The 55,545-nt window shown below is 62.5% G+C and carries 54 protein-coding genes and 1 tRNA gene (2 of these 55 running past the window's edge); 22 read left to right on the plus strand and 33 right to left on the minus strand.

The window, feature by feature from the left end:
- Nucleotides 1-568: the 5' portion of an S-(hydroxymethyl)glutathione dehydrogenase/class III alcohol dehydrogenase gene (locus P3T24_RS26065; protein WP_429439205.1), read on the minus strand. It extends 539 nt beyond the left edge of the window; only the first 568 of its 1,107 coding nucleotides appear in the window; it begins with the start codon at nt 566-568; the stop codon falls past the left edge of the window.
- 485 nt (nt 569-1,053) lie between these two features.
- Between P3T24_RS26065 and P3T24_RS26070 the strand changes: the two genes are divergently transcribed.
- Complete coding sequence (locus tag P3T24_RS26070; protein WP_074263472.1) at nt 1,054-2,469, plus strand: nucleobase:cation symporter-2 family protein; 1,416 nt, start codon at nt 1,054-1,056, stop codon at nt 2,467-2,469.
- A gap of 214 nt (nt 2,470-2,683) precedes the next feature.
- On the opposite strand, the gene P3T24_RS26075 is transcribed toward P3T24_RS26070, so the two are convergent.
- Genes P3T24_RS26075 through P3T24_RS26085 form a run of 3 tightly spaced genes read right to left on the minus strand, consistent with a single transcriptional unit; the run spans nt 2,684 to nt 8,660 of the window.
- Nucleotides 2,684-4,207, minus strand: a complete 1,524-nt coding sequence (locus P3T24_RS26075; protein ID WP_429439207.1) for an efflux transporter outer membrane subunit — start codon at nt 4,205-4,207, stop codon at nt 2,684-2,686.
- A 1-nt stretch (nt 4,208) separates the two neighbouring features.
- Complete coding sequence (locus P3T24_RS26080) at nt 4,209-7,418, minus strand: efflux RND transporter permease subunit (protein ID WP_074263470.1); 3,210 nt, start codon at nt 7,416-7,418, stop codon at nt 4,209-4,211.
- Nucleotides 7,419-7,433: 15 nt separating this feature from the next.
- Complete coding sequence (locus P3T24_RS26085) at nt 7,434-8,660, minus strand: efflux RND transporter periplasmic adaptor subunit (protein WP_074263469.1); 1,227 nt, start codon at nt 8,658-8,660, stop codon at nt 7,434-7,436.
- Between the two features lie 422 nt (nt 8,661-9,082).
- Between P3T24_RS26085 and P3T24_RS26090 the strand changes: the two genes are divergently transcribed.
- Nucleotides 9,083-9,742, plus strand: a complete 660-nt coding sequence (locus tag P3T24_RS26090) for a TetR family transcriptional regulator (protein WP_074263468.1) — start codon at nt 9,083-9,085, stop codon at nt 9,740-9,742.
- A gap of 7 nt (nt 9,743-9,749) precedes the next feature.
- Here the strand turns inward: P3T24_RS26090 and P3T24_RS26095 are convergent, their stop codons facing one another.
- The 6 genes from P3T24_RS26095 to P3T24_RS26120 all read right to left on the minus strand — a co-directional run bounded on the left by P3T24_RS26095 (nt 9,750) and on the right by P3T24_RS26120 (nt 15,508).
- Complete coding sequence (locus tag P3T24_RS26095; RefSeq protein WP_074263467.1) at nt 9,750-10,502, minus strand: CoxG family protein; 753 nt, start codon at nt 10,500-10,502, stop codon at nt 9,750-9,752.
- Between the two features lie 35 nt (nt 10,503-10,537).
- Nucleotides 10,538-10,960 (minus strand): DUF427 domain-containing protein, encoded by a 423-nt coding sequence (locus P3T24_RS26100; RefSeq protein ID WP_074263466.1) that lies wholly within the window; start codon nt 10,958-10,960, stop codon nt 10,538-10,540.
- A gap of 216 nt (nt 10,961-11,176) precedes the next feature.
- A complete protein-coding gene (locus tag P3T24_RS26105) occupies nt 11,177-11,674 on the minus strand; it encodes a carboxypeptidase regulatory-like domain-containing protein (protein ID WP_429439210.1) in 498 nt (165 codons plus the stop codon).
- Between the two features lie 209 nt (nt 11,675-11,883).
- Complete coding sequence (locus tag P3T24_RS26110; protein ID WP_429439213.1) at nt 11,884-13,410, minus strand: DegQ family serine endoprotease; 1,527 nt, start codon at nt 13,408-13,410, stop codon at nt 11,884-11,886.
- A gap of 129 nt (nt 13,411-13,539) precedes the next feature.
- Nucleotides 13,540-14,841, minus strand: coding sequence for an ATP-binding protein (locus P3T24_RS26115; protein WP_429439216.1), 1,302 nt, complete (start codon nt 14,839-14,841; stop codon nt 13,540-13,542).
- A gap of 4 nt (nt 14,842-14,845) precedes the next feature.
- A complete protein-coding gene (locus tag P3T24_RS26120) occupies nt 14,846-15,508 on the minus strand; it encodes a response regulator (protein ID WP_074263462.1) in 663 nt (220 codons plus the stop codon).
- Between the two features lie 324 nt (nt 15,509-15,832).
- On the opposite strand from P3T24_RS26120, the gene dacB reads away from it, so the two are divergent.
- From dacB to P3T24_RS26135, 3 genes are all read left to right on the plus strand, one after another.
- Nucleotides 15,833-17,539, plus strand: coding sequence for a D-alanyl-D-alanine carboxypeptidase/D-alanyl-D-alanine endopeptidase (gene dacB, locus P3T24_RS26125; protein ID WP_429439219.1), 1,707 nt, complete (start codon nt 15,833-15,835; stop codon nt 17,537-17,539).
- A gap of 195 nt (nt 17,540-17,734) precedes the next feature.
- Nucleotides 17,735-18,691, plus strand: coding sequence for a sterol desaturase family protein (locus tag P3T24_RS26130; protein WP_429439222.1), 957 nt, complete (start codon nt 17,735-17,737; stop codon nt 18,689-18,691).
- 85 nt (nt 18,692-18,776) lie between these two features.
- Nucleotides 18,777-20,015 (plus strand): SGNH/GDSL hydrolase family protein, encoded by a 1,239-nt coding sequence (locus P3T24_RS26135; protein WP_429439224.1) that lies wholly within the window; start codon nt 18,777-18,779, stop codon nt 20,013-20,015.
- Nucleotides 20,016-20,183: 168 nt separating this feature from the next.
- Here P3T24_RS26135 and P3T24_RS26140 read toward each other — a convergent pair whose 3' ends face one another.
- The 7 genes from P3T24_RS26140 to pyk form a co-directional block, all read right to left on the minus strand.
- Nucleotides 20,184-20,765, minus strand: a complete 582-nt coding sequence (locus tag P3T24_RS26140; RefSeq protein WP_074263459.1) for a nucleotidyltransferase domain-containing protein — start codon at nt 20,763-20,765, stop codon at nt 20,184-20,186.
- Between the two features lie 127 nt (nt 20,766-20,892).
- Nucleotides 20,893-22,050, minus strand: coding sequence for an L-threonylcarbamoyladenylate synthase (locus P3T24_RS26145; protein WP_429439227.1), 1,158 nt, complete (start codon nt 22,048-22,050; stop codon nt 20,893-20,895).
- A gap of 12 nt (nt 22,051-22,062) precedes the next feature.
- A complete protein-coding gene (locus tag P3T24_RS26150; RefSeq protein ID WP_429439229.1) occupies nt 22,063-23,259 on the minus strand; it encodes a 5-(carboxyamino)imidazole ribonucleotide synthase in 1,197 nt (398 codons plus the stop codon).
- A gap of 160 nt (nt 23,260-23,419) precedes the next feature.
- Nucleotides 23,420-23,956 (minus strand): 5-(carboxyamino)imidazole ribonucleotide mutase, encoded by a 537-nt coding sequence (purE, locus tag P3T24_RS26155; protein WP_429439232.1) that lies wholly within the window; start codon nt 23,954-23,956, stop codon nt 23,420-23,422.
- Nucleotides 23,957-23,996: 40 nt separating this feature from the next.
- Nucleotides 23,997-24,887 (minus strand): phosphoribosylaminoimidazolesuccinocarboxamide synthase, encoded by an 891-nt coding sequence (locus P3T24_RS26160; protein ID WP_074263456.1) that lies wholly within the window; start codon nt 24,885-24,887, stop codon nt 23,997-23,999.
- Between the two features lie 132 nt (nt 24,888-25,019).
- Nucleotides 25,020-26,084: a class II fructose-bisphosphate aldolase gene (gene fba / locus P3T24_RS26165; RefSeq protein WP_074263455.1), complete on the minus strand. Its 1,065-nt coding sequence runs from the start codon at nt 26,082-26,084 to the stop codon at nt 25,020-25,022.
- Nucleotides 26,085-26,279: 195 nt separating this feature from the next.
- Nucleotides 26,280-27,716, minus strand: coding sequence for a pyruvate kinase (gene pyk / locus P3T24_RS26170; protein WP_074263454.1), 1,437 nt, complete (start codon nt 27,714-27,716; stop codon nt 26,280-26,282).
- On the opposite strand from pyk, the gene P3T24_RS26175 reads away from it, so the two are divergent.
- A complete protein-coding gene (locus P3T24_RS26175) occupies nt 27,715-27,906 on the plus strand; it encodes a hypothetical protein (protein ID WP_143787464.1) in 192 nt (63 codons plus the stop codon). The genes pyk and P3T24_RS26175 overlap by 2 nt on opposite strands.
- Nucleotides 27,907-28,129: 223 nt before the next feature.
- On the opposite strand, the gene P3T24_RS26180 is transcribed toward P3T24_RS26175, so the two are convergent.
- The 3 genes from P3T24_RS26180 to P3T24_RS26190 all read right to left on the minus strand — a co-directional run bounded on the left by P3T24_RS26180 (nt 28,130) and on the right by P3T24_RS26190 (nt 30,646).
- Nucleotides 28,130-29,323, minus strand: a complete 1,194-nt coding sequence (locus tag P3T24_RS26180) for a phosphoglycerate kinase (RefSeq protein WP_429409330.1) — start codon at nt 29,321-29,323, stop codon at nt 28,130-28,132.
- Nucleotides 29,324-29,564: 241 nt separating this feature from the next.
- Nucleotides 29,565-29,891, minus strand: coding sequence for an AzlD domain-containing protein (locus P3T24_RS26185; protein ID WP_074263452.1), 327 nt, complete (start codon nt 29,889-29,891; stop codon nt 29,565-29,567).
- Entirely contained in the window at nt 29,888-30,646 is a 759-nt protein-coding gene (locus P3T24_RS26190; RefSeq protein ID WP_429439236.1) for an AzlC family ABC transporter permease, read from the minus strand. The genes P3T24_RS26185 and P3T24_RS26190 overlap by 4 nt, the downstream gene beginning before the upstream one ends.
- Before the next feature lie 233 nt (nt 30,647-30,879).
- On the opposite strand from P3T24_RS26190, the gene P3T24_RS26195 reads away from it, so the two are divergent.
- The 7 genes from P3T24_RS26195 (at nt 30,880) to moaC (ending at nt 36,122) form a co-directional block, all read left to right on the plus strand.
- Nucleotides 30,880-31,800: a branched-chain amino acid transaminase gene (locus P3T24_RS26195; RefSeq protein ID WP_429439239.1), complete on the plus strand. Its 921-nt coding sequence runs from the start codon at nt 30,880-30,882 to the stop codon at nt 31,798-31,800.
- A 69-nt stretch (nt 31,801-31,869) separates the two neighbouring features.
- Nucleotides 31,870-32,064: a zinc-finger domain-containing protein gene (locus P3T24_RS26200; RefSeq protein WP_074263449.1), complete on the plus strand. Its 195-nt coding sequence runs from the start codon at nt 31,870-31,872 to the stop codon at nt 32,062-32,064.
- Between the two features lie 166 nt (nt 32,065-32,230).
- On the plus strand, nt 32,231-33,256 hold the full coding sequence (gene waaF, locus P3T24_RS26205) for a lipopolysaccharide heptosyltransferase II (protein WP_074263448.1): 1,026 nt from the start codon (nt 32,231-32,233) through the stop codon (nt 33,254-33,256).
- A 164-nt stretch (nt 33,257-33,420) separates the two neighbouring features.
- Nucleotides 33,421-33,867: a nuclear transport factor 2 family protein gene (locus P3T24_RS26210; protein ID WP_074263447.1), complete on the plus strand. Its 447-nt coding sequence runs from the start codon at nt 33,421-33,423 to the stop codon at nt 33,865-33,867.
- A 34-nt stretch (nt 33,868-33,901) separates the two neighbouring features.
- Nucleotides 33,902-34,972 (plus strand): hydrolase, encoded by a 1,071-nt coding sequence (locus P3T24_RS26215; protein WP_074265935.1) that lies wholly within the window; start codon nt 33,902-33,904, stop codon nt 34,970-34,972.
- Entirely contained in the window at nt 34,965-35,570 is a 606-nt protein-coding gene (locus tag P3T24_RS26220) for a DUF2946 family protein (RefSeq protein WP_429439242.1), read from the plus strand. The genes P3T24_RS26215 and P3T24_RS26220 overlap by 8 nt, the downstream gene beginning before the upstream one ends.
- Nucleotides 35,571-35,639: 69 nt before the next feature.
- Complete coding sequence (moaC, locus tag P3T24_RS26225) at nt 35,640-36,122, plus strand: cyclic pyranopterin monophosphate synthase MoaC (RefSeq protein WP_074263445.1); 483 nt, start codon at nt 35,640-35,642, stop codon at nt 36,120-36,122.
- A gap of 77 nt (nt 36,123-36,199) precedes the next feature.
- On the opposite strand, the gene P3T24_RS26230 is transcribed toward moaC, so the two are convergent.
- From P3T24_RS26230 to recA, 8 genes are all read right to left on the minus strand, one after another.
- Nucleotides 36,200-37,984, minus strand: a complete 1,785-nt coding sequence (locus P3T24_RS26230; RefSeq protein ID WP_429439245.1) for a PglL family O-oligosaccharyltransferase — start codon at nt 37,982-37,984, stop codon at nt 36,200-36,202.
- Nucleotides 37,985-38,095: 111 nt separating this feature from the next.
- On the minus strand, nt 38,096-38,734 hold the full coding sequence (locus P3T24_RS26235; protein ID WP_074263443.1) for a pilin: 639 nt from the start codon (nt 38,732-38,734) through the stop codon (nt 38,096-38,098).
- Between the two features lie 150 nt (nt 38,735-38,884).
- Nucleotides 38,885-39,622 carry a TerC family protein gene (locus P3T24_RS26240; RefSeq protein ID WP_429439247.1) on the minus strand — a complete coding sequence of 246 codons (738 nt, stop codon included), beginning with the start codon at nt 39,620-39,622 and terminating at the stop codon, nt 38,885-38,887.
- Nucleotides 39,623-39,826: 204 nt separating this feature from the next.
- On the minus strand, nt 39,827-40,708 hold the full coding sequence (gene sucD / locus P3T24_RS26245) for a succinate--CoA ligase subunit alpha (RefSeq protein ID WP_074263441.1): 882 nt from the start codon (nt 40,706-40,708) through the stop codon (nt 39,827-39,829).
- Nucleotides 40,709-40,830: 122 nt separating this feature from the next.
- A complete protein-coding gene (gene sucC / locus P3T24_RS26250; RefSeq protein ID WP_074263440.1) occupies nt 40,831-42,000 on the minus strand; it encodes an ADP-forming succinate--CoA ligase subunit beta in 1,170 nt (389 codons plus the stop codon).
- Entirely contained in the window at nt 41,997-42,734 is a 738-nt protein-coding gene (locus P3T24_RS26255) for a DUF2889 domain-containing protein (RefSeq protein ID WP_429439250.1), read from the minus strand. The genes sucC and P3T24_RS26255 overlap by 4 nt, the downstream gene beginning before the upstream one ends.
- A gap of 97 nt (nt 42,735-42,831) precedes the next feature.
- Nucleotides 42,832-43,668 carry a recombination regulator RecX gene (gene recX / locus P3T24_RS26260; RefSeq protein ID WP_429439253.1) on the minus strand — a complete coding sequence of 279 codons (837 nt, stop codon included), beginning with the start codon at nt 43,666-43,668 and terminating at the stop codon, nt 42,832-42,834.
- Nucleotides 43,622-44,698, minus strand: coding sequence for a recombinase RecA (gene recA / locus P3T24_RS26265; protein ID WP_074263438.1), 1,077 nt, complete (start codon nt 44,696-44,698; stop codon nt 43,622-43,624). Before recA ends, recX begins: the two co-directional genes overlap by 47 nt.
- A 230-nt stretch (nt 44,699-44,928) precedes the next feature.
- On the opposite strand from recA, the gene P3T24_RS26270 reads away from it, so the two are divergent.
- The 4 genes from P3T24_RS26270 (at nt 44,929) to P3T24_RS26285 (ending at nt 49,329) form a co-directional block, all read left to right on the plus strand.
- A complete protein-coding gene (locus P3T24_RS26270) occupies nt 44,929-45,684 on the plus strand; it encodes a response regulator (RefSeq protein ID WP_429439255.1) in 756 nt (251 codons plus the stop codon).
- 9 nt (nt 45,685-45,693) lie between these two features.
- On the plus strand, nt 45,694-47,235 hold the full coding sequence (locus P3T24_RS26275; protein WP_429286807.1) for a sensor histidine kinase N-terminal domain-containing protein: 1,542 nt from the start codon (nt 45,694-45,696) through the stop codon (nt 47,233-47,235).
- A 230-nt stretch (nt 47,236-47,465) separates the two neighbouring features.
- The gene (locus tag P3T24_RS26280; protein WP_074263435.1) at nt 47,466-49,124 is read left to right on the plus strand and encodes an MFS transporter; all 1,659 of its coding nucleotides are present in this window, start codon (nt 47,466-47,468) and stop codon (nt 49,122-49,124) included.
- 128 nt (nt 49,125-49,252) lie between these two features.
- Nucleotides 49,253-49,329 (plus strand) — tRNA-Met (locus tag P3T24_RS26285).
- Between the two features lie 188 nt (nt 49,330-49,517).
- Here the strand turns inward: P3T24_RS26285 and P3T24_RS26290 are convergent.
- The 4 genes from P3T24_RS26290 to P3T24_RS26305 form a co-directional block, all read right to left on the minus strand.
- The gene (locus P3T24_RS26290) at nt 49,518-49,802 is read right to left on the minus strand and encodes a hypothetical protein (protein WP_429439258.1); all 285 of its coding nucleotides are present in this window, start codon (nt 49,800-49,802) and stop codon (nt 49,518-49,520) included.
- 55 nt (nt 49,803-49,857) lie between these two features.
- A complete protein-coding gene (locus P3T24_RS26295; protein ID WP_429439261.1) occupies nt 49,858-50,253 on the minus strand; it encodes a DUF2917 domain-containing protein in 396 nt (131 codons plus the stop codon).
- A 290-nt stretch (nt 50,254-50,543) separates the two neighbouring features.
- Nucleotides 50,544-50,777, minus strand: coding sequence for a hypothetical protein (locus tag P3T24_RS26300; RefSeq protein ID WP_429439264.1), 234 nt, complete (start codon nt 50,775-50,777; stop codon nt 50,544-50,546).
- Between the two features lie 189 nt (nt 50,778-50,966).
- Complete coding sequence (locus P3T24_RS26305) at nt 50,967-52,184, minus strand: sensor histidine kinase (RefSeq protein ID WP_429439266.1); 1,218 nt, start codon at nt 52,182-52,184, stop codon at nt 50,967-50,969.
- Nucleotides 52,185-52,462: 278 nt separating this feature from the next.
- On the opposite strand from P3T24_RS26305, the gene P3T24_RS26310 reads away from it, so the two are divergent.
- The 4 genes from P3T24_RS26310 (at nt 52,463) to P3T24_RS26325 (ending at nt 54,223) form a co-directional block, all read left to right on the plus strand.
- Nucleotides 52,463-52,825 carry a response regulator gene (locus tag P3T24_RS26310; RefSeq protein ID WP_429439269.1) on the plus strand — a complete coding sequence of 121 codons (363 nt, stop codon included), beginning with the start codon at nt 52,463-52,465 and terminating at the stop codon, nt 52,823-52,825.
- Between the two features lie 126 nt (nt 52,826-52,951).
- Nucleotides 52,952-53,308: a response regulator gene (locus P3T24_RS26315; RefSeq protein ID WP_429439272.1), complete on the plus strand. Its 357-nt coding sequence runs from the start codon at nt 52,952-52,954 to the stop codon at nt 53,306-53,308.
- Between the two features lie 29 nt (nt 53,309-53,337).
- Nucleotides 53,338-53,724 (plus strand): response regulator, encoded by a 387-nt coding sequence (locus P3T24_RS26320; RefSeq protein ID WP_429409340.1) that lies wholly within the window; start codon nt 53,338-53,340, stop codon nt 53,722-53,724.
- A 61-nt stretch (nt 53,725-53,785) separates the two neighbouring features.
- Nucleotides 53,786-54,223 (plus strand): response regulator, encoded by a 438-nt coding sequence (locus P3T24_RS26325; RefSeq protein WP_074263428.1) that lies wholly within the window; start codon nt 53,786-53,788, stop codon nt 54,221-54,223.
- A 69-nt stretch (nt 54,224-54,292) separates the two neighbouring features.
- Here P3T24_RS26325 and P3T24_RS26330 read toward each other — a convergent pair whose 3' ends face one another.
- Nucleotides 54,293-54,739, minus strand: coding sequence for a MarR family winged helix-turn-helix transcriptional regulator (locus tag P3T24_RS26330; RefSeq protein WP_429439274.1), 447 nt, complete (start codon nt 54,737-54,739; stop codon nt 54,293-54,295).
- Between the two features lie 213 nt (nt 54,740-54,952).
- On the opposite strand from P3T24_RS26330, the gene P3T24_RS26335 reads away from it, so the two are divergent.
- Nucleotides 54,953-55,545, plus strand: the beginning of a protein-coding gene (locus P3T24_RS26335) for a DHA2 family efflux MFS transporter permease subunit (RefSeq protein WP_429439401.1). The gene runs 895 nt beyond the window's last position; 593 of the gene's 1,488 nt are visible here — the first part of the coding sequence; its start codon is at nt 54,953-54,955; its stop codon lies off the right edge, out of view.

A 55,545-nucleotide genomic window follows, 5' to 3' on the forward strand; every position in this document is an offset into this window, starting at 1 on the left:
CGTTCGCACCCGCCTCGACCTTGGCCGAGTACACCACTGCGCCGACGCCAGTCGTCACACCGCAGCCGATGTAGCAGATCTTGTCGAACGGCGCGTCTTCACGCACCTTCGCCACCGCAATCTCCGGCACCACGATGTAGTTCGAGAACGTCGACGTCCCCATGTAATGGAACAACGGCTTGCCGTCCAGAGAGAAGCGCGAAGTGGCATCGGGCATGAGCCCTTTGCCCTGCGTCGAACGAATCGCCTGACACAGATTGGTCTTGCGCGACAGACAGAACTTGCACTGACGGCACTCCGGCGTGTAGAGCGGAATCACGTGATCGCCCTTCTTCAGGGTGCCGACGCCCGGCCCGACGTCGACGATTACGCCCGCGCCTTCATGGCCAAGAATCGCTGGGAAGATGCCTTCCGGGTCCGCGCCCGACAACGTGTAGTAGTCGGTGTGGCAAATACCGGTGGCTTTCACTTCGATCAGCACTTCGCCGGCACGCGGCCCTTCCAGATCGACTTCCTCGATCGTCAGCGGTGCGCCGGCCTTCCATGCGATGGCTGCTTTCGTCTTCATGGTGAATGCTCCTGTAGTTCTTGAATCAATCTCGTGATGCGCGGCTTGAACCTTCAACACGACCGGCGCCTATGATCGCCGAAAACTGCGGCGCGCGTATTCCAGCGTTCACCACCGCCAGTTCAAGGCATGTGTCATCGACGATTGCATGTTTGAGAGAGCGGGGGCTCCGGGAAACGCCAATTGCGGGTTAACCCCGCCACTCCGGAAGCGGCGCCAAAACGGCACTATGCGTCGCCTCGAATACACCTCATGGATTCTCACACATATCGCTTTACATCAGCCCCGTGCTGCGGTCCGACCTTCGCACCGCAGCGCGGGGCTCACAGCCTGTTTGCGCGGCCCACGCATTTCGATCGGCTTTCAAATTGCCCTCACCCATATGATCGTCGCGAAGCCCGGAATAGGCCCCAGTGGTCTTGTTGTGCTTTTTCTCTCCGCATACCTTGGAGTCATCCCAAAACGAGATGGTGGAGAGAGACAAAATGCAATCGAACACGGTTCACCCGTGCGACGAGCGACTGCCCGCAGGCCAGTTGCTCACGCTCGGCATTCAGCACGTCCTCGTCATGTATGCCGGCGCAGTGGCGGTGCCGCTGATCGTCGGCAGCGCGCTCAAACTGCCGAAAGATCAGATTGCGTTCCTGATCAGCGCCGATCTCTTCTCCTGCGGCATCGCCACGCTGATCCAGACGCTCGGCCTGTGGATCTTCGGCATTCGCCTGCCCGTCATCATGGGCTGCACGTTTGCGGCCGTCGGCCCGATGGTGGCGATCGGCACCAACCCGAGTCTGGGTATTCTCGATATCTTCGGTTCGACGATCGCGGCCGGCGTGGTGGGCATATTACTGGCCCCTGCTGTCGGCAAGCTGTTGCGGTTCTTCCCGCCCGTGGTGATCGGCGTGGTGATCTCGGTGATCGGCTTGTCGCTGATGGAGGTCGGTATCAACTGGGCGGCCGGCGGTGTCGGCAATCCTGATTACGGCAATCCGGTGTATCTGGGCCTGTCGCTCGTCGTGCTCACGCTGATCCTGCTGATCAACAAGTTCGGCAAAGGCTTCGTGGCCAACATCTCCGTGTTGCTCGGCATCGTCGCTGGCTTTGTGATCGCCGCGCTGCTTGGCCGCGTCAACATGGCAGGTGTGACGGCCGCGCCGTGGGTGGGCATCGTGATGCCGTTCCACTTCGGCCTGCCGCACTTCGATCCGCTCGCCATCGCGACGATGGTCACCGTGATGTTCGTCACGTTCATCGAATCGACCGGCATGTTCCTCGCGGTCGGCGATATGGTGGACCGCCCCGTGGATCAGAAGACCCTCGTGCGTGGCCTGCGTGTGGATGGCCTGGGTACGTTGATCGGCGGCATCTTCAACTCGTTCCCCCATACATCGTTCTCGCAGAACGTGGGGCTGATCGGCGTGACGGGTGTGAAGAGCCGCTTCGTCTGCGCGACGGGCGGTGTGATCCTCGTGCTGCTTGGTCTGTTTCCGAAGATGGCTCAGGTGGTCGCGTCGGTGCCGGCGTTCGTGCTCGGCGGTGCAGGCATCGTGATGTTCGGGATGGTGGCCGCGAACGGCATCAAGGTGCTGTCGAAGGTCGACTTCGTGAAAAACCACCACAACCTGTTCATCGTCGCGGTGAGCATCGGTCTCGGTCTCGTGCCGGTGGTGTCGCCGCAGTTTTTCTCCAGGCTGCCACCAGCGCTTTCACCGCTGTTGCATAGCGGGATTCTGTTGGCCTCGGTGTCTGCCGTCGTGCTGAATCTGGTGTTTAACGGCGTCAAAGGAGAGCGTACCGCGAGGCGCGAAATCCGCCGCGCTGGGCATGATTTCGATGGACGTGGCGGCAATGAAGAAGCCGCTCCGGGCGATGAAATGCTGAGGGCTGCGGATTTGCACTGAGTTTGAATGAGAGAAAAGCTGGCGGGTGCGAGGTGACACTCGTGCGATGCCCGCAAGCCCGAGCGCACAGGCCACGCGGAAAAGGTCGTGCGATAGACGCGGCAGCGCTGAAACAGAAACGCCACGGCATGCCGTGGCGTTTCTGTTTGCTACGTAAGCAGCAGGCCTAGAACAACAGCCCGCCGCCTGCCGTTGGAACTATCGCACCCTGTGCTTAATTCACCGCAGGCGCAGAAGCCGCCGCCGTTGCACCCGGCGCCGCGCTGTAGTCCACCGGTGCATCGGCCGGACGCGGTTGATCGCCGCTGTGTTCGATCCACCCGCCACCAAGCGACTGATACAGGTCGACCAGGTTCGTCAGCCGCGCGACCCGCGCCGAAATCAATGCCTGCTGCGCCGAATACAGATCGGTCTGCGCAGTCAGCACCGACAGATAGCTGTCCACGCCATTGCGATAACGCAGATCCGACAGATCCAGACGCCGCTGTTCCGCGAAGGTATCGCGTTCGAGCGCCGCAATCTGCTCGTCGTACGTGCCGCGCGCCGCGAGTCCGTCCGCCACTTCGCGGAAGGCCGTCTGGATCGCCTTTTCGTACGTCGCGACCTGGATGTTCTTCTGCACGTGAGCGAGATCGAGGTTAGCCTTGTTCTCACCGCCAGCGAAAATCGGCAAGGTGATCGTCGGTGTGAAACCCCACGCCGCCGAACCCGGCTTGAACAGCGTACCCAACGTCGGACTCAGCGTGCCGAAGTTGCCCGTCAACGAAATCTTCGGGAAGAACGCTGCGCGCGCTGCACCGATATTCGCGTTGGCGGCCAGCAGGTTCTCCTCGGCTTCCATGATGTCCGGACGCCGCGTCAACAGATCCGACGGCAAGCCAGCCGGAACATCCGTGAGGAGATTCTGGTTGTCGAGCGTCAGACCCGGCGGCAGATCGTCAGGCAACGGCTCGCCAACCAGCAGCACCAGCGCGTTGACCGCCTGGGCACGCAAGCGCGCCTCGGCCTGGTAGTTCGCATTGGCCTGCTCGACCACCGTTTGCGCCTGGCGCAGATCGAGCTCGGAACCTGTGCCGTTGTCGAACTGCAGCTTGTTGATCCGATACGATTCCTGCGCGGTCTTCAGCGTGCCTTCGGTGACCTTCAGCAGATCGTCATACGACAGCACCGTCAGATACTGATCCGCCACCTGCGACACCAGCGAGATCTCCGCCGCCTTACGCGCCTGCGCCGTGGCGAGGTATTGATCCAACGCCTGATCCTTCAGGCTGCGAATCCGGCCGAAGAAGTCGAGTTCCCACGAGGCATTCAGCCCGACGGAATACTCAGTGCTGAGCTCCTCGCCCGGCAGCGCGAGATCCGCCGGAGTACGCGTGCGCGTCTCCGAACCCGCCGCGCTGACGGACGGCAGAAGCCCCGCGCGCACCACCCGGTACTGCGCCTGCGATTGCTGGATATTCAGCACCGACACGCGCAGATCGCGGTTGTTCTTCAGCGCAATCTCAATCAACCGTTGCAGGCGCGGATCGACGAAGAAGTCGCGCCAGCCGATATCGGACGCGGCCTGGGCGTTCGCGCTACGCGCGCCGCCGTTCGCCGGGCCCGGCTGCGTCGCGTAGACGCCGTCCGTCGGAAACGTTCCCGACACCGGTGCGGCCGGCCGGTCGTACTTCGGCTCCATCGTGCAAGCTGCAGCGAGGAACGCGACCGCCACTGCTATCAAAGAGTGTTTTTGCATCTCAATGTCCTTCCTTGCCCGAGCCGCTTCCATCATGACCGTCGCCCTGCGGATCATGAGGATGGTGCTGGTTATAGTGTTCGAGCGCCGCATCCGGATCTTCCTTCTCGCCGCCGAACTTTGCACGAACCACGACGAAGAACATCGGGATCATGAAAATCGCGAGGAAGGTCGCCGTCAGCATCCCGCCGATCACGCCGGTACCAATCGCGTGCTGGCTCGCAGACCCAGCACCGTTACTGATAGCAAGCGGCATCACGCCGAGAATGAACGCGAGCGAGGTCATCAGGATTGGCCGCAACCGCAGACGCGCGGCTTCCAGCGCAGCCTCGACCGGCCCCATGCCTTCGCCCTGCTGCAGTTCGCGGGCGAATTCCACGATCAGAATCGCGTTCTTCGCCGACAACCCCACGGTGGTCAACAGACCCACCTGGAAGAACACGTCGTTCTCGAGGCCACGCAGCGTAGCGGCCAGCAGTGCGCCCAACACGCCGAGCGGCACCACCATGATCACCGAGAACGGGATCGACCAGCTTTCATACAGCGCCGCGAGACACAGGAACACCACGAGGATCGAGATACCGTAGAGGATAGGCGCTTGCGAACCAGACTGGATTTCCTGGAACGACAAACCTGTCCACTCGTAACCGATACCCGCCGGCAGCTTGGCCGCAATCGCCTCGATTGCCGCGTTCGCCTGACCCGTACTCTTGCCAGGCGCAGCCGCACCCTGGATTTCCACCGCGGAAATACCGTTGTAGCGCTCGAGCTTCGGCGAACCGTAGGCCCACGTGCCGGTCGTGAACGCCGAGAACGGGACCATCGTGCCGGCGCCGTTACGTACGTACCAGTCGTTCAGATCTTCCGGGTTCATCCGGAATGGTGCGTCAGCCTGCAGGTACACCTTCTTGATCCGGCTGTCGGTATCGAGGAAGTTGTTCACATAGGCCGATGCCCAGGCGATCGAGAACGTCTGGTCGATCGTGGCGAGCGACACGCCGAGCGCGGCAGCCTTCTCATGGTCGATCGTCACGTTGAACTGCGGCGTGTCGTTCAGCCCGTTCGGACGTACCTGCGCCAACACCGGATCCTTCGCGGCCATGCCGAGCAGCATGTTGCGCGCTTCCATCAGCTTCTCGTGGCCAAGCCCTGCACGGTCTTCCAGTTCAAAGTCGAAGCCCGATGCCGTACCCAATTCCGGAATCGACGGCGGGTTGACCGGATACACCAGCGCATTCTTATAGCCCGCGAAGTGCATGAACAGGCGGCCTACGAGTGCCTGAACCTTCTCGTCGGCATGTTGGCGCTGCGAGTAGTCCTTCATCCGCACGAACACGAGACCCGCGTTCTGGCCGCGGCCGGCAAAGCTGAAACCGTTCACTGTGAAGACGGATTCCACGATGCCCTTCTCTTTGTCGAGCAGGTAGTCCGAAATGTCCTTCAGCGCATGCGCGGTGGTCTCCTGGGTCGAGCCCGACGGCGTCTGCACCAGCACGAACATCGTGCCCTGGTCTTCATCCGGCAGGAACGACTTCGGCAGACGCACGAACAGCATGCCCACCGCCACGATCACCACCAGGTAGATGATGAGCCAGCGGCCCGAGCGCTTGATCACGTGGTGCACACCACTGTGGTACTTGTCGCGGCTCTTCTCGAAGGTTCGGTTGAACCAGCCGAAGAAACCCTTCTTCTCTTCGTGATGGCCTTGCGGAATCGGTTTGAGAATCGTCGCGCAGAGTGCCGGCGTCAACACCAATGCGACCAGCACGGACAGCACCATCGCCGACACGATGGTCAGCGAGAACTGCCGGTAAATGGCGCCTACCGAGCCGCCCGAGAACGCCACCGGCACGAACACCGCCGACAGCACGAGCGCCACACCGACCAGCGCACCGGTAATCTGGTCCATGGCCTTGCGCGTCGCGTCGCGCGGCGACAGGCCCTCTTCGGCCATCACCCGCTCGACGTTCTCCACCACCACGATCGCATCGTCCACCAGCAGACCAATGGCAAGCACCAGCCCGAACATGGACAGCACGTTGATCGAGAAGCCCACCGCGCTCATGATCGCGAACGTACCGAGCAGCACCACCGGCACCGCGATCGTCGGAATCAACGTCGCGCGCAGGTTTTGCAGGAACAGGTACATGACCAGGAACACCAGCACGATCCCTTCGAGCAGCGTCTTGACCACTTCTTCGATCGACAGGCGCACGAACGGCGTCGTGTCATACGGATACTTCACGACAAGACCGTGCGGGAAGTACTTCGACAACTGGTCGACCTTCGCGCGCACCGCCTTGGCCGTAGCCAGCGCGTTGGCGCCCGTGGCCAGCTGAATCCCGAAGCCGGCCGTCGGCACACCGTTGTACTTGGTGTCGAAGTTGTAGTTTTCGCCGCCCAGATCGATGCGCGCCACGTCCTTCAGCAGCACGCGCGAGCCGTCCTGATTCACCTTCAGCAGAATGTTGCCGAACTGCTCCGGCGTCTGCAGCAGTGTTGCTTCGCTGATCGTGGCCTGCAGTGCCTGACCCGGCACCGCCGGCGTGCCGCCAAGCGAGCCGCCGGCGACCTGCACGTTCTGCGCGGTCAATGCGGTCTGCACATCGACCGGCGTGAGACCGAAGTTGGTGAGCTTGTTCGCATCGAGCCAGATCCGCATGGCGTACTGCGAGCCGAACAGCGTGACCGTACCCACACCGTCGATCCGGCTGACCGGGTCTTCGATGTTCGACGCGACGTAGTTCGCCAGGTCGTACTTGTTCATGCTGCCGTCTTCGGAGTTAAAGGCCATCACGAGCAGGAAGCTGCTGCTCGACTTGGTGACCTTGGTACCGAGCTGCTGCACGGCCTGCGGAAGCAGCGGCGTAGCCAACTGCAGCTTGTTCTGCACCTGCACCTGCGCGATGTCAGGATTGGTGCCGGCGGCGAACGTCAGCGTGATGGTGGCCGTACCCGAGTCATCGGAAGTGGACGAGATATACAGCAAGTGGTCGAGACCGCTCATCTGCTGCTCGATCACCTGCGTGACGGTGTTTTCCACCGTCTTCGCCGATGCGCCCGGGTACGTTGCGCTGATCTGCACGGCCGGCGGCGCGATGGTCGGGTATTGCGCGATCGGTAGCGTAAAGATCGACGCGAGGCCCGCGAGCATCAAAATGATGGCGATCACCCATGCAAAAATCGGGCGATCGATAAAAAACTTTGCCATGAAACAGGCTCCCTGTTATTGCGCGCCCGATGCTGCAGAAGCAGCCTGAGCCGTCTGGGCACCGCTGGCGGCCGGCGCAGCTGCAGCAGCCGCGTCGGAGGAAGCAGGCAGTTGCGCCGCGACAGTCTTGACGTCCATGCCAGGGCGAACCTTGTCGGTCCCCTGCACGATCACGCGGTCACCCGGATTCAGGCCACTGTCGACCACCCAGTTCGAGCCATACGTGCGCGAGGTGACGAGCTGACGCAATGCGACCTTGTTGTCCGCACCGACGACGAGCGCGGTGGGCGTGCCCTTCTGGTCATGCGTCACGCCGATCTGCGGTACGAGAATCGCCTGATCGTTCACGCCTTCCTCGATGCGCGCGCGCACGAACATGCCCGGCAGCAGCACACGGTCCTTGTTCTGGAACAGCGCGCGCACAGTGACGGAACCGGTGCTCTGATCGACCGTGACGTCGCTGAACTGCAGCTTGCCCTTCTCGGAGTAGGTACGGCCGTCTTCGAGAATCAGCGTGACCTTCGCCGCATCCGGACCGCTCGTCTTCAGACGACCTTCCTGCACATCGCGACGCAGCTTGAGGCCGTCGAGACTCGATTGCGTGAGGTCGACGTACATCGGATCCAGTTCCTGGACCGTCGACATCAACGTAGCCGCGCTCGCCTGCACATACGCGCCCGGCGTCACCTGCGAAATGCCGACCTGGCCGCTCACCGGCGAGACGACGTCCGTGTAGCCGAGATTGATCTGCGCGGTATCCACAGCGGCCTTGCCCGAAGCGACGTCCGCCGCAGCCTGGCCTTCCGAAGCGACTGCGTTGTCGTAGTCCTGCTTGCTGACTGCGTTGGCCGCGACCAGCACCTTGTAGCGGCTGGCCTGCGCCGTGACGGACACGAGGTTTGCCTGAGCCTTGGCAAGCGTCGCCTTGGCGCTGTTCAGTTGCGCGATGTAAGGCGCCGGGTCGATCTTGTAAAGACGCTGACCGGCTTTCACTTCGCTGCCTTCGGTGAACTCACGGCGCAGCACGATGCCGTCCACCCGCGCGCGCACTTGCGCCACGAGGAAAGCATTGGTGCGGCCCGGCAATTCGGTGACGACCGGCACGGCCGACGGCTGGACGGTGACGATGCCGACTTCGGGTGTTTGTTGTGGCGGGGCCGATTGTTTTGGTCCGCACGCTGCCAGCAATACGGCAGCCGTCGCGGCACTGATTAAGCGAAATGGAACCCGTTCGACGCGCATGGAGCGACCTCTGTCAAGGCTGAGAGAATGAAAAGTGCGCGCATCCCTACCCCGGGGACGACAGCGCACGCATGCGTCTTACGACGCGTAACCGGAAGCCCAGTGGTGCGGACCCGCTCTGCACCCCGGGCGATATGCGCCAAACCGGGAAATGCCGCACGCCGTCAACCCTTTTGGGACGGCGCATAAGCTTTCTGAAAGGCAACAGTGACGGATATTAACCGGTCGTCACGGCTTGGGCTATCCGATCGATGGGGTGCTATTATATATACATTCGCGAATGCATGTAAAAGTGTCTTTCGCTATCCTTTCAGGCAGTCCAAGGCAATACCTGCTCGCTAAAGACGAAACGCGCGGGCGGATTGTGACGGGCCACGTTTAAAAGTGTCCGGGTAATCCCACCAATACGCAGGTCAGACGAAATGGTCAGAAGGACCAAGGAAGAGGCGTTGGAGACGCGCGCCGGCATTCTCGATGCCGCCGAGAAGGTCTTTTTCGAGAAAGGCGTGTCGCGCACGTCGCTGGCTGACATCGCCCAGGCCGCGGGCGTCACCCGCGGGGCGATCTACTGGCACTTCGCCAACAAAGGCGACCTCTTCACCGAGATGTTCGACCGCGTGCTGCTGCCGCTCGACGAACTGAAGGCCGCGTCGATCAACCCGGAAGAGGCCGATCCGCTCGGACGGCTAATCGAAATCTGCACGCTGTGTCTGCGCGACACCGCGGCCGATCCGCGGCGGCGACGCGTATTCGACATTCTGTTTCTGAAATGCGAGTTCGTAGAAGATATGGGCCCGGTGATGGTCCGTTATCAGACCAACATGCGTGAGGGGCTCGGCAAGATCGAGATCGGCCTGCGCAACGCAATCTCCAAAGGCCAGATGCCGCCCGATCTCGACACGAAACTGGCAGCCACGATGCTGCATGCGTTCGTTGGCGGTTCGCTGAGAGACATGCTGATTCTGCCCGACTCCACCGATTTCGCCGAGCACGCGCAGCAGATGGTGGAAGCCATGTTCGACGCGCTGCGGCTCAGTCCGGCGTTACGCACCGGCGCGAATGGCGAGGCGAAGAAAGCCTGAGGTCCACTCAGCTCTGGGTACTGAACCAGTGCGCGGCATAAAGCAGCAACGCCACCACGAAGATCATCGCGGCCCACGCCCAGTTCGGCATGGCATGCGGCGTCGGCTCGCGATGCGACACGCTATGCGAGCGTGCCCCGAACAGCGTGCTGGTGGCACGCCCGGAGAGCGAGCCTCCGTGATCGTGCGGCCTGACCCGGCGCGCTACGCTGCCAAGGTTGATCGGCCGCAGGAATACATGCTGCCGCCGGCTGTGGGTGCCGCGCGCGCGGTTTGGACCTTGCCCATGCTTGGCCTGCACGACCGCGCAGAACTCCGTGAAGAAATCGTCGGCTAGCTCGTGCAGCGCATTCTCGATCTGGCGCGTCGGCAATTCGGCGAGGGGCCCCGTCAAGGTGGCCCACACCGAATAATCGATCCGCGTGCTCGGCGCCTTGTTCGACCCTGAATCGTCCGCGCGCAGCGTCACATCGATCTGTCCACGCAGCGATCCGACACCTTCGGCGCGCGCCTTGAAGTTGAGCGCACGATGCGGCTCGTCGAGCTGTACCGGATTCTTGTTGGCGACATGGGCGCGCACTTCGTAGCGGGCGCGCAACGGTCCGAGCGGCACCGTCAGCGTCAACGCATACTCGCCGCCCGCAAGGCGGCTGAACGACTCGCAGTTGTCGAGACTCGCGCGCAACAACGCGATGTCTTGCAGCGCGTCCCAGACATCGGCCGGTGCAAGCGCAATCCGTAACGCGTTGTTCAGCTCCATGACCCACTCCCCCGAGAAACGCGCCGTCTACACAATCAGGATGTCTGATAGATGCGGTCGACACGCGAAGCATAAAACGCCAGATAGCCCTTGATCTGCTGGACCCCGTCGAGCGGATTCTCATAACACCAGGCGGCATTCTCAACCAGGCCGTCTTCGGTGCGCAGATGGAAATAAGACGCCTCGCCCTTGAACGGGCAACGCGACGTATGGTTCGAGCTTTCGAGCCGCGCCATATTGACATCGCCGCGCGGAAAATAAAATACCTCGGGCAGGCCGCTCTCCGTAAGCGTGAGCGCGCCCTGCGTGTCGGCCATCGTGACGCCCTGATGGATCACCCGCACCCGGTGATGGTTGACGCTAATCTCGATGCGATGAGCGCCGGCAGCCGCACCGGAACCCGAAGCGCCGTGGGCGGTCCCCGGGGGACTCCCTGCGGGCGGCGTGGGATCGCTCATGTCAGGACTCCGTATGCGATAAAACGGCGGTTCAGGCAGCGGTCAAAAAATGATCGGGCAGCCATCCACACGAAGCGTCCCAGGAATGGCTCGGACTTCAACGCCCGGCGGCGGCTTTCAGAATGAAAAAAGCCACGGGGAGCACCCGTGGCTTCATTATCGGCCAATCTTCGGCCAATTGCGCAACCTTCGCGCGGCCGGCGAATTCGGCACGTGTTACTGCGTATTCCAGTAGAAGGCCGACTTGGTGCCGCCCTGGGCGGGCACTGTCACTGCCTTTTGCTGATCGTCGCTCTTGTAGCGCGCGTGCACCGTATAACGGCCCGGACGCAACCTCACGAGCATATAGGGACCGCGCGAATCGGCCTGCAGCACATCCGCGCCGTGTGCGTCGACGATCTGCACGTGCACGTCGGCGAGGAAGTCGGAGCCCGGGCCGGTAAAGCGCAGCGCCAGCGGCCAGTGGCTTTCGGCACCCTGGAGCGCCTTCGACTCGTCGCTGCCGACGCCGCCCGATACGTAGGCCACGCCGCCCTGATGCTGGATCTGCGGCATGCCGCCGCCGTTGACGTTGCCAGCGCTATCGCTCTCGCTGGTGGTGCCGCCGGTCGTGTCGTTCGACTGCTGCGCCCAGGCGCCACCCGCGAGACCTAGCGTCAGCGCCGCGGTTAGCGCCGCCGCCACGAGACGTCGCTGATTGCCTTGAAATTTCATTGCATCGCTCCTTGTTAGAGTCCTGGTGGGTCTACCCCCGACAGACAACTGCAACTGCCGTGCCCGCCTGAGTCCCAGACCACCTTTCCCAACAACATCCAACCTGCTGGCCCGCGTTGAGACTACCGTCGCGGCAAAAGGCGAGCGCCCTGCCCGTACAAGGCGCCGGTCCGTGGGCATTTTATGCAAACGGACCGGCAAGTTTTACGTCAACCGAGGTCCACCGGCACAAAAATCTGCGCGTTGTCACGCTGGATCAGAAGAGCGATGCTGTTGCCCGCCTGCGAGATCATCTGCTTCAACTGGTCGACGCTCGTCACCGGACGGCCGTTCACCGCCAGAATCACGTCGCCCGGCTGGATCCCGGCGTTCTCGGCCGCGCCGCCCGACTGCTGCACCAGCAAGCCGTGCGACACCGAAGCGTTACTCTTTTCGTCCGGCGTAAGCGGCCGCACCGCGACCCCGAGACGCCCCTGAACCTGCTCAGGCGCATTGTCGTTCTTCGCGACCTTGGTATCCGACATCGAGCCGAGCGTCACCTTAATGTCCTTGCTCGACTTGTCGCGCCACACGGTGATGGTCGCCGAACTGCCAGGTGCGAGGCTCGCGACCTGCGAAGGCAGATCGGTCGAATCCGCCACCGGCGAACCGTTCACCGCGGTGATCACGTCGCCGGGTTGCAGGCCGGCTTTGGCCGCCGGGCCGCCCGGGTCCACCGAGCTCACGAGCGCGCCGTTCGGCTTGGTCAAGCCGAACGAGTTGGCCAGCGTCTGGTTCATGCCTTGCACGGCAACACCGAGGCGCCCACGGCTTACGTGACCCGTCTTGACGAGATCGTCCTTGACCTTGATCGCTTCGTTGATCGGAATCGCGAATGACAGCCCCTGGAAGCCGCCCGTTTGCGAGTAGATCATCGAATTGATACCGATGACCTCGCCTTGCAGGTTGAACAGCGGACCACCCGAGTTGCCGGGGTTCACCGGCACGTCGGTCTGGATGAACGGAGTGTAGTTTTCGTTCGGCAGCGAGCGCGACTTCGCGCTGATGATGCCCGAGGTCACCGTGTTGTCGAAACCATAGGGCGAGCCGATTGCCACCACCCACTGGCCGACCTTGCTCTGGCTCGGGTCGCCGATCTTCACGATCGGCAGATTGCTCGCATCGATCTTCAGCACGGCCACGTCGGATTGCTTGTCGGCACCCACCACCTTGGCGCGGAACTCGCGCTTGTCGGTCAGCTTCACGGTCACGACGTTTGCGCCATCGACCACGTGCGCATTGGTCAGGATGTAGCCGTCGCTGCTGACGATAAAGCCTGAACCGAGACTCGCACTCGGCTGGTCGCCTTGATCGCCGCCGCCGTCGCCACCTTGCATGCCGGGCATGCCGCCGAAGAAGTGTTTATAGAACTGGTAGAACGGGTCGCTCGGATCAATCGGCAGCTGCTGGGCGTTGCCGCCGTTTTCGCCATTGTCGCCGCCGCTGCGCAGAGCGGTCTGCTTGACGACATGCTTCGCGCTGATGTTGACGACAGCGGGACCATAGGTCTCGACGAGGCCTGAGAAATCGGGGATGCCGGTCTTTGCCGCAGCTTCGGCAGGCATCATCGCGGCGGCCTGCGCCGGCGCGATAACCTGCGGCGCGGGCAGATCGCGGTGGCCAGCCACATAACCGGCGGACAGCGCGACGACAACGGCCACGGCAACAGCACTGCGGGACAGGGTTTTCGCATTCATCGTGAGCTCCTGACAGGGAGGAAGGCTTTGGGGATGGGATGAAGCGTACGTGCTATCGCTTAAAAGAGTCTTAAGCAGGGGAACTTCGGCAAAACGGCCTGCTTTCGACCACGCGACGCACTTTCCCCGTCAGAACCGCACGCTCACTTCGAGGCCACCGGCCGGTGCTTCGCCCAGTGTCACGCTCGCGTCATGCTGAAGCGCGATACGCCGCACGATCGCCAGCCCCAGTCCACTACCGGAGACATCCGTGCGGGCGCGATCGGCGCTCGCCCCGGCACGATAGAAGCGGTCGAACACACGCTCGCGCTCGGCGGGCGGAATGCCCGGTCCGCTGTCGCCAATGCGCACGACCGGATGCCCCGCCTCGACGGTCAGGCTCACATCCACCCGGCCGCCGCGCGGTGTGTATTTGGTTGCGTTGTCCACCAGGTTATTGAACATCACCCGCAGCGCGTCCGCATTGCCAGTCACGCTAGCAGCCTCGCTCGACTCAATGCCGAGATCGACACCACGTTGCTGCGCGAGCGGCGCGTAGGCCATCACGCAGTCTTCGAGCAACGCGTGCAGATCGATCGCCTGGGTCTGGGTGTGCCCGTCCGGTTCCGAACGCGCCAACGCCAGCAACTGTTCGGCGAGACGCGTCGCTCGCGTGACGCCTGCCTGCAGATCGGCGAGCGCTTCACTGCGCGTGGCGTCGTCGGTCGCACGCGCAACGAGTTGTGTCTGGATCTGCACCGCGGCGAGCGGTGTGCGCAGTTCGTGCGCGGCATCGGCAACGAACGCCTTCTGTGTGTCGAGCGCTGTGGCGAGACGCTGCAGCAGGCCATTGAGCGCGCGCACCAGCGGCTGCACTTCGAGCGGCAGGCGGCTGTCGGGCAGCGGATCGAGCGCTTCCGGATGGCGTGTATCGAGCGCCCCGGTTACCCGGCGCAGCGGCCTGAGTCCGCGCCCGACCACCATCCACACCGCCAACCCCAGCAACGGCAGCAGTACGATCAACGGCCATAGCGTGCGTAACGCCACGTTCGCAGCAAGGCGGTTGCGCACCGACACCGGCTGGGCCAGTTGCACGACGTTATCGCCGACGATCGCGCCGTACACGCGCCAGTCGCCGCGGTCGGTGCGCTCGGTTGAAAAGCCGAGTTCGGCGCGCGGCGCGAGCGGCGCGCGCGGCCGCGAGTAGTACATCAACGCCCCGTTGCGATTCCAGATCTGCAGCACGATGCCTTCGTCGCCGGTATCGCGCGAGCCGAGCACCTGCGAGAAGGGCTCGGACGGCAGCGCTTCGGCAATCTCCTGCAACTGGTAATCGAACAGTTCGTTGGCTTCGGCGAGCGCCTGACGGTAGATCAGCCAGCCGGCGATGCCGACGCCGAGCAACACGATGGCAAGCAGCCAGAACAGCAATTGACGACGAATGGAACGCATCGGCTCAGGCGTCCTTCGCGATCATGTAGCCGAGGCCTCGCACGTTGCGGATCAGGTCGGCGCCGAGCTTCTTGCGCAGCGCGTGGATGTACACCTCGACGGTATTGCTGCCGATTTCCTCACCCCAGCCATACATTTTTTCTTCGAGCTGGCTCTTCGAGAGCACCGCGCCGGGCCGCGCAATCAGCGCTTCGAGCAGCGCAAATTCGCGCGCGGACAGCGCAACCGGCGTGCCGGCCAGCGTCACCTGGTGCGAAGCGGGATCGAGCGTGAGCGTGCCGTGGCGGATGGTCGAATCGCTGCGGCCCGACTGACGCCGAATCAGCGCGCGCATGCGGGCGCCGAGTTCGTCGAGATCGAAAGGTTTGACGAGGTAATCGTCGGCACCCGCGTCGAGTCCTTTGACGCGATCGGCCACGGCGTCACGCGCCGTCACGATCAGCACCGGCAGCGTATGACCGCGTGCGCGCAATGCACGCAGCACGTCGAGGCCGTCGCGCTTGGGCAGCCCGAGATCGAGCAGCACCAGATCGTAAGGTTCACCGCCGGCCGCGCTGAGCGCCGCCTCGCCGTCTTCCACCCAGTCGACAGCAAAGCCTTCGCCACGTAACGCTTTGCGCACGCCCTCGGCAATCATCCGGTCGTCTTCGACTAGCAATATGCGCATGACTCTACGATTCCGAAACACTCATGATGCCGCATTCTAGCGCCCGTCCCGGCCTCGTGCGCCTCGCCCCCGCGGATTGCTGCAGGTATGGCGCAATTTCACCTCACCAGCGCGGCATGTCTCTACAATGAGCGCTTTTGCGCAGCGCGCCATCGGGCCCTGAAAACAAGGGGCCACATGGCGACTCGCACAAGGTAAAACAAACGCGCGCATGACGATGAAGTTTTGCTGCGCGCGGCCGTTACACCCCTTGTATGCCCTACATGAGTACAGCGCGCCGAGCGCCGTGCTTCAGCACGTGACTCTTTGGTTTTTCGCCCGTTCATGACGCACGCCTTCCTGTCTTTTCTCGTCCGCCGCCTCGCGCCGCGCGCTGCTTCGTTGGTCTCATTCGTTACTGCTGCACCGTCCACATCCTCTGACGCGATCCCGTACGGTACCGTTACCGCGCAAGGTGTCGCCCCAAGGCGGGCAGCACGGCGCAACCCGGCGCGGCGTGCCCTAATGGGCGCCGTCGCCCTGCTGATGGCGTGTGCGGCGCTTGCCTGCGCCGCGCCGGCGCAAGCCCGCATCAAGGCCAAGCACCCTACTGTCAGCGTCAGTACGGTGCTGCCGCCCGTCGTCATGACTGACCTCGCACGCGCCCACGTGCCGTTGTCCAATATCAGCGTGGTGGTCGAGAAAGTCGGCGATCGCACCCCCATCGTCGCGCTCAACGCGGGCAAGCCGATGATGCCCGCCTCGACGATGAAGCTCGTCACGACCTACTCCGGCCTGTCGATCCTGGGCCCCGACTACCGCTGGCGCACCAGCGCCTACGCAGACGGCACGCTCGACGCCAACGGCATCCTGCACGGCAATCTCTACATCCAGGGCACCGGCGACCCGAAGCTCGTGCCGGAAGAACTGATCGACCTCGTGCAGAAAATCCGTAAGGCCGGCATCAACGGGATCGACGGCGCGCTGGTGCTCGACAAGCGTTTTTTCGACGCTTCGACGCGCGACCTGCCACCGTTCGACGACGATGTCACGGCTCCGTACAACGTCGGCCCCGATCCTCTGCTGTACGCTTTCAAGTCGCTGTCGTTCACGCTGACACCGTCGCCTGACGGTAGCGTGGCCATCGACGTCATACCCGCGCTCGCGCAGCTGCAGATCGACAACCAGCTGCACGCCACCGGCGGCCCGTGCCGCGGCGAACTGCCCACGCCCGAGGTGACGCCGCAGCCGAACGGCACGGTGAGCGCATCGTTCGTCGGCGAATACCCCGTGCGCTGCGGCCCACGCACACTGAACGTGGCGATGCTCGACCACTCGGCGTTCTTCGCCGGCGGTTTCCTCGCGCTATGGGAACAGAACGGCGGCACCTTCACCGGCGCGACGCGCGAAGGCCCTGTACCGGTCGAAGCACGCCTGATCGCCACTCACGAGGGGCCGATGCTGTCCGACATCGTTCACGACATCAACAAGTTCAGCAACAACACGATGGCGCGCAATCTGTTCCTGACGATCGGCGCGGTCACCAGCAAACCGCCGGCGACGCCGGAAAAATCCGCGCGTGCAATCGAAGCGTTCCTGCAGAAAAACGGCCTCGACATGGAGTACCTCTCGCTCGACAACGGCTCGGGCCTGTCGCGCGACGAGCACATTACGGCGCTCTCGCTGGCGGATCTGTTGCAGGCGGCCAACGCGAGCCCGGTCGCCCAGGTGTTCGTCGATTCGCTGCCGGTGGCCGGCGTCGACGGCACGATGCGCAACCGCCTCACCTCGCAACCGGTCGGCGGCAACGCGCACATCAAGACCGGCACGTTGCGCGACGTGCGCGCCATCGCGGGCTACGTGGCCTCCGCCGACGGCGTCAGTTATATCGTCGTCAGCATCATCAACGACCCGCACTCGGAAGCTGCGCGGGCCGCGCACGATGCGCTGCTTGAATGGGTGTACCAGGGACCGTCGCAACCGATGCAGGAAGTCGCGGAAGAACCGCGCAGCAAGCCCAGGAAAAACCCGCACAAGGGCAACCAGCATTGAGGATTCCTTCTAGCGAAGCCATGCGCGGCAGGCCCCAGAGCGTGTACGCTTGCGGGCAGTGTTTGAAGCGCGCGTGACATCCAGACAGGCGCGCGCCAACCGCGCGCCACCCAGAACGGCGTTGCGGAATCAGACGATAACGACAACGCCTGCTGCGGCATTCGCAGCGGCCAGGGACCCAGGAGGAAGACGCCCATGCAATTCGATGCCGAATTGCTGCTGCTCGCCATGGCGCCCGTCTTCCTTGCATGCATCGGCTGGGAGGCGTGGCACCTGCATCGCACGCGCCCCGCAGCACGCCTCTATAGCTGGCGCGACACGCTTTGCAACGCCGCACTGGCGTTGCTGCAGCAGGCCGCCGACAAGCTCGCGTGGCTCGCGATCATCCCCATTTATGCGTATTGCTTCGACCACTTTCGCGTCTACACATGGCGCGCGGGATGGCTATCGTTCGTCGTCCTGTTCGTCGCGCAGGATCTGCTCTACTACGTGTTTCACCGCTGCAGCCACCGGGTGCGCTGGCTGTGGGCCGCACATGTCGTGCATCACTCGTCGGAGCGAATGAATTTTTCCACTGCCTTCCGCCAGAGCCTGATGTACCCCATCGCCGGCATGTGGGTGTTCTGGATTCCGCTCGCAGTACTGGGCTTTCCGCCGAAGCAGATCGTCGCCATCGTCCTGATCAATCTCGGCTTTCAGTTTTTCGTGCACACCCAGGCGATCGGCAAACTCGGCTGGCTCGAATACGTGTTGAACACGCCGTCGATTCATCGCGTACACCACGCGCGCAACGACCGCTACATCGATCGCAATTACGCCGGCGTGCTCGTCATCTGGGACCGGCTGTTCGGCAGCTATGTGGAAGAAGATGCGCACGATGCGCCGGTCTACGGCATCGTCGAGCCACTTCACACCTATAACCCGCTAAAGGCGACGTTCCACGAATGGGCGTCGATGGGTGCCGATTTCCTGCAGGTGCAGGGCTGGCGCAACAAGCTGAGCGCGCTGTTCGCGCCGCCCGCGTGGGCCGCCGCGTATCACGCGTCGCGCGACTCGCAGACCGCTGGGCGCCATCCGGACGAACGCGTTAATGCATCGACAAACAACCCGGCGGCGTTTCAAACGCCACGCAGACCGGGAAAGATTCTGTAAGCTGTCGCCACGCCGCCGACGCGGTGGGCGCCGCCTGCATCACATGGCAAAAAAGGCCACACACATACGAGGAGATGAAATCAACATGAAACAACAGGGAACCAAACATCGCGGTCTGTTGCGCCTGTCGCAAGTCGCGATCGCCAGCGCAGCCTTCGTCATGCTGGCAGCCTGCGGCGGCGGCAGTAGCAGCAGCCCGAGCAGCAGCACACCGGCAGGCGGCGTCAAATTGCAGGTCGTGTCGTTCGGCGACAGCCTGTCGGACGTGGGCACGTACGCGCCGGTCATCGCAGCAGACTTTGGCGGCGGCCGCTTCACGACCAATCCGGGTCAGGTGTGGACGCAACTGATCGCCCAATACTATGGCGGCACGCTGACCGCAGCTTACCTGGGCGGCTTCGGCCAGCCGCTGGTGGCAGCCGGCGGCTATGGCTATGCGCAGGGCGGGTCGGACGTCGTCATCGCCGAAGGCGAAGGCTGGGCGCCGGACAACCTGGCCGCGACGACCGTGCCGGTCACGACTCAGGTGTCGCAATACCTGAGCGCACATACGAGCTTCAATTCGAACCAGCTCGTGCTGGTGGACGGCGGCGCGAACGACATCTTCCAGTTCGCGACCACGGCCAATCTGACGGCGCTCGGCACCGCGCTGCAGACGCAGTACCCAGCTGCCGTCGCGGCCGGCCTGCTGCCGAACACGCAGGCGGGTCAGGTGGAGTTCATCGCCAGCTACCTGCAGACGAACAGCACCCAGGTCGCAGCGGCCGCAGTCGCCCTCGCGACGCAGATCCAGACCATCATCGCTAACGGCGCGACACACGTCGTGCTGATGACCGTGCCCGACATCGGCCAGACGCCTCTCGGCGTCGCAGCAAACGCTCAGGCAGCGGGCTCGGCCGCGTTGCTGACCGGCATCAGCGCCGCCTTTAACGGCATCGTCGAGCAGGCGCTCGCGACGCAGATCGCCGCGCACACGGTCATCGTCGCCGATGCGTTCACGTGGCTCGATACCGTCCTGCTGCCGAACGCCCAGTCGCTGGGCTTCACCACGACCAATACCGGCACGGCGTGTAACCTGACGGCGATGGCGGCCAACGCCACCAAGTACGCCACGGCGAATCCGGCTGTCCTGAACGGTCTGACTCCGGCCGAGTATGGCTCGCAGTTCGCCTCGTCGCTGTTCTGCTCGCCGGCGACCTACACGGTAGCGGGGGCCGACCAGACTTATGTCTTCGCCGATACGGTCCACCCGAGCACGCACTCGCACGCACTGTTCGCGCAGTTCGTCGAGCAGCAGATTGCGGCAACGGGATTGGGTAAGTAAGGCAGGACGGGTGACGGTGGATCGAGGTGATCTGATCCTGCCGTTTTACCTGTTTGGTGATGGAAGGCCCGGCTGGGTTAAGCCGGGCCTTTTTATTCTTTGAGCGCGTCTGGATCCTGGCGCGTGGCCTGAAAGCGAAACGCCGTGGCTTCGTGGCGTTGCCGGCGCTCATCCAGCCAGTCGTGGCGTGTCGTCCGGAACGATCCGGATGGTGGGCGAATCGAGGATTGCGCGAACCACCGTATCATCCCGCGACAGTACCGCCCATTCGGCCGGATGGTGCAGGTTGGCATGCACCGAACGCCCGAGTTGCGCATCGAGCGGCGCTAGATGATCGAGCAGATCGTCCAGACTCACTCGCCCGACCACCATCAGATCGATAACGCTCCCCGCCGTATCCGTCCCCCGCGCGACCGCTCCGAACACGAAGGCTTCGTCGATCTCCTCCGTGAGCGGCGCCAGGGCCTCACGCAGCATGCCGGCCAGACCGAACGACTTCGCGCAGATGCTGCGCAACTCCGGGTAAAGCGGAAACTCCGTGTTCGCCTGGAACAGACGCTGGTTGCCCAGTCGCGATTCGCGCAGCACGCCCGCCTCCCAGAGACGGCGCACCGTATGTTGACCGGCGCCGCTGCCGGCGCCTGAACGGGACATCAGTTCCGCGAGATTAAAGGTCCGCTCGGGGGCCGAAAGGACCAACGACAGTACTCGCTGCTCGCGCGGCGTGAACATGAAATCGGCGATGCTCATGCGTCTCCCTTGGTGTGGTCAATACCAATTCTTGGCATGAGTATGCCAGCATCTGGCATCTGACCGCAGCTTCACTGCGGAGACTTCTGGGCGGTACGACTCCCAGTTCCTACTCCTGTTGTATCGCTTATCCCTGCGCTTCGAACGCCGCAGCGGCTCGGCCGAGCCGGTCGTTCACCGCGATCCATTCGATCGTATCGGGGAGCTTTTCGATCAGGATGCGTGTGACGTTCGCGCGATCGAGTGCACGCAGCAAGCCGTAGAGTTCACGCGCGTACACGTGGGGATCCTCGGGCGCCGCGATGAAGTGAACGCCTTCAGCCTCGGCCCAGCGGTTGGCGCGCGACACGCGAGCCACGAGCGCCACGCGTTCGTTCGCCTCACGTGCGGCCAGCAGAGGTTCCAGCGCTTCGAACGGCAGCAGCGCAAGCGGCGTGCGCGGTGCGTAGTGCGCCTTGAGCGTGCCCGAGGCACGCGGCGCCGTCGCATCCGAGCCATCGGGCAGACGCGGCGCTTCGCCGAGCACTTCGGCGATATCGTGCGGCGTCACGCGTCCCGGGCGCAGCAGTGCGGGGAACCCACGCGACAAATCGAGAATGGTCGACTCGATGCCGACATCCGACGAGCCTCCATCTAGCACATGGATGTTGCCGCCAAACTCGTCGCGCACGTGCTGCGCGGTAGTCGGGCTCACATGACCGAAGCGGTTAGCCGACGGCGCAGCCACGCCGCCGTGACCGCCACGTAGCGCGCTGAACGCTTCGAGAAGCGCCTGGGCCACCGGATGCGAGGGACAACGCAAACCCACCGAGTCCTGTCCGCCGCTCACGGCAGCGGGGATGTGCGCGGCGCGCTTGAGAATCAGGGTGAGTGGGCCGGGCCAGAAAGCGTCGATGAGGCGCAGCGCTTCCGGCGGCAGTTGCTCGACCCAATATCCCGGGTCACCATGCGGCGCGAGATGCACGATCACCGGATGATTCGCCGGCCGCCCTTTCGCCGCGTAGATGCGCGCAACGGCATCAGAACTCTGGGCATCGCCGCCGAGGCCATAGACGGTCTCAGTGGGAAACGCGACGAGCTCGCCCGCGTCAAGCAGCGCCGCAGCGTGTGTGATTTCCGCGGGACTCACAACCGGGCCAGTCGGGGTACCGCCAGCTGGCTGAACAGCTTCAGCGCCTTCGACAGCGCCCGCAGCACTTGCCGCTTCAGCGGCTTTCGCCGCCTCGCCAGTCCTGCCAGCAGCAGCCTTGGCAGCACCCTCAGCAGGTTTATCTTGATCCGGCATGATCCGAGCGCGTCAGCCCTTCAGGATGTGCAGCAGCCGCGCGCAATCGCGCGCCGCTGTGCGGGCTTCGTCGAGCGTCGCGGCGGTGAAGTTCACGTGACCCATCTTGCGGCCAGGACGTGCCTCCTCCTTGCCGTACAGATGCAGACGCGCAGCCGGCATCGCAGCCACTTCGTGCCACGGCGGCGTGACGGCAGCACGCTTGCCGCCGTCCGGAAACCAGATATCGCCGAGGATATTCAGCATCACCGCCGGCGAGTGCTGGCGCGTGTCGCCGAGCGGCATGCCGGTCATGGCGCGCACCTGCTGTTCGAACTGGCTGGTCGCGCAGGCATCGACGGTGTAATGGCCGGAATTGTGCGGACGCGGCGCCATTTCGTTGGCCACCATCGAGCCGTCTTCCAGAATGAAGAATTCGACACACAGCACGCCGATATATCCAAGCCTGTCGGCAATCTGCAGCGCGGCCTGTTGTGCCTGGCTGACGAGCGCCGAACTGGCATCCGGCGCGGGCACGACAGTGTGCGACAGCACGCCGTCGCGGTGGGTGTTCTGTGCGAGCGGATAAACCACCGAGGTGCCCTGGGCGCCGCGCGCAATCAGCGCCGACACTTCGAATTTCAACGGCAGGCGCTTCTCCAGCACACACGGTACGCCGCCGAGCGACGCATGCGCCTCGCGCACTTCCTCGGCGTTGCGCACACTCACCTGCCCCTTGCCGTCATAGCCGAGGCGGGCAGTTTTCAGAATGCCGGGCAGCACCGCATCGAGCGCGGCGTCCTTGAGCGCGGCCAGCGCCTGCGACGATTCGATCACCACGTGCGGCGCCACAGCAACGCCCGATTCGGCAATAAAACGCTTCTCGGCGATACGGTCCTGCGCGACCGCTACACATCGGCCAGCCGGGCTGACAAACGTAGTGCGCGCGAGAAAATCGAGGCTCGTGGAAGGCACGTTCTCGAACTCCGTCGAAACCGCTGCGCACAGGCGCGCGAGTTCGGTGAGCGAGGCTTCGTCGTCGTATGCGGCACGCAGATGGCGGTCCGCCACGGCGCCCGCAGGACTGGCTTCGTCCGGATCGAGCACCGCGACGCGATAGCCCATGGCCTGGGCGGCAAAGCAGAACATGCGGCCGAGCTGGCCGCCACCTACCATGCCAAGCCAGGCGCCGGGCATGATCGGTGAAACCGGTGTGTTGTCTGGATTCATCTCAGTGGTCGGTCACGGCCGGCGCACATGAATGTGCGCCACACCGGGGGTCAGGCAATGGACATCAGGCCGATCGGATCAGTCGAATCAATCGGGCCAGCTCATTGTGCAAACTTAACAGGCGGACTTCGCGGGCAAACTTCGGCGCATCAAACCGCGCTTACAGCGCGGGCAACACCATCGCGTGCGCGGCTTCGTTCTGGCGCACACGGAACGCGGCCAGCGCGTTCGCGTATTCGGTCGACGTGACGCTCAGAATCGCCACCGCGAACAACGCAGCATTCGCCGCGCCTGCTTCGCCAATCGCAAACGTCGCAACCGGCACGCCCTTAGGCATCTGCACGATCGAATGCAGCGAATCGACGCCCTTCAGATACTTGCTCGCCACCGGCACGCCAAGCACCGGCACCGTCGTCTTGGCGGCCAGCATGCCGGGCAGATGCGCGGCGCCGCCGGCACCCGCAATGATTGCGCGCAGGCCGCGCTCGCGCGCCTTTTCTGCATACTCGAACATCTCGTCGGGCATGCGGTGCGCGGATACGACCTTCGCTTCGTACGGTACGCCGAATTCCTGCAGGATCGCAACGGCGTGCTTCATGATTTCCCAGTCGGAACTGGACCCCATCAGCACGCCGACGAGCGGCGCAGCATGCGTATGGGCAGTTTGTCCTGCCTGGGCAGTCTGGACTTGGCTCATCTGTAAAACTTCCTCATCTTCCTTGGCTGCAGGCCCGGCGTTAAGCCAGCGTCTGCCCGGTCAGGCGCTCGAGCGCTTCCTGGTATTTCGCGGCGGTCTTCGCGACGACCTCGTCCGGCAGCTTCGGCGCCGGCGGCTCTTTCTTCCACGACTGCGTTTCCAGCCAGTCGCGCACGAACTGCTTGTCGAACGACGGCGGATTGGTGCCCACCTGGTATTCGTCCGCTGGCCAGAAGCGCGACGAGTCGGCGGTCAGCGCTTCGTCCATCAGATACAGCTTGCCGTGATTATCCAGACCGAATTCGAACTTCGTGTCGGCAATGATGATGCCGCGGGTCGCCGCGTAATCCGCCGCTTCCTTGTATAGCTTGATCGAGATGTCGCGGATCGTGGCCGACAGTTCGGTGCCGATGCGGCGTTCCATCTCGTTGTACGTGATGTTCTCGTCGTGGTGGCCCATTTCGGCCTTGGCTGCCGGCGTGAAGATCGGCTCAGGCAGCTTTTCCGCATTTTGCAGACCCGGCGGCAGTTCGACGCCGCATACCGCACCCGTGGCCTGGTAGTCCTTCCAGCCGCTGCCAGCCAGATAGCCGCGCACCACTGCTTCGACGAGGATCGGCTCGAGGCGCTTCACCACCACGGCGCGGCCCTTTACCTGTTCGGCTTCGTCCGCCGCGACCACCGACTCCGGCGCCACGCCGCTGAGGTGATTCGGCACGATGTGCTTGAGCTTGTCGAACCAGAAGTTGGCCATCTGGTTCAGCACGCGACCCTTGTTCGGAATCGGCTCGCCCATGATGACGTCAAACGCCGACAGACGGTCAGTGGTCACGATCAGCAACTGGTCGTTGCCCACCGCATAGTTGTCGCGGACCTTGCCGCGGCCGAGCAGCGGCAGCGAGCGGAGCGTGGATTCGTAGAGGGTAGACATCGTCGTAGTTCGCTAAAAGTGAGGCAAAAATGAGACCGGAACAAAAGGGAAACGCCGTTCCCCCTATGATGCGGGAACGGCGAGGCGGACCGCAACCTGGCCGGATGGCCAGGCCCATGCTGTACTGCCAGCTTAGTGGACGACCTGTGCGAGGCCGCCCGACTTGTACTTCTCCGCAATTTTATCAAGCGAAACCGGCTTGATCTTGCCAGCCTGCCCTTCGGCGCCAAAGGCGACGAAACGGTCGAGGCAAACCTTCTTCGCCGCTTCGCGCGCCGGCTTCAGGTAATCGCGCGGGTCGAACTTGCCCGGATTCTCCGCCATGTAGCGACGGATCGCACCGGTGATTGCCAGACGCAGGTCAGTATCGATATTAACCTTGCGCACGCCGTGCTTGATACCTTCCTGAATTTCTTCGACCGGCACGCCGTAGGTTTCCTTCATGTCGCCACCGAATTCGCGGATTTCCGCGAGCAATTCCTGCGGCACCGACGACGAACCATGCATCACCAGATGGGTGTTCGGAACACGCCGGTGAATTTCCTTGATGCGTTGAATGGACAGGATGTCGCCCGTGGGCTTCTTGCTGAACTTGTACGCACCGTGCGATGTGCCGATGGCAATTGCCAGCGCGTCGCATTGCGTGAGCTTGACGAAGTCGGCGGCCTGCTCCGGGTCCGTCAGCAGTTGCTCGCGCGTCATCGTGCCTTCCGCGCCGTGGCCGTCTTCCTTGTCGCCCTTCATGGTTTCCAGCGAACCGAGCACGCCGAGCTCCGCTTCCACCGTCACGCCAATCGAGTGCGCCGCTTCCACCACCTTGCGCGACACATCCACGTTGTACTCATACGAAGCGACTGTCTTGCCGTCCGCTTCGAGCGAGCCGTCCATCATCACGCTGGTAAAGCCGCTGCGAATTGCTGCCATGCACACTGCCGGCGACTGCCCGTGATCCTGGTGCATCACGACCGGAATATGCGGATACGACTCGATGGCCGCTTCAATCAGATGGCGCAGGAACGGTTCGCCCGCATACTTCCGCGCGCCAGCCGAGGCCTGCATGATCACCGGGGCGTTGATCTGATCCGCCGCCGCCATGATGGCCTGCACCTGCTCCAGATTGTTTACGTTGAATGCCGGCAGTCCATAGCCGTTTTCGGCGGCATGGTCCAGCAGTTGACGCATTGATACGAGAGGCATGCACTACTCCTAAGTTGAAACGAATCCTGTGCCGTCGGCATCTAATTTTTACCAATTTTATCGCGAAGCAAATCGCCTACCCTTGCGCTGCAAGGCTCGGGGCTCGCCCAAAGGGCTTGCCCCAAAAACCTGCGCGCCGCCTCTAGCGGGTACTGCGACTGCTTCGCCGTGCCGATTCGAGCAGTTTGAAGCCGATCAGTACGGTTCGCCCACCCGCACGATCTTCAGTGTGTTCGTTCCGCCGGCCTGACCCATCGGCTCACCCACGGTCAGTACGACCATGTCGCCGCGCGATGCGTAGCCCTTGCTTACCACCGTCTCCAGCGCCTGCTGCAGCGCGGTGTCGCGATCGCTGCTGGTGTCGAGATGCAGCGAGGTGACGTTGCGGTAGATCGCCATGGCGCGCTCGCTGCCCACTCGCGGCGTGAGCGCGAAAATCGGCACGTGGGTCCAGTGACGCGACATCCACAGTGCGGTCGAGCCCGACTCCGTCAACGCGACAATTGCCTTGGCGCCGAGGTGAAACGCCGTGAACAGCGCGCCCATGGCGATGGACTGGTCGATGCGGGTGAAGGTGCGGTCGAGGAAATCCTTGTCCAGCTCGGACTGCTCCGACTTCTCCGCTTCGACGCAGATCGCGGCCATCGTTTCGATGGTCTGCACCGGGTACTTGCCGGCGGCGGATTCGGCGGAGAGCATCACCGCGTCGGTGCCGTCAAGTACCGCATTGGCGACGTCCGATACTTCGGCGCGGGTCGGCACCGGCGCGTAGATCATCGACTCCATCATCTGCGTGGCGGTGATCACGAACTTGTTCGATTCGCGCGCCATGCGGATCATGCGCTTTTGCAGCGCCGGGACCGCGGCATTACCCACTTCAACAGCCAGGTCGCCACGCGCGACCATGATGCCGTCCGAAGCGTCGAGGATGCCTTGCAGCGCCGGAATCGCTTCCGCGCGCTCGATCTTGGCGATCATCTTCGGCTTGATGCCGTAGGGCGCGCCCGCGATGTTCGCGAGCTGGCGGGCCATTTCCATGTCGGTAGCGTTCTTCGGGAACGAGACCGCGACGTAATCCACGCCGAGCGACATCGCCGTGCGGATGTCTTCCATGTCTTTGGCCGTCAGCGCCGGCGCCGTGAGGCCGCCGCCCTGGCGATTGATACCCTTGTTGTTCGACAGTTCACCGCCGATCTTCACGGTGGTGTGGATCTCGCTGCCGAGCACGCGTACAACGTCGAGCACGATCAGGCCGTCGTTGAGCAACAGCACGTCGCCCGGTTTCAGGTCGCGCGGCAGGTCTTTGTAGTCGAGGCCGACGCGGTCGTCGTTACCGAGTTCGCATTCGGAATCGAGGACAAAAGCGTTGCCGGGAACGAGCGTGGTCTTGCCGTTTTCGAACCTGCCGACCCGGATCTTCGGGCCTTGCAGGTCGGCCATGATGGCAACTTCGCGGCCCGCCTGACGGGCCGCTTCGCGCACGTATTCGGCGCGCTGGCGGTGGTCGTCGGCCGTGCCGTGCGAGAAGTTGAGGCGTACCACATCGAGCCCTGCCTTAATCATTTGCGACAGGATTTCGGGCGTACTGGAAGCCGGGCCGATGGTGGCGACAATCTTGGTGGCGCGATGCATGAGTCTCCTCGTCTGGATGGGATCGCTGGAAAGAGCGCTGCGAGTTGGGTGCGGAGGCTGCGCACCGATGGAAGCTGCCTGGGGCTGCGCGCCGGTTGAAACCGGCGTCGCTTTCTTGTGGAATGAAGCGGTGTTCGAGACCAGCGTGCGGGACGCCAGCGGTACGGCGGATACTGCGCCGCCGGCATGACCGGCGGGTGAAACTGTGGAAACAGTGTGCTGCGGTGTAGCGGTGGAAGCTGGAGCACGCTCCCCTGCTGCGACTGACTGCGTGGCCCCCGCGCCCTGCGTGGCTGCTGGTTCCGTTGCCGCCTTCACCTTGGCGGAGGCCACGGAGCCTGCGTTCTTGCTGGCCGACGACTTCACGCGCGTCTTTGCAGTTTTCGCCGATGGGGAACGTGTCGTCACGTTGATTAAGCCCGCGATTCCAGGACTTCGACCGCCGGCAGCTTCTTGCCCTCGAGGAATTCGAGGAACGCGCCGCCGCCCGTCGAGATATAACTGACCTTGTCGTGGATGCCGTACTTGGCGATGGCCGCGAGCGTGTCGCCGCCACCGGCAATCGAGAACGCCGGCGATTTGGCAATCGCATCGGCCAAAGTCTTCGTGCCGTTGCCGAACTGGTCGAATTCGAACACGCCGACCGGGCCGTTCCAGACAATCGTGCCGGCTTTTTCCAGTTGCGCGGCGAGCGCCTTGGCAGTTTCCGGTCCGATGTCGAGAATCAGGTCGTCGTCCTGCACGTCGGCTACAGCCTTCACTTCAGCCTTGGCGGTCGGCGAGAACTCCTTGGCCGTGACGACGTCAGTCGGGATCGGCACCGAGGCACCGCGTGCTTTCGCAGCGTCGATGATGGCTTTGGCTTCGTTCACCAGATCCGCCTCGGCGAGCGATTTGCCGATCTTCAGGCCGGCGGCCAGCATGAACGTATTGGCGATGCCGCCGCCCACGATCAACTGATCGACCTTCTCGGCCAGCGACTTCAGAATGGTCAGCTTGGTGGACACCTTCGAGCCGGCGACAATCGCCACCAGCGGACGCTTCGGCGCGCCGAGCGCCTTGCCGAGTGCTTCGAGTTCAGCCGCGAGCAGCGGACCTGCGCAAGCCACAGGCGCGTACTTCGCGATGCCGTGCGTAGTCGCTTCGGCGCGGTGCGCAGTGCCGAACGCGTCGTTGACGTAGATGTCGCAGAGCTTCGCCATCTTTTGCGCGAGCTCGTCGGAATCCTTCTTTTCGCCCTTGTTGACGCGGCAGTTTTCCAGCAGCACGACCTGGCCCGGCGCGACGTTCACGCCGTTTTCGACCCAGTTCGCCACCACCGGCACATCGCGGCCGAGCAATTCGGCCAGACGCTTCGCGACCGGCGCGAGCGAGTCTTCCGGCTTGAAATCGCCCTCGGTGGGACGGCCCAGATGCGAAGTCACCATCACGGCGGCGCCGGCGTCGAGCGCGGCCTTGATGGCCGGCGCGGAGGCGCGGATGCGGGTGTCTTCGGTGATGTTGCCTTGATCGTCCTGCGGAACGTTCAGATCGGCACGGATAAACACGCGTTTGCCGGACAGCTTGCCTTCGGAGATCAGATCGGAGAGACGCAGTACCTGGTTCATGAGCGTTGGATTGCGAGTTGATTGGAAGGCGGAGACGGACAGCGCGCGAACAGCCTCCGCTCACGAGCCCCGCAGGGGTGGCTCTGCGAACAGGCACTGGCGGCATCTGCCGCAGCGTCGCGCGGTGATCCGGGAGTCGACCATTTTAACCGATCCCCACCCCGCGATGCCCCGTGCCGAAGCGAATGTCCCGTATTTGGGAGATAGGCCCGGATGCTGCAACGCAACAACAAGACCAAGGTCAGTGAAATACAAGACGGAGGATCGTGAAAGTCAGCATGCCGACGACAATCGTGCCGAGCATCGTGCGCCGCCACAGGAACCAGCCGAGCCCGGCGAGCGTCGCGTAAAACTCGTGGTTCGACAGCCCGAATGACAGTCCGTCAGGAGTGACCAGCACGTCGGGAAGCACAACCGCAGCGAGCGCCGCCGCCGGCGCGTAGCGCAACATACGCCGCAGGCGCTCCGGCAAAACCGTGCGCTCGCCGCCGATCAGGAACAGCGCGCGCGTCAATGTCGTGACGAACATCATGCCGAAGATGGCGATCCAGATTTGCGTGCTGGTCATGGCGAACCCTCCGGGGAATCCCCGGCGCGGTTGCGGATGCGGCGCAGGTCGGCGCGCTCGACCATCAGATCCGCCGCGCTGCCGGCGACAATCGCCGCAATCACCGCAAGCGGCAAGGCCAGCCGGTACGGCAGATCGAAGCCCAGCAGCGCCACGACGCCGGCCACGCTCACGGCAACCAGTGTTGCACGGCTGTTGATGGCCGACACCATCACGGGAATCAGCGCCAGCGTGCCCGCGAGCGCGAGACCCCAGTTATCCGGAATCAGGCTGGCGAGCAGAATGCCGATGATCGACGAGACCTGCCAGGACAACCAGCTCGCGCTCGCCATGCCCCAGTAGTACGGCTCCTTGCCCGGCACGTAACCGGTCTGAAAGCTTTTCTTCTGGAACAGCAGATAGATGACGTCGCCGTTGAAATAACCGAGGACGATCCGGCGCCACATGGGCAGATAGGAGAAATGCGGTGCGAGTCCTGCGCTGAAAATCACAAAACGCGTGTTCACCATGGCGGCAGTCAGCAGCACGGTCCAGATCGGCAATTTGGCGGCGAGCAGCGGCAGCACGGCCAGTTGCGAGGAACCGGCATAGCAGAGCAGCGACATGGTGAGCGACTGCGGCAGCGTGAGCGCCGATTTGCTCATCGCGATGCCCGTGACGAGCCCCCAGGAGAAGATTGCCATCAGCGTGGGCGAGTAATCTCGCACGCCTTCGCGAAAGCTACGACGCTGGAAATCGGTCAGGCTGGCGAGCATCGGACGGGGCGCCTCGGCGCGGGACGACGCCGCGGCGGCTTGGAGTCGGCGCCGGGCCGACCAGCACCCGCTGGCGCAATCGGATTTGTAATATGTGAGGCCGGATTATAGCGTCCTGGGTGCGGCCAAATGCCCGTTCCGTGTGCAAAAGACGTTAAAATGACGGTCTTCGCCGCTTGCCGAACCGCTGTACGGCCTGGCGCGCCCCTCACAACGCACTGCTGGAGAATCGTATGTCAATGGCCGACCGCGACGGCAAGATCTGGATGGATGGCAAACTCGTCGACTGGCGCGACGCCAAGATCCACGTCCTCACCCATACACTGCACTACGGCATGGGGGTTTTCGAAGGCGTGCGCGCCTACAAGACCGCTAACGGCACGGCCATTTTCCGTCTCCAGGAACACACCAAGCGTCTGCTGAATTCGGCCAAGATCTTCCAGATGGACGTGCCGTTCGACCACGAAACGCTCGCCGCAGCGCAACGCGAAGTGGTACGCGAGAACAAGCTCGAATCCTGCTATCTGCGCCCGATCATCTGGGTCGGCTCGGAAAAGCTAGGTGTGTCGGCCAAGGGCAACACGATCCACGTGGCCATCGCCGCGTGGCCGTGGGGTGCCTATCTCGGCGAAGACGGCCTGGCGAAGGGCATCCGCGTGAAGACTTCGTCGTTCACGCGTCACCATGTGAACGTTTCCATGGTCCGCGCCAAGGCCTCGGGGTGGTATGTAAACTCGATCCTCGCCAACCAGGAAGCCACTGCCGACGGCTACGACGAAGCGCTCCTGCTCGACGTGGACGGCTACGTGTCGGAAGGCTCCGGCGAAAACTTCTTCCTCGTGAACAACGGCAAGCTGTACACGCCAGATCTCTCGTCGTGCCTCGACGGCATCACGCGCGACACGGTCATCACGCTGGCGAAAGATGCCGGCATCGAAGTGATCGAAAAGCGCATCACGCGCGACGAGGTCTATACCTGCGACGAAGCCTTCTTCACCGGCACAGCCGCTGAAGTCACGCCGATCCGCGAACTCGACAACCGCACGATCGGCTCCGGCGCACGCGGCCCGATCACGGAAAAGCTGCAAAGCGGCTTCTTCGACATTGTCAACGGCAAGAGCGAGAAGTACGCGCACTGGCTGAGCAAGGTCTAAGTCCGAATGAAATTAACGCAGGCCGCCATTGCGGCGCGCCTGCGCCCTGTCTCTATCGAGAAAGCCCCCATGAGCGAAATCAAGGAAATGCCGCTGGTCGAACTGACGGCAAAAGACCTGCCCGCCTACTGTCCGAACCCGTCGATGGCACGCTGGAGCGCCCATCCGCGCGTGTTTATCGACGTGACGCACGGCGAAGCGCGCTGCCCATACTGCGGCACGCGCTACAAGCTGCGTGACGGCGAAGTGGTCAAAGGCCACTGAAAGCCGCTCACCGGCTGGGCGCGCCCACCACACTCAGGCCGCATGCTGCGCGCGGAGCCACTTATCCTGGCGCCGCGCGCAGGCATGCGGCCGCCTCCCTGCTAAAACCAGAACGCTGCGCGCCGATGCGTGCGGCGCGTTCTTTCGACACCGGAAACTCACCCTGATGCGTCGCGCGTTGGTTATCGCACCGAACTGGATCGGTGACGCATTGATGGCGCAGCCGTTGTTCTCGCGCCTCATGAAGCTGCATCCCCGCCTCGCGATCGACGCGGTTGCGCCCTCGTGGGTGGCGCCCGTGCTCGAACGCATGCCGGAGATCCGCGACGTCCATGCAACCGATCTCGCGCACGGCAAGCTGCAGATGTTGCGGCGCTGGCAGCTGTCCAGCGATCTGCGCGATGTCGGTTATGACGCGGCTTACGTGCTGCCGAATTCGCTCAAATCGGCGCTGATTCCGTGGATGGCGGGTATTCCGCTGCGCATTGGCTATACCGGCGAGAGCCGCTACGGCCTGCTCAACGTGCGCCATTCGAATCCACGCAAGGACGCGCGTCCGCCGATGGTCGGCCACTACGCGGCGTTAGCCTATAAGCCGGACGCCAAAGTGCCGGACGACCTGCCGATGCCGCGGCTCGACGCCGATCTGAACGAGGCGTCACGCGTGTCGGCCCGCTTCAATCTGGATACGCGGGTGCCACTGCTGGTGTTTTGCCCTGGCGCGGAATACGGCCCGGCCAAGCGCTGGCCGCCGGAACACTTCGCGGCACTGGCGCAAATCGTCGGCCAGTCTTTCCCGTACACGCAAATCATCGCGCTCGGTTCGCCGAAAGATGCGCCGCTCGCCCAGGCGATCGCGGAACGCTCGCCCAACGTGCGCAACCTGTGCGGACAAACCGCGCTGGGCGAAGCGTGCGCGCTGATCTCACGCGCCAACGCTGTGGTCACCAACGATTCCGGTTTGATGCACGTGGCAGCGGCGCTGCGACGGCCGCTCGTGGCTGTCTACGGCTCGACCGATCCGCGCCACACGCCGCCATTGTCCGAGCTTGCGAAGGTACAATGGCTGCATCTCGAATGCAGTCCCTGTTTTGAGCGCGAGTGTCCGCTCGGTCATCTGAACTGCCTGCGGCAACTGAGCGCCGAACAGGTATTCGGCGACCTGCGCGGCATGCTCCTCGCGCAACGCTGAACCGTCCGGCAGCCGCACGCCGCGTTGCAAGCACGCCACGCGGCGTCATCCCTGCGCCCTGGAGCGCGGGCATCCTCGCGGTTGTCCCGCCGGGTTGTTCCTGGTTGTCCTGTTTTTACTGCTGCCCGCAACCGCGCGCGCCGCGCACAAGAGACTGACGAGCCATGCCACGTTTTGCCCACATCTTCGAAGCCGCTGCGGATACTCTCAACGCCTACTACCAGGCGGTAGCGGAGGTCAATCTCGAGAGTTTGATGGGCCTGTGGATCGACGAGGAGTTTGCCAGCTACATCAGCGCCGATGGCTCGCACCTGCACGGTCTGGACACCATCCGCGCCGGCCTCGCCGTCCAGCTCGAACTCAATCCCGTGTCGATCGAACCGGTGGATATCCGCGTGTACGACAGCCTCGGCACCGTCGTGTATGCAATTGCGGAAGCGCACCGCCCGGCGGATCCGAAGGTCGCGCCCACCATGGTCTTCAGCACCTACGTAATGGTCCACGAGCGCGGCGAATGGAAGATCGCACATATCCACGCGAGTGCGATGCCGAACGAAGCGGCGAATCAGTTTGCTGCGAAAATGCGTCATGGTCAGGGGTCTTTGCACTGACGACTCACGTTTTCTGTTTTTTCCGGTCGCTGGCATGAGTACGACGCACAACAAGACCGTTTCTCCCGCAACCGCTCGCGCAGCGGCCGTCGAGACGAGCGTCGTCGAAATGTTCTACCGCGCGCCGCTCTGGCTGCCGAACAGCCACGTTCAGACCATTGTCCCGGCCCTCTTTGCACGACTTCCCGCGGTGACCTATCGGCGCGAACGCTGGGACACGCCGGATGGCGATTTCATTGAGCTCGACTGGCTGGTGCATGAGGCAGATGCCTCGGGCGCCTGGGACAACGAAGAAGCCTCGTCCGACGTCCCGCTCTTCGTGCTGTTTCACGGCCTAGAGGGCAGTTCGAACTCCCACTATGCCCGCGCGTTGATGGCCGCGGCGCGTGAACGCGGATGGCATGGGGTTGTGCCGCACTTTCGCAGTTGCAGCGGACCGCTGAACCTGTTGCCGCGCTTTTATCACCTCGCCGATAGCGCCGAAGTGGACTGGGTCCTGCGGCGCCTTCGGGACGTGCATCGCGGGCCGATCGTCGCGGCAGGTGTTTCGCTGGGCGGCAATGTGCTGCTGCGCTGGCTAGGCGAACGGCGCGAAGATGCCTCGTTTCTCACCGCCGCCGCGGCAATCTCCGCGCCGCTCGATGTGCATGCCGGCGGCCAGGCGCTATCGCAGGGTTTCGGCAAGGTGTACACGCGCAACTTTCTGAAAACGTTGAAAGTGAAGGCGCTGCAGAAGCTCGAACAGTATCCGGGCCTGTACGACGCCAACGCGATGCTCGCAAGCCGCAACATGTACGAGTTCGACAACATCGTCACGGCCCCGCTGCACGGCTTTCGCAATACCGACGACTATTGGACTCAAGCGACCACACGGCCATTGCTGCCGCAGATCACGGTGCCTACGCTCGTGCTCAATGCGCGGAACGATCCGTTCCTGCCCGGCGCCGTGTTGCCGGGACGGCATGAAGTGTCGGCTGCGATCGAACTGGACCAGCCTCGGCACGGCGGCCACGTCGGCTTCATGACGGGTCCGTTTCCGGGGCGCAGCGACTGGCTGTCACGGCGCGTTTTCAACTACCTCGCCCCATTCGTCGACCATGGATGACATCGTTCGCCAGGCGCTCGCCAAATGGCCCAACGTGCCGCATTGCACTGGCTGGCTGCTGCTCGACCGGCGCGGCAACTGGCGCATGCGTGACGATGAGGCCCAGGCGCGCGGCGCGCCGGGAGAACCGATACGGCATGCGGCGTTGCTTGCCTTTATCAACCGGAACTACGAAGCGGACGCGGGTGGGCAGTGGTTCTTTCAGAACGGGCCACAGCGGGTGTATGTGGAACTGGGTTATACGCCGTGGGTGGTGCGGCTTGGCCTCGATGATGGGAATGGCGCCAAGGCGACATTGACGCTGACGGATCAGGCCGGGAATGCGTTTGAGCCTGCCGCGGCTTATCTGGATGACGAGGGCGGTGTGCTGTTCACGGACACGTCAACGCCGCCACGAATCGCCGTTTTGCATGACCACGATCTTGATCTGTTTTCCGAGCACGCCGAGCTGGCCGCGGATGGTGACGCTGGGCGGTTCCATTGGCGTGACGGGATGACACTGCCGTTGCAGCCGGTTGCACGCGCCGAGGTAGCCGGACAGTTTGGGTTTGTTGCAAGTCCCGCTCAGGCTGCGGCTCCGAAAAACGCGGCGTCATAGTCGACGCTCCGTCCGGGTTGCCATCCGCATCGCGCTGGTATGATTGGCGCTCTCAGAAGGAGCCCCACCATGCCTGAACTCACCCACTTCGACGCCGCCGGCCAGGCGCACATGGTGGATGTCGGCGCCAAGCAGGAAACCAAACGCATCGCTATCGCGCGCGGCTCGATCCGTATGCTGCCGGAGACATTTGCGCTCATCCGCGACGGCAACGCCAGGAAAGGCGATGTGATCGGCATCGCGCGCATCGCTGCGATTCAAGGAGCCAAGCGCACCGCCGATCTGATTCCGCTGTGTCATCCGCTAGCCCTTACCCGCGTCAAAGTGGATTTCGAACTCGACGAGACGCTGCCCGGCGTGCATTGCACGGTGCAGGTGGAAACGTTGGGGCGCACAGGCGTGGAGATGGAAGCACTGACCGCTGTCCAGGTGGGACTGCTGACGGTCTACGACATGTGCAAGGCGGTGGACCGCGGCATGACGATCACCGATGTGAAAGTGCTGGAGAAGCACGGCGGGAAGTCTGGGGACTGGGTGGCAGCGGCTGGGTAAACGCTGCTTCTGCGCTTACCCGCCCTTCCGCTGCATTTCCGTTCATCCCGCGTCGCGCTCACGCACGACGCTCGGACTCAGTCGTCGCTATCGTCGTCATCCTGATTGACGTCTTTCGGCGGCATACCGTACAGCTTGATCAGTTCCGCCTTGAAGCCAGCGAGACTCTTCTGCTCATCGCACAGCTGATACAGATAGGCCTGTTGCGACGGCCAATCCTTCAATTCTTCCGCGAAGATCTTCAACCGCACGACGGTGTCGAAAGCGCCGTTCGTGTCACCGCTCAGCGCCTGCAGCACCGCATAACGCCGCAACACCGTTTCGCCCGGCAGCAGTGCGAGCGCCTGCCTGTGCATGGCGAGCTTGTGAGCGAGATCCTGGGCGTTCATCGGCAGCAGCGTCGCCATCCCGTACTCGCCCCAGGCACCGAACAGGAACGATGGATCGCTGGCGTATTGCTGCGCCGGACTCGAGCCGTAGTACAACACCTCCGAGCGGTTGTAGTCGCGATAGACCGGATACAGCGCGGCCAATCCAACGAGCACGACCACCGCGTAGACGCCGAACGACACGCGGCTCGGCACCAGCCGCAACGAGCGCGTCTCCAGCAGGCCAAACACGAACATCGCCGGCAGCAGGAAGAACATGTACTGCTGCGGATACTCGACCAGCGCGTGCATCACCAGCACGCCGATCAGCGCTACGCCGAACACGCGAGCGGCCGTGTGCGGAGCACGCACCACGCGCACGAGCCACGCCAGCAGGCCGAGCAGCACGATCGCAAGGCCGATCAGGCCGGTTTTACCCAGCAGATCGAGGAAGATGTCGTGCGAGTTGTTAGCAATCTCGACGGCGCCCAGCGACCGCACATAGTCGAACTGGTAACGCGGAAACTCGCCCCAGCCAACGCCGAGCAACGGATGCGCCTTGAACATCGTCCAACCGTATTTCCATAGCGCAAGGCGTGGCGCGATCTGACCGGCATCCTTGAAACGATCGGCAGCGGATTCGGCCAGACCGAGCTGATAGTGCACATTGGCCCAACGAACCAGCGCGTTCACGACGAAGAACAACACGCCGAGCGCTACTGGCGTCAACCATTCGCGGTTACTGCGCCGCAGAACCGGATTGCGCCGGACTTCGGCAAAGGCCATCCAGAACCCAGCCACGACGATCACGCCCATCTGCAACCACGGCCCACGTGAGACGGTCAACGCAAGGCCGCCCGCAAAAACCACCGACAGCAGCGCCCACAGGATGAGCGGAAGCCGCCGCGTCTGTACCAGGAACAAGGCGCCGGTCATCGCGAAGGCGATGTAGGTGGCGAGGTGGTTGGCCTGCGCCATGTTGCCGAACGGCCGGCGATCGACCGTGATGTTGTACGCAACCACGAGCGGCGTGACCTTGGTCTCCAGATGGAACACCTGGATCACCTGGCAAAACACTGCAAACAGTCCGCCGATAATCAACGCGTAGGCGGCCCAGCGCAGCACCTCCTCGCTCATCCTGACCCGGCTGAAGGTGTAGCCGGTGTGGGTCGCCATGAAGGCCGCCAGCAGATAACCGGCACCGAGCCAGTTCATCGACGGCTGCTCGACCCGCAGCACAAACGTCTGCACCACCAGCAACAGCCCGAACAGCAGTGGCACAAGCGCGACCGTGGGCGATTCAAACTCGAAGCGGCGACGCTCCGTCCAGGCCAGCAGCACCACGGCCGCGCTGGTCAACACATACAGCGTCAGCGCGGTAAATTCCGCGTAAAAGGTCGGAATCGGATAGGTATGGTTGACCACTGCGTAAGGCAGAATCAACGCACAAGCCAGTATGGCCAGAGATAAAAAGCGCGCAAATGGGGTGGGCATGAGGAACCGGGGGCGTCAGCAACCGGCGCACTATACAAAAAAATCCTCCCCCTGTGCGCCGGACGGCCTCAAATATCCCGAAATCGGCAGGTCCGTATCCTTACCGAACCATCAACTGCGGCATTCGGGCGGTGCCAGATTGGACGGCAACGTCGGCGGATCCGCTGGGCTCGGGCCTGCGCCCGGCGCGGGCAGTGACGAAGCCAACTTGCCACCCGCAAAGCACTCCCATGTCAGCGTCCCCGGTTGGGCCGAGCCTTTGACTAGCGCGATCCGGGCGGTCGGCGTATCGGCGTTGTCGGGCACCGACGGCACCAGCACCAGCGTATTGCTGCCGGACGGCGCGACGCGCGTGGTGAAGACCACGGTGATCTGACCTGTGTCGTCATCCACATGGACTGATTCCACATTCTTCGTGGCGGTTGGCGGCGCATAACCGCCCCCGAACGCCGCGCCGCTGGCGGCGTTTTCCGCTACCGCGAGCCGCGCCGACGTGGCGAGCGACAGGCCCTCGCCTACCCGGCTGCGCGCCAGATAGTCCTGATACGCGGGGATGGCATAGGCAGCAATCACCCCGACAATCGCGAGCACGATCATCAGTTCGATCAACGTGAAGCCGAGCTTGCGGCTGACCCGGGCGATCCGCGTGGGCCATTGCACGCCAGGGTCGGAGATCGGTGCGCCTGCAGCAGGGTCGTCGCGCCGCAAGAGCACGCAACGGAATGAAGAGTTGGGGAGAGAAACGGTCATCGGCAGGCTCCAGAAACGAAAAACGCCTGCCCCGTGAATCGGAACAGGCGCATTGATCGTAGCCAGCCACGGTGATTCTAAACAGTCAGCCAGATGGCTAACGTTGGACCTGATGATGGGCCTGTGAAAGCGTGAGGGGGTGCCCTGTTGTCAATGCGAACCCGGAGGCGCATTAGGCGGCAATTGAGCCGCAGCCCGCTCGGCATTACGCCGTTTAAGCACGTAACCAAGGATCACTACGAACAGCGCTCCCGCGATGCTCATACCGTACTCGGCCACGGGCGAGTCGAGAATCGGCCAGCGGTCGCCGGCCGGATCGTTGATGATCAGGCCGCCCGCAATCCAGCCAAGCAGTGCGGCACCGATCGTAATTACGATCGGGAAGCGGTCCAGCAACTTCAGCACGAGCTGGCTGCCCCATACGATCAGCGGAATGCTGACCAACAGCCCGAAGATCACCAGCGCCAGCCGATGCTCCGGGTCCGCCGCTTCCGCCGCGCCGGCAATCGCGATCACGTTGTCGAGGCTCATGACCGCGTCGGCGATGATGATGGTCTTGACGGCAGTCATTAGCTTGTCAGCGGGCTTCACGTGCTCGTGAGCGTCGTGTGCGGGCGCCATGAGGCGGACGCCGATCCACAGCAACAACAGGCCTCCAGCAAACTTCAGCAGCGGCACGTCGAGCAGCACTACCGCAAACGCGATCAGCGCGACGCGCAGCAGGATTGCCCCCGCCGTCCCCCACAACACGCCCTTGACGCGCTGCGCCGGCGGCAGATTGCGGCAGGCGAGCGCGATCACCACCGCGTTATCGCCACCCAGCAGGATGTCGATCACGATGATCTGGATAACGGCCCCCCAGTGGAGCGTGGCGAAGAATTCGAGCATTGAATGCAGGATAGACGGCGATTGGAACCGGGCAAAGCGCGATGAAACTGCATGGGACCGGAGCAAGCGCTGAAGCGCTAACTCCGGTCGACATAAAAAAGCGAGGGAGCAATTGCTCGCTCCCTCGCTTTTAGGACTTCGTTCTTACGAAAGGACTTCGTAAGAGTATCAAAAAACGGGCCGGACTGGCTGGCCTATTTCGATTTACAGCATCGCCTTCAGAAGACGCGCCATTTCCGACGGGTTCTTCGTGACCTTGATACCGCATGCGTCCATGATTTCCAGCTTGGCTTCAGCCGTATCCGCACCGCCCGAAATCAGCGCGCCTGCGTGACCCATGCGCTTGCCGGCCGGAGCCGTGACGCCCGCGATGAAGCCAACCACCGGCTTCTTCATGTTGCCCTTGATCCACTCAGCCGCATTCGCTTCGTCCGGACCACCGATTTCGCCGATCATGATGACGGCGTCCGTTTCCGGATCGTCGTTGAACATCTTCATGACGTCGATGTGCTTCAGACCGTTGATCGGGTCGCCGCCAATACCGACTGCCGACGATTGGCCGAGGCCGATCGCCGTCAACTGGCCGACTGCTTCATACGTCAGCGTGCCCGAACGCGACACGACGCCGATGCGGCCCTTGCGGTGGATGTGACCCGGCATGATGCCGATCTTCAGTTCGTCCGGCGTGATCGTGCCCGGGCAGTTCGGTCCGAGCAGCAGCGTCTTGCTGTTCTTTGCGCGCATGCGTGCCTTGAGCTCGATCATGTCACGGACAGGAATGCCTTCCGTGATACAGATTGCGAGATCCAGATCCGCCTCGACGGCTTCCCAGATCGCTGCCGCTGCGCCTGCGGGCGGAACGTAAATGACCGAGACGGTTGCGCCCGTTTCAGCCTTCGCTTCCTTCACGCTTGCGTAGATAGGAATGCCTTCGAAATCTTCGCCGGCCTTCTTCGGGTTCACGCCCGCGACATACGCTTCGCGGCCGTTTGCATATTCACGGCAGGCACGCGTGTGGAACTGACCGGTCTTGCCGGTGATGCCCTGCGTGATGACCTTCGTGTCTTTATTGATCAGAATCGACATGTATTGACCTCTGTTCGTTTGGCGGGCGCTCTGGCCGACTGCGCGGCGGAATGTTCTCCGCCCGCGTCGCCGTGCGCGCCGCCATTCGTAATCTGGCTAATCCTGGTAAACGCCCGGCAGGCTTACGCCTTGCCCGCAGCGGCCGCGACGACCTTCTGAGCCGCTTCTTCCATGCTGTCTGCCGCAATGATCGGCAGGCCGGATTCAGCCAGCATCTTCTTGCCCAGGTCTTCGTTCGTGCCCTTCATACGGACCACGAGCGGCACCTTCAGCGAGACAGCCTTCGAAGCTGCAATCACGCCCTCCGCGATCACGTCGCAGCGCATGATGCCACCGAAAATATTGACCAGAATGGCCGTCAGATTCGGGTTCTTCAGCATGATCTTGAACGCTTCCGTGACCTTCTCGGTCGTGGCGCCACCGCCCACGTCGAGGAAGTTCGCCGGTTCGCCGCCGAACAGCTTGATGGTGTCCATCGTTGCCATTGCGAGGCCAGCACCGTTTACGAGGCAGCCGATGTTGCCGTCGAGCGAGATGTACGCGAGGTCGAACTTCGAGGCTTCGACTTCAGCCGGATCTTCTTCGTCCAGGTCGCGGTAAGCGACGATTTCCGGATGACGGAACAGGGCGTTCGAATCGAAGTTGAACTTGGCGTCCAACGCGATGACCTTGCCGTCGCCGGTCAGGATCAGCGGGTTGATTTCTGCGAGCGACGCGTCCGTTTCCCAGAATGCCTTGTACAGGCCTTGCAGGATTGCACGAGCTTGCGGCAGCGAAGCGGCGGGAACGCCGATCTTCGTTGCCAGTTCATCCGCTTCGGCATCCTTCAGGCCGGTCGACGGGTCGACAGCGATCTTGTGGATCAGCTCAGGCGTCTTTTCCGCGACTTCTTCGACGTCCATGCCACCTTCGCTCGACGCCATCACGACGACCTTCTGCGAGACGCGATCGATCACGAGGCCGACATACAGTTCCTTCTTGATGTCAGCGCCTTCTTCGATCAGCAGGCGGTTCACCTTCTGGCCTTCCGGGCCAGTCTGGTGCGTGACGAGTTGCATGCCGAGGATCTGGTTCGAGTACTCGCGAACCTGCTCCAGCGACTTTGCGACCTTCACGCCGCCACCCTTGCCACGGCCACCCGCGTGGATCTGAGCCTTCACGACCCATACCGGGCCGCCGAGCTCTTCAGCGGCCTTGACCGCGTCATCCACCGAGAAGACCGGCTTGCCGCGCGGTACCGCGACGCCGAATTTCCGCAGGATTTCCTTACCCTGGTACTCGTGAATCTTCATGCGTGATTCCCTTCAGTCTGAGAGTTGGATTGAACTTCGTTTCCGCTGCTGTCGTTCAAACGGGACGTGCCGCTGCCGTTGCCGGCGGACTGGCTTTGCTCGCTTGCTGCATCCGCGCGTTCCGCTGAACGCGGCGCACGACCATACCAGCGCGGATAAAACTGTCGCACCGCCTCACCATCGAATCGCAGCGCGTGGCAGCGACCCAGCTGGAATGGCGGCTTGTCGTTTGAGTGCTCGTCTGAGGCTTGAGGTGAAGCGTCCCCTGAATCCGCTTCGTGTGGCGGCTTGCCGTCATGGGTATTCCACACGTCGCCGGCGAACGCCTGAATGGCGGCCGTAGGAAGGAAAGCGCACAACTCGGTGAGATGCGTGCAACCTGCCGTGCCACCGAGCAAACGGGCGGCTTCGCGACGGAAATTGTGGAACAGATTGAGCCCGATGAGGGCACGATAGGCGGGATTGGTGGCTTCGCAAAGACCGGGATAGGGCACCCAGTCGGACGACGCTTGCGCGTCGACAACGTTGAGCTTGCGATCGATCGTAATGCGGAGCCAGAGTTCATGGATCGGCTGACCGTTGGGCCGGACGCCCGACGCAAGCGCCACGTCACGTGGCTTTTGGTCGGTTAGGCACGCCTCTATGTCCCACAGGCCGTCCTCGCGCTCGTAAGCTTCCGCACAAATTGCGCGGCGATGGCGCAACTGACGGGAGACGGGCGGGGAAAGCGACATGCGGAAGGAAAAGGCCGAATTGGAAAACCACCTGATTTTAGCATACCGGGTATTTGAGACAGGTTGGATTGTGCACAGCACCAATCCGGGGGCAGGGCTAATCGCCTGACCACTCGTCGTCGAGACCCTTGAGAATCTTGCCGATCGTCGCGCCGGAAAACCCCCGTGCGGCGAGGAAACGCGCTTGCCGCGCGCGTTCCGCGGGCGTTTCCGGAAGCTGACCGTATTTTTTGCTCCAGACGGTCTGGGCACGTGTGAGCTCGGTTTCGCGCAACTGTGCGCTGGCTTCCTCGATGAGTGTCTGGCCAACCGCATGGCGCTTCAATTCACCGACGATCCGGTTGGCGCCAAGACGCGATGCGCGGCGATGGATCAGGCTTTCGGCAAAGCGCGAATCGGACAGCCAGCCCTCTTTCTCGAGTGAATCGAGCAAGGTATCGAGAGAATCGGGCTCTTCGACGAAGGGCATCAACTTGCGCGAGAGTTCGGCACGGCTGTATTCGCGGCGAGACAGATAGCCGAGTGCGCGACCCTTCAGGGAGCGGCCAGGGCCTTTTGATTTGGCGGCGCGGTCTTGATCGGGACCGGACTTATCCTGGGCTCCGCCTCGAGCCTCGCCCGGTGTGCGGCGTGAGCGGGTGTAGGTGGTTTCTGCGGGCGAACTGGCGGTGTCAGTGTTGCCGCTTGGCCCCGCCAGTGCTGAACCCCGCCGCGCGGAGGATGCGCGGCCAGAAGCTTGATCGTGCGCGTCGAAAGACTCGAACGGATCGAATGACGATTCGGGTGAACCCAGTGACCCGGTCAAGTCACTTGGGTCACCGTCGCGCGGGCCGTCCGCATCACGCCCTGCATTGGATACAGGTCGGCCCTTGCGTATCACGCGGCGATCACTCCTCTTCGCCTGCGAGTTCAGCGCCTGCGCCGGCAGCAACATCCGCCATCGCATTCACGCCCAGCGATTCACGGATGCGGTTCTCGATTTCGCGTGCGATCTCGGGATTTTCGCGCAGGAATTCGCGTGCATTGTCTTTACCCTGACCAATACGCTCGCCGTTGTAGCTATACCAGGCACCGGCCTTGTCGACGATCTTCGCGGACACACCCAGGTCGATCACTTCACCCTGACGCGAAATGCCTTCGCCGTACAGGATGTCGAAAATCGCTTCGCGGAACGGCGGCGCCACCTTGTTCTTGACGACCTTCACGCGCGTTTCGTTGCCGATCACTTCGTCGTTCTTCTTGATCGAGCCGATACGACGGATGTCCAGACGCACGGAAGCATAGAACTTGAGTGCGTTACCGCCCGTGGTGGTTTCCGGATTGCCGAACATCACGCCGATCTTCATACGGATCTGGTTAATGAAGATGACGAGGCAGTTCGTGCGCTTGATCGTGCCGGTGAGCTTACGCAGCGCCTGCGACATCAGACGCGCCTGCAGACCCGGCAGCGAGTCGCCCATTTCGCCTTCGATTTCGGCCTTCGGCACGAGTGCCGCGACCGAGTCGATCACGATCATGTCGATCGAACCCGAGCGCACCAGCGCGTCCGCGATTTCCAGCGCCTGTTCGCCCGTATCCGGTTGCGAGACTAGCAGATCGTTCACGTTCACGCCGAGCTTGCCCGCGTACTGGATGTCCAGCGCGTGTTCCGCGTCGATAAATGCTGCCGTGCCGCCGAGCTTCTGCATTTCAGCGACCACTTGCAGCGTCAGCGTGGTTTTACCCGACGATTCCGGCCCGTAGATTTCGACCACCCGGCCACGCGGCAAACCGCCGACGCCCAATGCGATGTCGAGCCCGAGCGATCCCGTTGAGACCACCTGGATATCTTCGACCGCCTCGCCTGCGCCGAGCCGCATGACCGACCCTTTGCCGAACTGCTTTTCGATCTGCGCGAGCGCGGCAGCCAATGCCTTGCTCTTTTCAGCAGTCAGTCCAGCCGGGCCTTTCTTGCTTTCTTCCATGAATCGTCCTTTGCTATGATGAACTGCGTCTGAGGCAGGTGTGCGGCCCATTCATCACAGACAGCACACTAAACGCAGACACTGTATAAAAAAACAGTAGTTTTGGCAAGCACGATTCGCACATCGATGCATTTATGTGTGGTCAAACTGCACCAAACTACCCACAAAATCTTTGGAGACCGCTGTGCGCCGGGATTTCTACGGTGCCGGCAAGGCCAGGCTGGCGCATCATGCGAATTCTCATTGCCGAAGATGACAGCATACTCGCGGACGGTCTGATTCGATCACTCCGCCAATCGGCATACGCCGTTGATCACGTGAAGAACGGCGTCGAAGCGGATACCGCCTTGTCGATGCAAACTTTCGACCTCCTGATACTCGATCTGGGCCTGCCACGCATGTCCGGACTCGAAGTGCTGCGCCGTCTGCGGGCGCGCAATTCGAACCTGCCGGTGCTGATTTTGACCGCCGCCGACAGCGTCGACGAACGCGTCAAAGGCCTCGATCTCGGCGCCGACGACTACATGGCCAAGCCGTTCGCGCTCAATGAACTCGAGGCCCGCGTGCGCGCACTGACGCGCCGCGGCGCGGGCGGCGGCCCGACGGTGGTAAGGCACGGCTCGCTGTCGTTCGACCAGGTCGGGCGTATCGCCTACATCAACGAGCAGATCATCGAGCTGTCGGCGCGCGAACTGGGCTTGCTCGAAGTGCTGCTGCAGCGGATCGGCCGGCTGGTATCGAAGGAGCAACTGGTCGATCATCTGTGCGAATGGGGCGAAGAGGTCAGCAATAACGCGATCGAAGTCTACGTGCACCGGCTGCGCAAAAAAATAGAGCCGAGCGGCGTGCGCATCCTCACCGTGCGCGGTCTTGGCTACTGCCTGGAGAAGGCCACCGCGGCAGTGGGGACAACAGGAACTCCCGAATCCAATACGCCCTCCTCGCCCGCATCCGTCCAGATGCCCGCGAGCCACCCCTTCAAATAGAGAGCGCTCATGTCCGCACGCGCAGAGCGCGCCGCGGCGCCAGCGGTGGACCTCGACGACGAGGCGCGCGACGCCCGCTACGCGAACCCGTTCGCGCCACCCGACGAAACCGAAGCCGCCGCCGGGGCACGCCCGCGCTCGCTGTTCGGCGAGATCCTCGACTGGATGCTGGCGCCGCTGCTGCTGTTGTGGCCGATGAGCATTGCGGTCACTTACCTGGTCGCCAAATCGATCGCCAACGGCCCGTTCGACCGCGCGCTCGAAACCGATGCGTACGTGCTGGCCCGCCAGATTCATCCGGTGAACGGCGTGGCGGAGCTGTCCCTGCCCGCTGCGACGCGCGACTTCTTGAGCGCGGATAACGTCGATAAGGTCTTCTATCAGGTGCTGGGCACGCGCGGCGAGCTGGTGAGCGGCGACCGTGATATGCCTCTGCCGCACGAGGAAGACCGGCCGCCGCCGGGCCTCGTTGAATTCCGCGACGACGTGCTGCATGGCAACGACATCCGCGTCGCTTACACGACGGTTGAGTTCCCGCACACGCCGGGTGCGCTGCCAGTGCTCGTACAGGTGGGCGAGACGCTCGACAAACGCAGTCAGCTCGCCAACGACATCATCAAAGGCGTGATCCTGCCGCAGTTCGTGATCCTGCCGCTCGCGATCGTGCTAGTGTGGTTCGGACTCTCGCGCGGGCTCGCTCCGTTGCATGCGCTGCAGGCGCATATCCGCGCGCGGCGTCCCGACGACCTGTCGCCGCTCGAAGCGCGCCGCGCTCCGCCGGAGATCGAACCGCTAGTAACGTCGTTCAACGACCTGCTAACACGCCTCGAACAGAATATGGAGCTGCAAAAGCGTTTTATCGCGGACGCCGCCCATCAGATGAAAACGCCGCTCGCCGGTCTACGCACTCAGGCCGAACTGGCGCTGCGCCAGGACGTGTCGGCGGAAGTCCACCGTTCCCTCGAGCAGATCGCTACCAGTTCCGAGCAGGCCGCGCGGCTCGTCACGCAATTGCTGGCGCTCGCGCGCGCGGAAAACCGGCTGTCGGGACAGATTTTTGCGCCGGTCGAGATCACCGAAGTCGCGCGCAATGCGGTGCGCGACTGGGTGCAGGCGGCACTCGCCAAACAGATGGATCTGGGCTACGAGGGACCGGACGAAGCCGTTGAAATAGACGGCAGCCTGCTGATGCTGCGCGAGATGCTGTCGAACCTGATCGACAACGCGATCCGTTACACGCCAGCCGGCGGCCGAATCACAGTGCGGGTGCGTCCAGACCCGGCATCCAGCCAGGTACACCTTGAGGTAGAGGACACCGGGCTTGGCATTCCAGCTGCCGAACGGGCGCGGGTGGTCGAACGCTTCTACCGAATCCTGGGCCGCGAGGGCGACGGCAGCGGACTCGGGCTGGCGATCGTGCGCGAGATCGTCACCATGCATGGCGGCACGCTAACGATCGACGATAACGTCTATCAAAGCACGCCGCGTCTTGCCGGAACACTTGTACGGGTCAGCTTGAGGGCGCGAGAAATGGCCCGGGACTTACCCTAACGGGGGCCAGACTGGACCGCCGCAAATTTGCGACATAGAGCCATTTTAATCAACGATGGCTGATAATTAGCTTTAACTTAACGACAAATACCAACATCCGACGCCACATCTCCCCTACCACGATTTTGAGATGCCACGTCAGTAGGCCGTAAGTTTCCACTCCAATAATCCGAGACACGGGTACGCCTTGCGGGCGGACCGAGTAAACATATCAATATTGGAGACGACATATGGCTACCGTTGGCGGGCAAATCTCCCACGTGCCGATGACGCACGAAGAGAAGCGGGTGATCTTCGCATCGTCGCTAGGCACTGTTTTCGAGTGGTACGACTTCTACCTTGCCGGTTCGCTGGCAGTCTTCATCAGCAAGAGCTTTTTCTCCGGGGTCAATCCCACAGCCGGCTTCATCTTCACGCTGCTTAGCTTCGCGGCAGGCTTCGCCGTGCGGCCGTTCGGTGCAATCGTGTTCGGCCGACTGGGCGACCTGGTCGGACGTAAATACACTTTCCTGATCACGATCGTGATCATGGGTCTGTCGACCTTCCTCGTTGGTCTGCTGCCGGGATATGCGGCGATCGGCATGGCTTCACCGGTGATTTTTATCGCTATGCGGTTGCTGCAAGGGTTGGCGCTCGGTGGCGAGTACGGCGGTGCTGCGACCTATGTCGCGGAACATGCTCCGGCCGGCCGTCGCGGCTTCTACACCGCATGGATCCAGACGACAGCCACGTTGGGCCTGTTCCTCTCCCTGCTCGTGATTCTCGGCGTGCGCACCTCGATCGGCGAAGACTCGTTCGGCGTCTGGGGATGGCGCGTGCCGTTCATCGCGTCGATCATCCTGCTGGGCGTGTCGGTGTGGATCCGGTTGCAACTGCACGAATCCCCAGTGTTCGCGCGTATCAAGGCCGAAGGCAAGACGTCCAAGGCGCCGCTGACAGAAGCGTTCGGCCAATGGAAGAACCTGAAGATCGTGATTCTCGCGCTCATCGGGCTGACCGCCGGCCAGGCCGTTGTCTGGTACACGGGACAGTTCTACACGCTGTTCTTCCTGACGCAGACGCTCAAGGTTGCCGGTCCGACCGCCAACATCCTGATCGCGCTGGCATTGCTGATCGGCACGCCGTTCTTCCTGTTCTTCGGCTCGCTGTCGGACAGGATTGGGCGCAAGCCGATCATCATGGCCGGCCTGCTGATCGCCGCGCTGACCTACTTCCCGCTGTTCAAGGCGTTGACGCACTTCACCAATCCGGCGCTCGAAGCCGCCACGCAGAAGTCGCCGATTGTGGTGATCGCCAACCCGGATGAGTGCTCGTTCCAGTTCAATCCGGTGGGCACGTCGAAGTTTACGTCTTCGTGCGATATCGCGAAGAGCGCGCTGTCGAAGGCCGGCTTGAACTACGAGAACGTTGCGGCACCGGCGGGCACCGTCGCGCAGATCAAGGTGGGCGATACGGTGGTCAATACGTTCGACGGCAAGGCGCCGGACGCGAAGGAGCAAGGCAAAGCGTTCGACGAGACGCTCGGCTCGACGCTGAAGGCCGCCGGCTATCCGGCCAAGGCTGATCCTTCACAGATCAACTGGCCGATGAGCGTGGTGATCCTGACGATCATGATGATCTACGTGACGATGGTGTACGGGCCGATTGCGGCGATGCTGGTGGAGATGTTCCCGACGCGCATTCGCTATACGTCGATGTCGCTGCCGTATCACATCGGCAATGGCTGGTTCGGTGGCTTCCTGCCGGCTACGGCGTTTGCGATCGTCGCGGCGAAGGGAAATATTTACTCCGGGCTGTGGTATCCGATCGTGATCGCGCTCATTACCCTGGTGATCGGTCTGCTGTTCGTCAAGGAGACCAAGGACTCGGATATTTACGCGCAGGATTGAGGCTGGGGTTTTCTGGGGCTGGGCCAGCCTTATTCAGGCTGGTTCGGGCCGGGTCGCGGGGTTTGACGCCGTGCCGCGGCGGGGGTTGACAGGCGCCGCGACCATCTTCATAATCTCGCTTCTTCTTTGGCGAATTAGCTCAGCCGGTTAGAGCGACGGAATCATAATCCGCAGGTCCGGGGTTCGAATCCCTGATTCGCCACCAGTTTTACTAAAGCCCCGACTCGTCGGGGCTTTTCGTTTTTCACGTGGCGAAGCAACTCGAAAGCTCGAATTCTCATCAAGCTTTCGCCATGGCAATCACCCCATCTCCGTTATCCTGCCTTCATCGTAGCCGGACACCAGCCCTGCGTACCGAATATCGGTAACATCGTACCGGCCTCCAGTACCCCCTCATCGAGCACAAACCTCCATAGCCTGCACCATCGCATCCTGCTCCACCGGGTTCTGAAAAAACGCCTCGAGACTTACATGCTCCTCGTTGGAGACCTGCTGCAGGCATCGCGTATTGTTTGACCTAGCGCTCGACGGCGCCTTAACGACCGCCAACACGAACAACGCAAGTATCAACAGCATGTTGGCGATCCCCACCATCCATTGCCACCCCACCTCAGAAATGAGCCGCGCCCTCAGGGGCGCAGCCTGATCCATCATTTGTTCCTGAACACTCTTATTCATTTCGCATTCCTATATAGTATGTCGCGACCGCTTCCACAATTTGACGTCAGTACCCCTACCTGGCCAGCGGCAACAAAATATCCAAAAGCCGTCGCAACCACCGCAAAGGTCTTCGCGCTAACAATCGCTTTCGCTCGACATACTCGCTCGTCAAAGTGACTTGCACCGGCCGGTCACCATCGGCGCTCAGCCAGATGCGCTCGCCGCGCGCGATCCGAATCACGTCGCCAACCTGCATCCAATAGTCGTGCGGCGAAAATATGCGCGTGAGCCACACACGCGAGCCGTGTGCGCGGACCTCGCAGTCCGCGACGACCCGCCATGACACGGTCTGCCGTGGCACGAGACTCAGGTGAATCACCATCCGCGGCGCGTACGTCTCACGCACGGCATCATGATCACCGGATAACTGGGAGCAATCGAACTGCGGGCTAGCGTGTTGCATGGTCATCTCCGTCGATTGAGCCGACTGACGGAGAAGCCACCAAAAGAAAAAGGCCCCATCCGTTTCCGGCGAGGCCTTGTGACTTGCGTTACTGCTTACTGGCTAACGCGCACACGCCCCCGATGATCCACCCCATACGGTGATCATTCGGTGTTTAATCGCGATGGCGATAAGGGCTGGCGTGTTCATGTCATGAAGTTTCTATTGCATGGAATAGCTTGTCAATCAAAAATTTTGACAATGTTGACGTTAGCGCGACACGTCTTCCTGCCGTTTAAGCGAAGCGCATCGTCAGTCTAGTGAGCGGTATCCGCATACACCGTATCGACAACCGACAGCACTGCATTGATCACCAGATCAGGCCTGTGAAACTGGATGTAGTGGCTGGAGTCGTAGACCAGTTGATGCTGGCTTCTGGACGACCACGTCGCTTCATCATCCTGCATCTGCTTCCAGATCGCCCTGTCCTTGGCACCCTGCGCCGCGCTTATCTTCATCTGCTGAAGTTTTACTTCGGAGAACGGCTGCATGGCGGAGGAAACTCCTGGCGAGCTTGATGTCGCCGCAGAAACTCATAGGCGCTCCCCGTCACAACGATGAATGCGATCAGCACGGCAAACGCCGATGCAATACGGATAACCCATCGCTTCACAGTTGTCCCTTGTCGAACCCTGACGAGGGAGCAGTATGTTCCACGAAAATAGCGACGTCACGACGGCTTAGCTCACCACCTCGAGTTCAAATGGAAATCGGATCTCAAACGTCGTCCCGCGCCCTTCGCGCGACTCGAAATGGATTTGTCCATGCAACACGCGGCAAAGCTCCTTGACGATTGCGAGTCCCAGTCCTGTGCCAGGAATATCGTCGCCGGCGGCGCGCTCAAATTCATCGAACACCCGGTCCGCATCCGAAGGCGCAATCCCGATCCCCGTATCGGAGACACGAATGGACCAATGCTCGTCTCCCACGCGGGCTATGGCGAGTTCTATTTCACCGGCCACCGTGTACTTGGTCGCATTCGACAGCAGGTTGAGTGCAACCTGTTTCAGCTTCAGGCGATTCGAAATCACCGGCGCCAGCGACGCGTCGAACGCGGTAAGCAGACGCAGGCGCTTTGCCTCGATAGCGGGTCTCGACGATATCACCAGCTCATCGAACAGCCCTCTCAAGTCGAATGGTTCGACGGCGAGCGGACTGCTATCCCCCAGCACGACCGAGTACTCCACCATCTGGTCGACCAGTTGCTTCATATCCGCCGCCTGGCGATTGGCCAACGTCAACGCCGCTTCCGCCTTCGCAGGTGCCCGTTCGATCAGCGCCAGCGCGACCGAAAACGCATTCAGAAAATTACGCAGGTCGTGCACAACGCTGCGGGTAATTTGCATCCGCGATTCATGCAGATCGCTAACCAGCCGCTGATTGAACTTCAATTCGTGATTCGCGCGCTCAAGCTTGCCGGTGTATTCGTCGATTTTCCGGTCGCGTTCGTTGACCACCTCGCGTATCGACATCAAGGTGACGAGACTCAACGCTTCTGCAATCAGGCGCCCCGCTCGTTTCTCATGGCGGCGCGTGAAGGCGCTTTCGGTCTCCGCGAACGCATCGAGAGCGTCGATCAACGTCTGGTGAAACAGGTCGAGTTCGCGCACCAGTTCTTCGATCCGGTATCCCTGGCGCCAGCGCACCATGCCGTGCATTCGCGCGTCACGCTCGATTGCCGGCTCCACTTTCTCGAGATCTTCGGCTTCGAGGGCTAGACACAGCGCGTCGAGAATTTCCGGAAGGTGGTCGGCAAGCTGTTCATACGTCAGCTTGTCGGCTTCGACCAGATCGGCGTCGCCGAAGACCGCCTTCATCCATTGGTTGGTCAGGCGAAGCCGCTCGCGGCGAAGATAATTTGCGAACCCGCGCAGGGGCCCGGTAGGTGTATCGGTCATAACGGCCACTCAGTGAAGATCGTTTCTACAACAGGAATCTGCTTCTACCGGGTCAAACAGTTAAGGCGGTAAGCGCTGCGGCTCATCCGTACAACTTCCGCGCGGCTTTCGCGCCCGTGGCCGTCATCGCGCAACCGGTTACGGCGCGGGCGTTGACCGTCGACCTCGCAGCCTCGCGCCAACTGATCGCTCGCCCATTATGACGCACCGCAAACAATGGAACGACTTTTGCATGCGCTAATACGGCCCAACCCATGCTCACGAACCGGCAGTCGCGAATGCACTCAATCTTGCTTGTGGATGACGACCCGGACATGCTCGCCGCATGGCAGGCTATTCTGGTCCACGAAGGATACGCGGTATGTTGTGCGCGCAACGGTCTGGAAGCCCTCGATCACCTGAAAGTCAGCATCCCCGATCTCGTGATCACCGACTGGATGATGCCGCTGATGGGCGGTGCGGAGTTGTGCCGTCAATTAAAAGCCCACCCTGAGCTGGGGCATCTGCCTATTCTCGTCCATTCGGCCGGGCCGCCGCATGCCGAAGAAGTACAGACCTGGAATGCCTGCCTGCAAAAGCCCGCTCCTATGCAAATGTTTCTGACTACGGTCGAGGGGTTATGTAAGGGTGACCGATCTTGATGTGGCATGCGGCTTGCTGCTCGTCGACAGTCAACGTTTTAAAGGCGGTCGAAATTGTCCCAACTCCACTCTCCGTGCCAAACCTGGAGCGCTCGCAAGCTTCGTCTCCTGAACGCCGTACCACGTGTGCTGGTGGTCGACGATAACCCTGAAGCGGCCGAGGCCCTCGCCGTCTATCTGTCGTACGAAGGTGTGGAAACACGTACTGCCAATGGTTGTGGAGAAGCGTTGCGCTGCGTAAAGGACTGGGTTCCCGACGTAGTCGTGCTCGACATCATGATGCCGGAGCGCGACGGTTTTGAAACCGCCGAGGCGTTACGCACGTATCTGCCGACGACCAACCTCGGGATCGTGGCTTTTACCTCGCTTGACGACGACCATGTCCGCGAAACGGGAAAAGCGCGCCACAACTTCGATGGCTACTGCCGCAAGGGCACGGCCCCGGTGGCGCTCCTTGCATTGATGCAAAAGCTTTGGCGCTAAGCCATTTCATGAGAACCAGACCTTAATACATGGCGCAAGCAAAACAGATCCTTCTCGTTGACGACCAGGCAGACGCAATCGACGCCCTGGCCATGCTGCTCGAGCTGGACGGGCACGGCGTCCGCACCGCGTACAGCGGCGCGGACGCATTGGCCGTGGTTGAAACGTTTATCCCCGACGTGGCTTTGATCGACGTCTCCATGCCGGACATGAGCGGCATGCATCTCGTGCAGCTGCTGCGCAGCAACCCGGCGTTAGCGAACACGCGGCTGATCGCGCTCACCGGATACGCCGGCGACGCGGACAAGAAAAAAGCCGCCGAAGCGGGCTTTGACGCACACGTGACCAAGCCCGTATCGATGGACCAGCTGACGCGCCTCGTCGCAGAAGCAGGCGGGGATCGCCCGGCAACCTAGGCGCCGCCCGGGCGGCATGGTTGTTGCGGAAAAAGCAGAAGACTCCTGACTTTTTCGACCTATGTCTACCATCCTCCTCGTCGACGATGACGTCGATTCGCTCTGGCTGCTTCAACTGGCGCTCGAGGGACACGGCCACCACGTGATCCTCGCGGAGGACGGCAAAGCGGCGCTGGACAAGGCGAGCCGATGCCTCCCCGATTTGATCGTGACAGACTGGAACATGCCGGGCACGGATGGCGTCGAACTGTGCCGACGGCTAAAGTTTTATCCGGCGCTCGCCCAGATTCCGGTTGTGATGTCGTCGGGGCAGACTCCACCCGCGGAAAAATCGGCGTTATGGACTGTGTTTCTTCCAAAGCCAGTTGAACTGAATACGCTTGAGTCGACCATCGATACGTTATTGGCGAAGCGTCTGGCGAGCCCTCACCACGCCACGACTATCGCAGCGCCGGCACCTTCGCGCTGGCAGCCGGCGCCACGGAAACTCTGGAATTAACGTGGCGACTCCGGTCTGGATCCGGATCGCGAGCGCCTGATGGAATCAAGGGCGTCTTTCAATGCTCGCCTACCGGTCCACGATCCGGCTGAGATTGCCGCGCACCCGCTGCAGCAGCGCGATAAGCTGTCTGGCCTCCTCATCGCTGAAGCCGCTCAGGCCCTCCGCCGCCACTTCGTCGCCCACCTTGCGAGCCTTGCCGAGCGCCCGCTCCGCCTTGGGCGTCATCCGTACCTGACGCTCGCGGCGATCCTCGGGATTGCTCCAACGCTGAATCCAGCCACCCTCTTCCATGCGGTCCAGCAGGCGTCCGGCTGAGATCGGCGCGACTTCGAGCAGATCCGCGAGGCGCGCCTGGTTGACGTCGCCATAGTGCGCGAGATACGCGAGGGCGCGGGCTTGCGCGCGGGTCAGATCGACAGTCGACTTGGCGAGGTCGTCGAAGCGCTTGCCGCACAGGCGGCCAACGTCCGAAATCAAGAAGCCGAAACGCTCTTCGAATTGGGCTTTTTCCATCGCGCGATTATACGAAAGCAGGAGCTAAACGGGCGGCGAACAGCAGTCCGGTACCGGGCTATAGACGGCCGTCCTCGTACTGTTCCTGGTAGTCGCGTAGTGTGTGCTCCATTATACTAAGCATGCTTACTATCTTTCTCCGCGTAGCCCAATCGTCCGTCCATGTCTGCAGAAACCTCGTCAGGGAGCAGTACCGCCGCGCTTAACCGGCCCATGATCACCGTCTCGATCATGCTCGCCACCCTGATGCAGACGCTCGACAGCACCATTGCCAACGTGGCGCTACCGCACATGCAGGGCACGCTGTCCGCCTCGCAGGACGAAATCACGTGGGTGCTGACCTCGTACATCGTCGCCGCCGCCATTGCCACGCCGCTGACCGGCTGGCTGTCCGACCGGTTCAGCGTCAAACGGCTGCTGGCCTTTTCTATCGCGGGCTTCACGATCGCCTCCGCGTTGTGCGGCATGTCGGAAACGCTGACCGAGATCGTCGCCTCGCGCCTGCTACAAGGCATTTTCGGGGCGTCGCTGGTGCCGCTGTCGCAGTCGATCCTGCTCGACATCAATCCGCGCGAGAAGCAAGGTCAGGCGATGGCGGTGTGGGGCATGGGCGTGATGGTCGGTCCGATTCTCGGGCCGACGCTCGGCGGTTGGCTGACCGACAGCTATAACTGGCGCTGGGTTTTCTTCATCAACCTGCCGATCGGCGCTTTCGCGCTGTTCGGCGTCCTGACGTTTCTGCCGAGCAAGGAACCCCGCCATGACGTGAAGTTCGACGCCTTCGGCTTCGCGACACTCGCGCTTGC

The sequence above is a fragment of the Paraburkholderia sp. GAS33 genome (genome assembly GCF_050436645.1).
Taxonomy (GTDB): Bacteria; Pseudomonadota; Gammaproteobacteria; order Burkholderiales; family Burkholderiaceae; genus Paraburkholderia; species Paraburkholderia phenazinium_B.

What these genes read in the sequence shown, in the direction of transcription:
- P3T24_RS26070 (WP_074263472.1), top strand. Translation starts at nt 1,054, where the DNA reads ATGCAATCGAACACGGTTCACCCGTGCGACGAGCGACTGCCCGCAGGC.
- P3T24_RS26075 (WP_429439207.1), bottom strand. Translation starts at nt 4,207, where the DNA reads ATGCAAAAACACTCTTTGATAGCAGTGGCGGTCGCGTTCCTCGCTGCA.
- P3T24_RS26080 (WP_074263470.1), bottom strand. Translation starts at nt 7,418, where the DNA reads ATGGCAAAGTTTTTTATCGATCGCCCGATTTTTGCATGGGTGATCGCC.
- P3T24_RS26085 (WP_074263469.1), bottom strand. Translation starts at nt 8,660, where the DNA reads ATGCGCGTCGAACGGGTTCCATTTCGCTTAATCAGTGCCGCGACGGCT.
- P3T24_RS26090 (WP_074263468.1), top strand. Translation starts at nt 9,083, where the DNA reads ATGGTCAGAAGGACCAAGGAAGAGGCGTTGGAGACGCGCGCCGGCATT.
- P3T24_RS26095 (WP_074263467.1), bottom strand. Translation starts at nt 10,502, where the DNA reads ATGGAGCTGAACAACGCGTTACGGATTGCGCTTGCACCGGCCGATGTC.
- P3T24_RS26100 (WP_074263466.1), bottom strand. Translation starts at nt 10,960, where the DNA reads ATGAGCGATCCCACGCCGCCCGCAGGGAGTCCCCCGGGGACCGCCCAC.
- P3T24_RS26105 (WP_429439210.1), bottom strand. Translation starts at nt 11,674, where the DNA reads ATGAAATTTCAAGGCAATCAGCGACGTCTCGTGGCGGCGGCGCTAACC.
- P3T24_RS26110 (WP_429439213.1), bottom strand. Translation starts at nt 13,410, where the DNA reads ATGAATGCGAAAACCCTGTCCCGCAGTGCTGTTGCCGTGGCCGTTGTC.
- P3T24_RS26115 (WP_429439216.1), bottom strand. Translation starts at nt 14,841, where the DNA reads ATGCGTTCCATTCGTCGTCAATTGCTGTTCTGGCTGCTTGCCATCGTG.
- P3T24_RS26120 (WP_074263462.1), bottom strand. Translation starts at nt 15,508, where the DNA reads ATGCGCATATTGCTAGTCGAAGACGACCGGATGATTGCCGAGGGCGTG.
- dacB (WP_429439219.1), top strand. Translation starts at nt 15,833, where the DNA reads ATGACGCACGCCTTCCTGTCTTTTCTCGTCCGCCGCCTCGCGCCGCGC.
- P3T24_RS26130 (WP_429439222.1), top strand. Translation starts at nt 17,735, where the DNA reads ATGCAATTCGATGCCGAATTGCTGCTGCTCGCCATGGCGCCCGTCTTC.
- P3T24_RS26135 (WP_429439224.1), top strand. Translation starts at nt 18,777, where the DNA reads ATGAAACAACAGGGAACCAAACATCGCGGTCTGTTGCGCCTGTCGCAA.
- P3T24_RS26140 (WP_074263459.1), bottom strand. Translation starts at nt 20,765, where the DNA reads ATGAGCATCGCCGATTTCATGTTCACGCCGCGCGAGCAGCGAGTACTG.
- P3T24_RS26145 (WP_429439227.1), bottom strand. Translation starts at nt 22,050, where the DNA reads ATGCCGGATCAAGATAAACCTGCTGAGGGTGCTGCCAAGGCTGCTGCT.
- P3T24_RS26150 (WP_429439229.1), bottom strand. Translation starts at nt 23,259, where the DNA reads ATGAATCCAGACAACACACCGGTTTCACCGATCATGCCCGGCGCCTGG.
- purE (WP_429439232.1), bottom strand. Translation starts at nt 23,956, where the DNA reads ATGAGCCAAGTCCAGACTGCCCAGGCAGGACAAACTGCCCATACGCAT.
- P3T24_RS26160 (WP_074263456.1), bottom strand. Translation starts at nt 24,887, where the DNA reads ATGTCTACCCTCTACGAATCCACGCTCCGCTCGCTGCCGCTGCTCGGC.
- fba (WP_074263455.1), bottom strand. Translation starts at nt 26,084, where the DNA reads ATGCCTCTCGTATCAATGCGTCAACTGCTGGACCATGCCGCCGAAAAC.
- P3T24_RS26175 (WP_143787464.1), top strand. Translation starts at nt 27,715, where the DNA reads ATGAGTCTCCTCGTCTGGATGGGATCGCTGGAAAGAGCGCTGCGAGTT.
- pyk (WP_074263454.1), bottom strand. Translation starts at nt 27,716, where the DNA reads ATGCATCGCGCCACCAAGATTGTCGCCACCATCGGCCCGGCTTCCAGT.
- P3T24_RS26180 (WP_429409330.1), bottom strand. Translation starts at nt 29,323, where the DNA reads ATGAACCAGGTACTGCGTCTCTCCGATCTGATCTCCGAAGGCAAGCTG.
- P3T24_RS26185 (WP_074263452.1), bottom strand. Translation starts at nt 29,891, where the DNA reads ATGACCAGCACGCAAATCTGGATCGCCATCTTCGGCATGATGTTCGTC.
- P3T24_RS26190 (WP_429439236.1), bottom strand. Translation starts at nt 30,646, where the DNA reads ATGCTCGCCAGCCTGACCGATTTCCAGCGTCGTAGCTTTCGCGAAGGC.
- P3T24_RS26195 (WP_429439239.1), top strand. Translation starts at nt 30,880, where the DNA reads ATGTCAATGGCCGACCGCGACGGCAAGATCTGGATGGATGGCAAACTC.
- P3T24_RS26200 (WP_074263449.1), top strand. Translation starts at nt 31,870, where the DNA reads ATGAGCGAAATCAAGGAAATGCCGCTGGTCGAACTGACGGCAAAAGAC.
- waaF (WP_074263448.1), top strand. Translation starts at nt 32,231, where the DNA reads ATGCGTCGCGCGTTGGTTATCGCACCGAACTGGATCGGTGACGCATTG.
- P3T24_RS26210 (WP_074263447.1), top strand. Translation starts at nt 33,421, where the DNA reads ATGCCACGTTTTGCCCACATCTTCGAAGCCGCTGCGGATACTCTCAAC.
- P3T24_RS26215 (WP_074265935.1), top strand. Translation starts at nt 33,902, where the DNA reads ATGAGTACGACGCACAACAAGACCGTTTCTCCCGCAACCGCTCGCGCA.
- P3T24_RS26220 (WP_429439242.1), top strand. Translation starts at nt 34,965, where the DNA reads ATGGATGACATCGTTCGCCAGGCGCTCGCCAAATGGCCCAACGTGCCG.
- moaC (WP_074263445.1), top strand. Translation starts at nt 35,640, where the DNA reads ATGCCTGAACTCACCCACTTCGACGCCGCCGGCCAGGCGCACATGGTG.
- P3T24_RS26230 (WP_429439245.1), bottom strand. Translation starts at nt 37,984, where the DNA reads ATGCCCACCCCATTTGCGCGCTTTTTATCTCTGGCCATACTGGCTTGT.
- P3T24_RS26235 (WP_074263443.1), bottom strand. Translation starts at nt 38,734, where the DNA reads ATGACCGTTTCTCTCCCCAACTCTTCATTCCGTTGCGTGCTCTTGCGG.
- P3T24_RS26240 (WP_429439247.1), bottom strand. Translation starts at nt 39,622, where the DNA reads ATGCTCGAATTCTTCGCCACGCTCCACTGGGGGGCCGTTATCCAGATC.
- sucD (WP_074263441.1), bottom strand. Translation starts at nt 40,708, where the DNA reads ATGTCGATTCTGATCAATAAAGACACGAAGGTCATCACGCAGGGCATC.
- sucC (WP_074263440.1), bottom strand. Translation starts at nt 42,000, where the DNA reads ATGAAGATTCACGAGTACCAGGGTAAGGAAATCCTGCGGAAATTCGGC.
- P3T24_RS26255 (WP_429439250.1), bottom strand. Translation starts at nt 42,734, where the DNA reads ATGTCGCTTTCCCCGCCCGTCTCCCGTCAGTTGCGCCATCGCCGCGCA.
- recX (WP_429439253.1), bottom strand. Translation starts at nt 43,668, where the DNA reads ATGTTGCTGCCGGCGCAGGCGCTGAACTCGCAGGCGAAGAGGAGTGAT.
- recA (WP_074263438.1), bottom strand. Translation starts at nt 44,698, where the DNA reads ATGGAAGAAAGCAAGAAAGGCCCGGCTGGACTGACTGCTGAAAAGAGC.
- P3T24_RS26270 (WP_429439255.1), top strand. Translation starts at nt 44,929, where the DNA reads ATGCGAATTCTCATTGCCGAAGATGACAGCATACTCGCGGACGGTCTG.
- P3T24_RS26275 (WP_429286807.1), top strand. Translation starts at nt 45,694, where the DNA reads ATGTCCGCACGCGCAGAGCGCGCCGCGGCGCCAGCGGTGGACCTCGAC.
- P3T24_RS26280 (WP_074263435.1), top strand. Translation starts at nt 47,466, where the DNA reads ATGGCTACCGTTGGCGGGCAAATCTCCCACGTGCCGATGACGCACGAA.
- P3T24_RS26290 (WP_429439258.1), bottom strand. Translation starts at nt 49,802, where the DNA reads ATGAATAAGAGTGTTCAGGAACAAATGATGGATCAGGCTGCGCCCCTG.
- P3T24_RS26295 (WP_429439261.1), bottom strand. Translation starts at nt 50,253, where the DNA reads ATGACCATGCAACACGCTAGCCCGCAGTTCGATTGCTCCCAGTTATCC.
- P3T24_RS26300 (WP_429439264.1), bottom strand. Translation starts at nt 50,777, where the DNA reads ATGCAGCCGTTCTCCGAAGTAAAACTTCAGCAGATGAAGATAAGCGCG.
- P3T24_RS26305 (WP_429439266.1), bottom strand. Translation starts at nt 52,184, where the DNA reads ATGACCGATACACCTACCGGGCCCCTGCGCGGGTTCGCAAATTATCTT.
- P3T24_RS26310 (WP_429439269.1), top strand. Translation starts at nt 52,463, where the DNA reads ATGCACTCAATCTTGCTTGTGGATGACGACCCGGACATGCTCGCCGCA.
- P3T24_RS26320 (WP_429409340.1), top strand. Translation starts at nt 53,338, where the DNA reads ATGGCGCAAGCAAAACAGATCCTTCTCGTTGACGACCAGGCAGACGCA.
- P3T24_RS26325 (WP_074263428.1), top strand. Translation starts at nt 53,786, where the DNA reads ATGTCTACCATCCTCCTCGTCGACGATGACGTCGATTCGCTCTGGCTG.
- P3T24_RS26330 (WP_429439274.1), bottom strand. Translation starts at nt 54,739, where the DNA reads ATGGAAAAAGCCCAATTCGAAGAGCGTTTCGGCTTCTTGATTTCGGAC.